General features: G+C 40.5%; 46 protein-coding genes, 1 tRNA gene, 2 pseudogenes and 1 riboswitch (1 of these 50 running past the window's edge). Of the genes and pseudogenes, 24 read left to right on the forward strand and 25 right to left on the reverse strand.

Annotation, left to right across the window (positions count from 1 at the left end):
- The 9 genes from HWQ58_RS33340 to HWQ58_RS33375 form a co-directional block, all read right to left on the reverse strand.
- Positions 1-405: peptide chain release factor-like protein (locus HWQ58_RS33340; protein ID WP_292872364.1), on the reverse strand; the 405-nt coding region annotated here is incomplete at its 3' end.
- Between the two features lie 117 nt (positions 406-522).
- Positions 523-1,035 carry a PCRF domain-containing protein gene (locus HWQ58_RS33345; RefSeq protein ID WP_292872366.1) on the reverse strand — a complete coding sequence of 171 codons (513 nt, stop codon included), beginning with the start codon at positions 1,033-1,035 and terminating at the stop codon, positions 523-525.
- Between the two features lie 192 nt (positions 1,036-1,227).
- Entirely contained in the window at positions 1,228-1,956 is a 729-nt protein-coding gene (locus tag HWQ58_RS33350; RefSeq protein ID WP_292872368.1) for a Bax inhibitor-1 family protein, read from the reverse strand.
- A 112-nt stretch (positions 1,957-2,068) separates the two neighbouring features.
- A complete protein-coding gene (locus tag HWQ58_RS33355; RefSeq protein WP_292872370.1) occupies positions 2,069-3,073 on the reverse strand; it encodes an RNAseH domain-containing protein in 1,005 nt (334 codons plus the stop codon).
- Positions 3,074-3,076: 3 nt separating this feature from the next.
- Positions 3,077-3,181 carry a hypothetical protein gene (locus tag HWQ58_RS38645; RefSeq protein ID WP_366839105.1) on the reverse strand — a complete coding sequence of 35 codons (105 nt, stop codon included), beginning with the start codon at positions 3,179-3,181 and terminating at the stop codon, positions 3,077-3,079.
- A 15-nt stretch (positions 3,182-3,196) separates the two neighbouring features.
- Complete coding sequence (locus tag HWQ58_RS33360) at positions 3,197-4,822, reverse strand: DUF3962 domain-containing protein (RefSeq protein ID WP_292872372.1); 1,626 nt, start codon at positions 4,820-4,822, stop codon at positions 3,197-3,199.
- Positions 4,815-7,688: a hypothetical protein gene (locus tag HWQ58_RS33365; protein ID WP_292872374.1), complete on the reverse strand. Its 2,874-nt coding sequence runs from the start codon at positions 7,686-7,688 to the stop codon at positions 4,815-4,817. The genes HWQ58_RS33360 and HWQ58_RS33365 overlap by 8 nt, the downstream gene beginning before the upstream one ends.
- Before the next feature lie 69 nt (positions 7,689-7,757).
- Positions 7,758-8,294 (reverse strand): hypothetical protein, encoded by a 537-nt coding sequence (locus HWQ58_RS33370; RefSeq protein ID WP_292872376.1) that lies wholly within the window; start codon positions 8,292-8,294, stop codon positions 7,758-7,760.
- Positions 8,287-9,600: a Fis family transcriptional regulator gene (locus HWQ58_RS33375; RefSeq protein ID WP_292872378.1), complete on the reverse strand. Its 1,314-nt coding sequence runs from the start codon at positions 9,598-9,600 to the stop codon at positions 8,287-8,289. The genes HWQ58_RS33370 and HWQ58_RS33375 overlap by 8 nt, the downstream gene beginning before the upstream one ends.
- A gap of 796 nt (positions 9,601-10,396) precedes the next feature.
- Here HWQ58_RS33375 and HWQ58_RS33380 point away from each other — a divergent pair.
- Entirely contained in the window at positions 10,397-11,182 is a 786-nt protein-coding gene (locus HWQ58_RS33380; protein ID WP_229498888.1) for an RNA polymerase sigma factor SigF, read from the forward strand.
- A gap of 85 nt (positions 11,183-11,267) precedes the next feature.
- Positions 11,268-11,693 (forward strand): four helix bundle protein, encoded by a 426-nt coding sequence (locus HWQ58_RS33385; protein ID WP_292872380.1) that lies wholly within the window; start codon positions 11,268-11,270, stop codon positions 11,691-11,693.
- A 40-nt stretch (positions 11,694-11,733) separates the two neighbouring features.
- Here HWQ58_RS33385 and bchD read toward each other — a convergent pair whose 3' ends face one another.
- On the reverse strand, positions 11,734-13,764 hold the full coding sequence (gene bchD, locus HWQ58_RS33390; protein ID WP_292872382.1) for a magnesium chelatase ATPase subunit D: 2,031 nt from the start codon (positions 13,762-13,764) through the stop codon (positions 11,734-11,736).
- A gap of 119 nt (positions 13,765-13,883) precedes the next feature.
- Between bchD and HWQ58_RS33395 the strand changes: the two are divergent.
- The 4 genes and pseudogenes from HWQ58_RS33395 to rnc all read left to right on the forward strand — a co-directional run.
- Positions 13,884-14,024 (forward strand): annotated as a pseudogene (locus HWQ58_RS33395) (Uma2 family endonuclease); the annotation flags it as partial.
- A gap of 22 nt (positions 14,025-14,046) precedes the next feature.
- The gene (locus HWQ58_RS33400; protein WP_292872384.1) at positions 14,047-14,655 is read left to right on the forward strand and encodes a hypothetical protein; all 609 of its coding nucleotides are present in this window, start codon (positions 14,047-14,049) and stop codon (positions 14,653-14,655) included.
- 686 nt (positions 14,656-15,341) lie between these two features.
- Positions 15,342-16,142, forward strand: coding sequence for an NYN domain-containing protein (locus HWQ58_RS33405; protein ID WP_292872386.1), 801 nt, complete (start codon positions 15,342-15,344; stop codon positions 16,140-16,142).
- 138 nt (positions 16,143-16,280) lie between these two features.
- Positions 16,281-16,967, forward strand: coding sequence for a ribonuclease III (gene rnc, locus HWQ58_RS33410; RefSeq protein ID WP_292872388.1), 687 nt, complete (start codon positions 16,281-16,283; stop codon positions 16,965-16,967).
- A 150-nt stretch (positions 16,968-17,117) separates the two neighbouring features.
- Here the strand turns inward: rnc and ftsH2 are convergent, their stop codons facing one another.
- From ftsH2 to HWQ58_RS33450, 8 genes are all read right to left on the reverse strand, one after another.
- Positions 17,118-19,004 carry an ATP-dependent zinc metalloprotease FtsH2 gene (gene ftsH2 / locus HWQ58_RS33415; protein WP_292872390.1) on the reverse strand — a complete coding sequence of 629 codons (1,887 nt, stop codon included), beginning with the start codon at positions 19,002-19,004 and terminating at the stop codon, positions 17,118-17,120.
- Between the two features lie 507 nt (positions 19,005-19,511).
- The gene (locus HWQ58_RS33420; RefSeq protein ID WP_292872392.1) at positions 19,512-20,006 is read right to left on the reverse strand and encodes a hypothetical protein; all 495 of its coding nucleotides are present in this window, start codon (positions 20,004-20,006) and stop codon (positions 19,512-19,514) included.
- Between the two features lie 223 nt (positions 20,007-20,229).
- Positions 20,230-21,675 carry a glutamate--tRNA ligase gene (gltX, locus tag HWQ58_RS33425; RefSeq protein WP_292872394.1) on the reverse strand — a complete coding sequence of 482 codons (1,446 nt, stop codon included), beginning with the start codon at positions 21,673-21,675 and terminating at the stop codon, positions 20,230-20,232.
- 126 nt (positions 21,676-21,801) lie between these two features.
- Positions 21,802-21,875 (reverse strand) — tRNA-Asp (locus tag HWQ58_RS33430).
- 110 nt (positions 21,876-21,985) lie between these two features.
- Complete coding sequence (locus HWQ58_RS33435; protein WP_292872396.1) at positions 21,986-23,509, reverse strand: serine/threonine-protein kinase; 1,524 nt, start codon at positions 23,507-23,509, stop codon at positions 21,986-21,988.
- A 101-nt stretch (positions 23,510-23,610) separates the two neighbouring features.
- Positions 23,611-25,239 (reverse strand): serine/threonine-protein kinase, encoded by a 1,629-nt coding sequence (locus tag HWQ58_RS33440; RefSeq protein ID WP_292872398.1) that lies wholly within the window; start codon positions 25,237-25,239, stop codon positions 23,611-23,613.
- Positions 25,240-25,565: 326 nt separating this feature from the next.
- Positions 25,566-26,750 (reverse strand): esterase-like activity of phytase family protein, encoded by a 1,185-nt coding sequence (locus HWQ58_RS33445; protein WP_292872400.1) that lies wholly within the window; start codon positions 26,748-26,750, stop codon positions 25,566-25,568.
- Positions 26,751-26,990: 240 nt separating this feature from the next.
- The gene (locus tag HWQ58_RS33450) at positions 26,991-28,454 is read right to left on the reverse strand and encodes a TM0106 family RecB-like putative nuclease (RefSeq protein ID WP_292872402.1); all 1,464 of its coding nucleotides are present in this window, start codon (positions 28,452-28,454) and stop codon (positions 26,991-26,993) included.
- Positions 28,455-28,978: 524 nt separating this feature from the next.
- Between HWQ58_RS33450 and HWQ58_RS33455 the strand changes: the two genes are divergently transcribed.
- The 8 genes from HWQ58_RS33455 to HWQ58_RS33490 all read left to right on the forward strand — a co-directional run bounded on the left by HWQ58_RS33455 (position 28,979) and on the right by HWQ58_RS33490 (position 36,140).
- On the forward strand, positions 28,979-30,172 hold the full coding sequence (locus tag HWQ58_RS33455; RefSeq protein WP_292872404.1) for an aminotransferase class V-fold PLP-dependent enzyme: 1,194 nt from the start codon (positions 28,979-28,981) through the stop codon (positions 30,170-30,172).
- A gap of 72 nt (positions 30,173-30,244) precedes the next feature.
- A complete protein-coding gene (locus HWQ58_RS33460; protein ID WP_292872406.1) occupies positions 30,245-31,336 on the forward strand; it encodes a glycosyl transferase in 1,092 nt (363 codons plus the stop codon).
- A gap of 183 nt (positions 31,337-31,519) precedes the next feature.
- Entirely contained in the window at positions 31,520-32,320 is an 801-nt protein-coding gene (locus HWQ58_RS33465) for a class I SAM-dependent methyltransferase (protein WP_292872408.1), read from the forward strand.
- Positions 32,321-32,461: 141 nt separating this feature from the next.
- On the forward strand, positions 32,462-32,875 hold the full coding sequence (locus HWQ58_RS33470) for a secondary thiamine-phosphate synthase enzyme YjbQ (protein ID WP_292872410.1): 414 nt from the start codon (positions 32,462-32,464) through the stop codon (positions 32,873-32,875).
- 311 nt (positions 32,876-33,186) lie between these two features.
- A complete protein-coding gene (locus HWQ58_RS33475) occupies positions 33,187-33,936 on the forward strand; it encodes a hypothetical protein (protein WP_292872412.1) in 750 nt (249 codons plus the stop codon).
- A gap of 32 nt (positions 33,937-33,968) precedes the next feature.
- The gene (locus tag HWQ58_RS33480; RefSeq protein WP_292872414.1) at positions 33,969-34,757 is read left to right on the forward strand and encodes a Nif3-like dinuclear metal center hexameric protein; all 789 of its coding nucleotides are present in this window, start codon (positions 33,969-33,971) and stop codon (positions 34,755-34,757) included.
- A 271-nt stretch (positions 34,758-35,028) separates the two neighbouring features.
- On the forward strand, positions 35,029-35,247 hold the full coding sequence (locus HWQ58_RS33485) for a hypothetical protein (RefSeq protein WP_292872416.1): 219 nt from the start codon (positions 35,029-35,031) through the stop codon (positions 35,245-35,247).
- Positions 35,248-35,828: 581 nt separating this feature from the next.
- Entirely contained in the window at positions 35,829-36,140 is a 312-nt protein-coding gene (locus HWQ58_RS33490; protein WP_012408115.1) for a DUF6679 family protein, read from the forward strand.
- Between the two features lie 64 nt (positions 36,141-36,204).
- Here the strand turns inward: HWQ58_RS33490 and HWQ58_RS33495 are convergent, their stop codons facing one another.
- Both HWQ58_RS33495 and HWQ58_RS33500 read right to left on the reverse strand, forming a co-directional pair.
- Positions 36,205-37,875 (reverse strand): MBL fold metallo-hydrolase, encoded by a 1,671-nt coding sequence (locus HWQ58_RS33495; protein WP_292872418.1) that lies wholly within the window; start codon positions 37,873-37,875, stop codon positions 36,205-36,207.
- 629 nt (positions 37,876-38,504) lie between these two features.
- A pseudogene (locus tag HWQ58_RS33500) lies at positions 38,505-38,931 on the reverse strand (DUF29 domain-containing protein).
- Positions 38,932-39,504: 573 nt separating this feature from the next.
- Between HWQ58_RS33500 and HWQ58_RS33505 the strand changes: the two are divergent.
- Positions 39,505-40,350 carry a DMT family transporter gene (locus HWQ58_RS33505; protein ID WP_292872420.1) on the forward strand — a complete coding sequence of 282 codons (846 nt, stop codon included), beginning with the start codon at positions 39,505-39,507 and terminating at the stop codon, positions 40,348-40,350.
- Positions 40,351-40,621: 271 nt separating this feature from the next.
- Here the strand turns inward: HWQ58_RS33505 and ilvC are convergent, their stop codons facing one another.
- A complete protein-coding gene (gene ilvC, locus HWQ58_RS33510) occupies positions 40,622-41,617 on the reverse strand; it encodes a ketol-acid reductoisomerase (protein WP_292872422.1) in 996 nt (331 codons plus the stop codon).
- Between the two features lie 708 nt (positions 41,618-42,325).
- Between ilvC and HWQ58_RS33515 the strand changes: the two genes are divergently transcribed.
- From HWQ58_RS33515 to HWQ58_RS33535, 5 genes are all read left to right on the forward strand, one after another.
- A complete protein-coding gene (locus HWQ58_RS33515; RefSeq protein ID WP_292872424.1) occupies positions 42,326-42,958 on the forward strand; it encodes a DUF1003 domain-containing protein in 633 nt (210 codons plus the stop codon).
- A 108-nt stretch (positions 42,959-43,066) separates the two neighbouring features.
- Complete coding sequence (locus HWQ58_RS33520) at positions 43,067-43,972, forward strand: DUF4349 domain-containing protein (RefSeq protein WP_292872426.1); 906 nt, start codon at positions 43,067-43,069, stop codon at positions 43,970-43,972.
- 233 nt (positions 43,973-44,205) lie between these two features.
- Positions 44,206-45,567, forward strand: coding sequence for an NAD(P)/FAD-dependent oxidoreductase (locus HWQ58_RS33525; protein ID WP_292872428.1), 1,362 nt, complete (start codon positions 44,206-44,208; stop codon positions 45,565-45,567).
- Positions 45,568-45,804: 237 nt separating this feature from the next.
- On the forward strand, positions 45,805-47,040 hold the full coding sequence (locus HWQ58_RS33530; protein ID WP_292872430.1) for an LL-diaminopimelate aminotransferase: 1,236 nt from the start codon (positions 45,805-45,807) through the stop codon (positions 47,038-47,040).
- A gap of 112 nt (positions 47,041-47,152) precedes the next feature.
- The gene (locus tag HWQ58_RS33535; RefSeq protein ID WP_292872432.1) at positions 47,153-47,794 is read left to right on the forward strand and encodes a Uma2 family endonuclease; all 642 of its coding nucleotides are present in this window, start codon (positions 47,153-47,155) and stop codon (positions 47,792-47,794) included.
- A gap of 59 nt (positions 47,795-47,853) precedes the next feature.
- On the opposite strand, the gene HWQ58_RS33540 is transcribed toward HWQ58_RS33535, so the two are convergent.
- From HWQ58_RS33540 to HWQ58_RS33550, 3 genes are all read right to left on the reverse strand, one after another.
- A complete protein-coding gene (locus HWQ58_RS33540; RefSeq protein WP_292872434.1) occupies positions 47,854-48,447 on the reverse strand; it encodes an RloB family protein in 594 nt (197 codons plus the stop codon).
- On the reverse strand, positions 48,440-49,663 hold the full coding sequence (locus tag HWQ58_RS33545; protein ID WP_292872436.1) for an ATP-binding protein: 1,224 nt from the start codon (positions 49,661-49,663) through the stop codon (positions 48,440-48,442). Before HWQ58_RS33545 ends, HWQ58_RS33540 begins: the two co-directional genes overlap by 8 nt.
- Before the next feature lie 157 nt (positions 49,664-49,820).
- Positions 49,821-51,161, reverse strand: coding sequence for a voltage-gated chloride channel family protein (locus HWQ58_RS33550; protein ID WP_292872438.1), 1,341 nt, complete (start codon positions 51,159-51,161; stop codon positions 49,821-49,823).
- Positions 51,162-51,256: 95 nt separating this feature from the next.
- A riboswitch (Fluoride riboswitch) is annotated at positions 51,257-51,341 on the reverse strand.
- Between the two features lie 87 nt (positions 51,342-51,428).
- Here HWQ58_RS33550 and HWQ58_RS33555 point away from each other — a divergent pair.
- Positions 51,429-53,498 carry an NAD-binding protein gene (locus tag HWQ58_RS33555; protein ID WP_292872440.1) on the forward strand — a complete coding sequence of 690 codons (2,070 nt, stop codon included), beginning with the start codon at positions 51,429-51,431 and terminating at the stop codon, positions 53,496-53,498.
- Positions 53,499-53,544: 46 nt separating this feature from the next.
- Here the strand turns inward: HWQ58_RS33555 and HWQ58_RS33560 are convergent, their stop codons facing one another.
- A complete protein-coding gene (locus HWQ58_RS33560; RefSeq protein WP_292872442.1) occupies positions 53,545-53,838 on the reverse strand; it encodes a hypothetical protein in 294 nt (97 codons plus the stop codon).
- A gap of 170 nt (positions 53,839-54,008) precedes the next feature.
- Between HWQ58_RS33560 and HWQ58_RS33565 the strand changes: the two genes are divergently transcribed.
- The 3 genes from HWQ58_RS33565 to HWQ58_RS33575 form a co-directional block, all read left to right on the forward strand.
- Positions 54,009-54,794, forward strand: a complete 786-nt coding sequence (locus HWQ58_RS33565) for an ankyrin repeat domain-containing protein (protein ID WP_292872444.1) — start codon at positions 54,009-54,011, stop codon at positions 54,792-54,794.
- 249 nt (positions 54,795-55,043) lie between these two features.
- Positions 55,044-55,913: a zinc metalloprotease HtpX gene (locus HWQ58_RS33570; RefSeq protein WP_292872446.1), complete on the forward strand. Its 870-nt coding sequence runs from the start codon at positions 55,044-55,046 to the stop codon at positions 55,911-55,913.
- A gap of 517 nt (positions 55,914-56,430) precedes the next feature.
- Positions 56,431-57,671 carry the 5' portion of a Rieske (2Fe-2S) protein gene (locus HWQ58_RS33575; protein ID WP_292872448.1) on the forward strand. The gene runs 523 nt beyond the window's last position, so only the first 1,241 of its 1,764 coding nucleotides appear in the window; it begins with the start codon at positions 56,431-56,433; the stop codon falls past the right edge of the window.

Below are 57,671 nucleotides of genomic sequence, written 5' to 3' on the forward strand. Positions count from 1 at the left end.
GAAGGCAATATATTTTGGTAGCTTTATCTGTAGCCAGCTTTTAGAGAATTGGTATAAGACCGCTGCCGCAGCAGGTGTTTCTACATTAGTGCGTAAATCTTTCACCTTAGTGTAAGGATGCAAGATATATTCCCGGATGAGCTTGTTGGATCGAGATTTTATCAGCCGGGGTTGAATTTCGTCAATTTGCTGGACATTTTGGGCTAGTGCGATCGCAAACAGTTTACTCTTGAGAATAGCTAAAGCTTTCTCTTTGTTTTGCATCTGGCTACGCTTTTGGTTACAAGATACACTAATCCCAGTCGGAATGTGAACCATCTTTACCCATGTTTCTGTTCGGCTGACATTCCCCCGATGGCGATAATAAATAACTTCCAAATCTTTTTCTGGAATCTGAAAATCCACAGACTCATCTAAAATCGGGCTGACTTCTACACTGGCTAGGCAAGTATGCCGTTTGCCATTACCACGAACAGGAGAAATTCGCTCTATTCTTGCATGAGTTCCTTGTTCCGATTTTAGTCAGCCATAAGCATAACGCCCTATAATTTCTAGGGTCGTATGTTTGACCTTTGCTAAATCACCTTCTGACTTTTCCACTAGATATACTTTATGATTATGATTTACTGCCCAACGATGGTATAGCCGTAATAACATAGCTTCCCAGTCTAGGGCATCTATGCCACCAACCTCAGCAGTAATAGTTAAAAATGCGCCCTTTTGGTCGCAGAGACTGGACAGTAATTGTTGTATTTCTAGTATTTCGAGTTCTTGCTGAAGTTGGGTAAGGTTGGTTTGTGCCTCTTGCAACAATTCCTCATCAGCAGATAATTCTAGTAGTTCTAGTGCAGCCTTGATATTTTCTAGAATGAAGTGCGATCGCTGATATTGTTTCTTTTTAGCCTTGATATCTTCAATTTCTTGAAATTTCTGATAGAAAGTGACAGAATTATTCCAGAAAGTAGGTTGAGAAATTAATTGATTCAAGTCCTCGATTCTTGCACTCAGTTCTAGAAGGTCAAAGACAGCCTTCAACCTCGATCAAGATGTTAGATAACCTTTCTACTTCGCGTTTGATGTTTAAGATTTTTATCATAGTTTTGCTCACTTGAGGCTGAAATTATCTACATATTCTACTATTAAAACGATGAAAAAACCGTGGTTGCTAAAAATTTAACCACGGTTTTTACTTTATAAAACTTGACTTTTGTTAGCGCCTACAGACAATTAATCGCGGCCATTTATGGCAATTAGCAACCGCAAGATAAAGACGAACAAGTTAATGTAAGTTAAGTACATCGACAAAGCAGCAGGCAGATATTGGTCATCGCTGTAAGTGCGAGGCAAGATGTAGAAATCAACTACAGAAACCCCAACAAACAGGAATACTCCTAAACCGGAGATGGCTATTTCTAACCAATTTGGCGTATAAACATTAAACATAGCAAACCCGAATTGGGCTAAACACACAACCACCAAGGCGATAACACCAAGATTGATGGTTTTCGTCAAAGCCATGCCGTCTTGTTCAGAGAGATTTGAACCAATTTGACGGGCAGCAATAAAAGTAACGCCACAACCAAGGGCAGCTAAACCAATACCTTGAATGCCAACACCTTGGGATCTCAAAGCGACAAATACCAAGCCACTAAGAGTATATCCAGACAAGAGGCTGTAGGTTGCCAGTAGGGGTAGTGCAAGTCCCTTGTTACCTTTTTGGGCAACATTTTGGGCAACAAAGAACAAAATTAACTCCAAAATCACCGCACCAATGAAGGTGGGAAAGAATATTTCGGGGTTAGTACGGATAACTCCCAAACCGCCGTAGGTTCCTAATGCCGTTAGCACTAATCCACCACCGACGTAGGGGAGGGCGTTGGCAATCACATTTGGACCAACGAGGGCGTGAGATTTAGCCTCACGGAAAGCTTCACGAAAATTACTGGTATTGCTCATATTGAAAAACTGTTTTTTAGGAAAACGTTCTACCTATTCCTATTCTTACCAATTTTTGCGGTTAACAGCCAAGGATTTAATAGGTTGCAAAATCTCAATGGCAGCATTGTTGTTAAAAATTAGAATCGTCAGTCTCTGAGAATTCCACAGGATCTTTAGTACTGATAGCATATTCTTTAGCCTTGATTGCAAAGGGAAAAGGTAACGGTAGAATAACGTCATTTGCAAAATAAGGCCAGCGACTTCTGAGAGAGTGGACAAAATGAGCTAGCTTGTCGCCCTTGATTTGTGGGTGATGAATCAGGGCAATTTCTAAGATTTTGGCTTTTCCAGCTTGCCTGCTACCATTGTCAAGACGAGACTGCCATGTGCGTAATATGTGCTTTTCAGTATTTAAAGGTTTTCTAATGCTCAGGTAGAGCGATCGCTCCCCATCATCACATACATTCTGCCATCGATAAACACCACTGGTTCGACTACCGGGAGAATCTTTAACAATAGCAACTGGTACTTCACCATTCTCTGCAACTCGTAAACGCACAATCCAGAGGCGATTTATTTCTTCTTGTGAAAGGTGCTGTTTCAGCGTTTGTAGTGGGTCATTAGTTAGTAGATTTTGGTTTTGTAGCCAGTTCAGCATTTTGCGGGCATTTTGTGCTTCTGCCATGAATAGCACACGCGGGGATTTTTTATCAGTAATTTGAGTATTTAAGCAATCTTGCAAACATTCAGCAACAAATTTATTGATTAATCTTTGTTCTTTTGTTTGCTCCTTGCGCTTTTGTTCCTCGTCAAGTTCTTCATTACTTTCATCATCAAAGTTAGAATCCCAGTCTTCATATGAAAGATGTACAAGTCCAACAGCATAGGATACCCAACCTTGTTTATTAAATAACTCAGGTGTTGTTAACTCTACTTTTGCTGTAAGTGGATTAACTCTAATCATCAAAACAACAGTTTTGGGAATATTTTCAGCATTTGTTTTGCGAGTGCGCCGTAGGACATAAAAGCACGTTAACCAAATATCAGGATCAATCCCATCTTTTTCAGGATTAATTAAAGGAGTATCAGGTAAAATTCCAAATTGTCTTAGTAAGTCTGATACTGCTCGTTTCACTGGTTATAAACCAGATTTTTTCAGCTTTTCCGGGTCTGCTTTAGTGGTTATTCGGTGGATGTGTTGATTGAGATAGCCTGCTTTCATTGCCCCAATTCGCCATGCCAGTTTGGGATCAGCTTCTCATCTGAACGGTTTAGGTCTAATTTCGATTAAAGCACCACTTAGTTCTTTAGTTTGGGGTAGAAATGCAGTAATCTTGTTAATGCGTTCTGCTAATAAATCAGGGCGTTGCTGTTGATAAGTTTTCCTCAGTTCAGAGAAATTTTTAATTTCCAGGTCTTGTGTGAGGTCGCTAACGTGCTGAGTCTTAATGCACAGGGAACCGTAGAAACCTTGATAGATATTTTCTACTTTTGTAGGTGATAAATACAGTAAATGGCAAATTTCAGCAATCAGTGCATCACGACATTGTGGGGTTTCCCACAAAATAAGTATGGTGCGAAGAGGATTTTCAGCTTCACGAAATACCGCCGCTACTGCTAATTTGGGTCGCAGCATTGGGGTGTGTGAATGATTTGGGTCGTCAGATTTCTTTGCTTTTTTAGGTTTATTAGATTGGTTTTCTTCGTCAGCAAGCAGAGGAACAATTTTCTTTTTGGGTTTTTCTGAAGGCCAGAAAAGAAAAACGGTACCTGTCACCCTCTCAGCCTCACCCACTCTTTGAACAGGGAGACGTGCTTCAATAGCTTGATCTAAACTAGCCAAATCCTGTGGACTGACACCAGCGTAGCAGGGTGGATCTCCTAATTTAGAAGTGTAGGCGATCGCAGCTTGGATACCACTAGGAATTGTGTTGATACCTGACCAGTTGTGATTTGGGTTAGAAACGAAATTATTTGCCTCAGGAAGTTGAGAATCATTAAGAGAAAAAAGATTGCTGATAGCTTGAGACCATTTCACTTCCTTTCCATAACGGTTGATCGTCACTGGAATAAAGCAAAAGGGTTGGCGTTGACCATCTAACCACCGACGGTTATCACCAATATGAGCTTTCACACCTGGGTAGGGTATATATTTCAGAGGTTGAGTCAGCCAGCGTCGAATTGATAAATGATGATAGATAATCGGTTTTTCCCGCCAGGGGACTGTTTGCAAAACAAGCTCAAGGACAAACGAAATGTATGCTGTTTCTGTTATTTCCTTTCCTTTTGTGACCGTAACTTCACTGGGAGGCCATGACATTAACTCAGCGCCTTGGAGGCTAACCACTCGGTAAAATGTCAGTTGATACTGCTCATCGATACCAAAGGAAACTGTCGGGTTTTGGAGAAACTCTTTAGCAAGGTAATCTGGAATTGCTTGGTAAAGGTTGCCTGTTTCGACTTTATCTTGAGGATGGAGTAAATCATAGATTTTTGGATCTTCCCAGTGCCAATCATCATTATTCAGATTTGCAAGCTTTGACTCGACATCCTCTAAGGAACTGAATTCTTCTATCAACCAATCTTTGATATAGTTACCCAAGTCAGAAAGGTTTGTGGTTTCTGTTGCTAACAACCAAGGTACATTGCCTTTCTGCCAGCCATTACGCATAGTCTTGATAATTTGGGGGAAGCTACCAACTATCAAAGGATCGAGAGAATAAACTGGTACAGCTCGATAACCTTGACCTTTTAATTTGGCACGCTGTTGAGCAAGGTTGTTGGCGACTTGTCGCCACGCAGTAGGAACATAGATTGCAGACAGTTCGCATCTTGGATTTGTTGCAGTAAGTTCCCAAGCACCAGGACGAATAATTTTAGTCATAGTTTAAGTTTGTTGGTTTCATTTGTTGAAGTGCGTTCAAAAAAGGGCCATAAAGCGATCGCGCCAAAATATCCTCGCCTTCGATATATGGTTCCAGCACCTTGATGATGGCAACCAAAAGTGAAGTGCTTTCGCTGTCTTGTTCGCCAATGGCTGAATTTGGGGCAAATTTCACATCGAGAAAATGGACTACTGCTGGTACACCACCACGCACCAAACGCCCGATGATTTGCCAAATACTGACTAACTGAGTCCAGCAAAGTACTGAGCGTTCGTCTTGTGTTAGTTGCTTAAAAGCCCACGCTGTGTAGTTCAAATTGACCATCTCGGCAGCAGCATTCTGGTAGAAGATATCTGCAACTTGAGTTAGGGTTAGGTTTCCCAAAGTTGATTGAGCTTCCTCGTAAAGGGTAGAGTCTTTTTCGTGTTTCAACGCCCAAGCGTTGAGTTGCTGAACAGTAGATTGCCAGTTATCAGGTATTGGCATAGGTCTGTTGAGGAACAGTACTGCACCGAATGCAGCTTTGCCTTGAGCATTCAAGATGTTGTGACCCCGCTCTAGAGCCATCAAAGGAGCAACTACAATCTGGGTGGGTAAATGTTGTAAATTCCGAATTTCACTGCGAGGAATACCATGAAGATGAGCGGGAGCATTGTCGCGGCGGAGGGTAGCAATGGCGTCATCGTTGATGTTTACGTCAAAACGGTAACGTGATTGTAAAATAGACGCTACCCACTCCGATTCCTCATAGCTACCCACAACAATCAAGATGCGATCGCGATCGCTCCACCATTCAGGTTGCTGTTGTTTTCGCTCTTGTAAATCCTGAAATACCCCATCAAGAAAATTCTCTGCACCTCTTACTGAGTGGCACATAGCCTCGACCATTTCTTTAGCAGCAAGTTTGCGTTTTGCAGGTGGTAATCCTGATAAAGCAATATAGTTCGCTTCTCGATTCTGTTTGGGACTAAAGAAAAATTGACTCTCAGCTATACCTGCCTCACCAGTTCTAGGTTGCAGCAACACGGTAGGTTTTATGTTGATGTGATAGGCTGGCGAACCAGGAGCGTAGCTAGTACCTGATATCAGAACAGTATGCGGGCCTTCCCAGCCATCAACTGCGAACAGTTTTGGGAAATTTAAGAGTATTGCACGGCCTACGCCTACATAGCGAAAATAGTCCAACTTACCAGCTTTTTTATTGCTACGTTCTTGCTTATATAAAAAGCCTAGAATATTTCCCACTGGGGATTCTGGTAAAACGGGGAGAAAATCTTTCGGTGGGCGATGCAAGAGGTCTTGGTTTAAGTCGTGTAGGTTCATTACCCGACCAAAATCGCTCAAGTTATCAACTAAAAAACCTAGTCGGTTATCGAGTATGGTAGTTAAAATCGCAAACTGAAGATTTCGGATTAGTTCCTCAAATTGAGCTTCATCAGGTAGGGAAATATTGTGATTTTCTAACCATCTTTTGCACCAAGGAGCAATTTCAGCTAATGCTTGACGATCGCTTTCCGCAGTCAGGATTGTCAATGCCAAATCTGAAAGTTCACCTCCACGACGGCGATTAAGCGGATATTGCAAAAATCCGTCTAGTTCGTCCATCATTTGTTTGCGGCGGCGACGTTGTTCTGTGGGAGCCAAATCTGCTTCAATAATGCGTTTACGCCGTTCTTCCATGATTTGTTGGCGAGTTAGCTTTGGTTTCCCTGAAACAGTAATGTTGGGAGGATCAACGAGATCACGGATAATCCGAGCAAATAAAGAACGACCTGTAAAGGGAAGTGACCCCAACCACGCTACTAGTTTAGAGTGGGTGAGAAGTAGATGATAGATGCGGTTAGTAGCATTTTGGGTGTGGTAATGGGCGCTTGTCCAAGCAAGAAAGCGATCGCCTGCCATGTCACCGCGATCGGAATTATAAATCGTCGCCAGGTTAAGTCCGAGTTTATTTAAAAATGAGTTTCCAGAAGCATCAACTAAGACTTCATCAGGAGCAAACTCTTCGTCAAACTGGATCTGCGCGCGATCGGCTTCGTCAACAAAGAGATACTTGCATTCTCGATAAACTGCCTCAGCAAAGGTCAAGTCTTGTTCAAACCCTTGGCGGGGTACACGAGTATGAATGAAACTAGCAGGAGTGAAAACCCAGACTAAGGCTGTAGCAATGTCGTGTTCTAAATGGTGACGTGGACATTTGTAATAAAGGGGACAAGTATATTGCTTATAATCGCTTTCCTGCAAGTCTTCATCATCAGAATCATCATTCTCAGCTACAGGAACTTTTTGATAAAGCTTGTGACACGGTTCATTGCCAAATTCCCACTTATCTTCTGATTGCACTAAAGCTAAAAGTGGGCAAACTGGACTAAACCAACGCCATGCAGAGTGCATCCCTCCCTTAGTAACTTCCTGACCCTCACTTTTGAGAATTGGTTCGTAGACTTTTGTCAGTTGTTCTTGACGGTTACTACCCAGCACTGGTGCAGCCGGAATTTCTAATTTGTGGCAAAACAAAGAGGCGAGACGTACTGCTGTGGCTACATCATTCACCATCAACCCACAGCGGTATCCTTGTTTAGCCAAGAGGTAAATCAGAATTTCCAACAGCGTAGACTTGCCCACATTCAAAAGTCCAACAATGTGGATCAGCCCCTCAAAATTCAGCTGATTACCCTGATGGAAATTATCTGATTCAGCATTGTATAGCTGGAAGAGAATGTTTTCCAAGCGGTTACGATAATTTTCTTGTTGCCCAAACTGAGATAATTTATCGTCCATTTCTTGGGCAGCTAGTAGTAATTCCTCACGGGTAACGCTACACGGTGGATTCTGCTGAGTCCGTGTGCGATGAAGGGATACCACAGATGAGGGTGCTATATTAGCAACTTCCTTGGGAATATCAATAGGAACTTCAACAGGAGAGTTACCCTTTTAGGAAATCTTGGCATACCACCGTCCCTCAGTTGCTAAATTAACTTTTCGTTGTCTATGCTGTGGGGTTCTTAATAAAGTTGGGCGATATATCTCCTCTAAACGATTTGGGTAGATACTGGATGGAATAAGTTGAGGAACATTCCTTGCGTCTTCAAGGCTATAGATTCTAATAATTTCAGGTAAGTTGATGTACTCCTGAAGAACTCGCAACCACTGCCTACCTTTGCGCTGAATCAGATAGAAACGAGCATTTTGTATAAGTTGCCAGTTGCGATCGCTTTGTAGTTGTTCAACAGGGAAGCGATATCCTTTCAGCAAAGCTTCCACAGAAGTTGCGGGTTCTTCTAGTGCTACTTCCTGAAGTAAGGTTAATCCCAATTCCACATCAGCAATAAGTTGGGCAAAACGTTCAATTGTTCGCTGATGTACTTTCGCATCTGCGTTAACTAAACTAGATGCTACATACTGTTGTAATTCGTCTGAGTTGCGGAGTTTTTTGCATAGATTCCTACGCCATTTAATAGTCTCACGCATTATTTTTCTTTCCTAAAATTGCTTGGGCTTGAGTAATGATTTCGCTAAATAGGCGTAAGCGTACCCCCTCAAGTTTGGGTTCTAGTTGTTCGCGCACAACTCTTATCCGCAAAGAGTCTTCACGTTCATCTGGAAAAACTACAAAAGTTTCCGTTGCATCACGCCGATACTGCACCTTTTGCAAACGTTCCTCATCTACAGATGCCCAATCTTTGAGATCAATTGCCCAGCGAACTTTACGCGGGAACTCTACAAGTAAGTCAAATTCATCTATAAAAGGCCAGAGAGTTACACGCAAACCCAATTTTGTGAGTTCTTCTTTAAGTTGAATTTCCCAAATGCCTGGCAGTGTGCCGTACAAATGTACGCCTGGTGTAACAGCTTTCCAATCCGCTGCTTTTTCTTTGGGAATAGGTGGCAATAGTTGAAGGTTACTATTTGCACAAAGCCTTTCGCACCAAGGGTTACGGCAAGTGTAAGTACCATCAGGACGTTGGCGTTGAACATACTTGCAGCGAGGACATAAATGATAAATGCTGTTCTCGGCTAACTTATCCATATCGATATAGATTTCTAGCTGCGTCAATAACTCCCGCAGTGGTTTGAGTTCGGGTAAACGTAACTGTTGCCGATATTCTGAGTAATGAAGAGTGGGTTTAGGAATGATTAGTAGTCGAAAAGCGCGATAGGCATCGTTTAGCTGATTTCCCCGACAGTATTCTAGTACATCTTTCAGCACTGACTCTTGTACCTGCGCCACCACATCATTACCTGAAACTTGCCATTCTCTAGCAAAATCGGAAACTACTCCATCTTCTATAAGGCTGACATCTGGCGAAAGGTATTTAATTTCTTGAGCTGGTTTCCAGGAAGTAATAGATGTTTCCGCCCAATCAAAAAATTGGGGTAGGTTCTCTGGAGCTTGTTCTCCCCGCAGCAACGAAGTTAAGTACATACGGGACATTCCAATGCGAAGCGCTTCTGGCACTTGACTTTGCTTTTCTAGTTCCAGTTTTTCCCACTGCACCACGCCAGTAGCTAAATACCGCAGAGTGTCTGTCACAGATATCTGTAAAGATGGTGTCTCCGATTCAGATTGAAGGAGGCGGAGACTGCGGGCACTATGGTCATCCCATTCAACATCTATACCGCGCATGGTCTGCAACCACTTCTGAACTGTTGCTTTCTGGTGTGGTTGCATTCCGAGTTCTAGACACAACTCTTCCAAAATTGGCCCCTGTTTATGGATGCTAAACCATTGCTCAAGTGCATCGAGAATTTTTTGTCGGTGCTTGGTGATTCTCATTATTCACCCTCCTATTTAGGAGAAGTGTGACACCCACCAAAGTTGTATGTCAATAAACTGTTTCTATGTTTCCACTGAGTTTCCAAAGTTTCCATTTTAGCAATCTTGAATGGAAATCTCCGGAAATGTCTCTCAATACCCAACTAAGTACAAATCACCATAAAAATGAGTCAGATTCTGTTTTTTGTAGCTTGGGTTTTGTTCTTCAATCCAACTGCCAATTTGGATTTTTGACCTTTATTAACGGAACTAAAACATTTTTGAGGGAAAAACAAGTCTCAAACCTATGTAGGGTAGGGGAAATACATTAAATGCTCAAAAATAGCCTAAACTCAGATGTATTAAGTTAAGCAAAACGATGTCAAAGTCTTTCTGTATATAAATTTGAGGTTCTTTTTTGGGTTTTTTGTCTAAGTCCCATTAATGACGATGCGTACTAAGAGATAAAATTGCCCAATCTATTTTGTGATTAATTCATTACCGATCCACTTGCACTCAGTATGACTGATAGGTATTAGGTCAGTCATGCATTTTTCAGCATAAATAACTAGTTTTGTTGTAAAAGCTAAAGATTATTTACCATTTAACAGTTATATAAAAAGCAAAAATAACCTGTAACAGAGAGGTTCGCAAAATCATGCGTACAAATACTGAATTGTGGAGTTCGACTCCTGATAAGTTCAGTGAAACGACGATGGCTTATTCTGCCTTGACTAACGAAAATAATGAGCAGCTTAGAAGAAAATATACGCAACTCCATTTTCTCAAAAATAGGAGTTACAACAAAGGAATGTATATGGCAACAAGTGAGTCCTCTTTACGAACTGATGGTATCGAATTATTACACTTGTACCACCAGAATCCTTCTATTAAACTTCGTAATAAACTTGTACAGTTACATACTGGCTTAGTACGGAAGATGGCTCATAAATTCAGCCATCAATGTAATGAACCTTATGAAGATTTAGAACAAATCGGTTATTTTGGTTTAATTAGGGCAATTGAGCGTTTTGACCCTAGCCAAGGATATGCTTTTAGTTCCTTTGCAGTGCCATATATTCGTGGTGAGATGCTGCACTTTTTGCGCGATCGCAGTACTCTATTAAAAATTCCCCGTCGTTGGCAAGAATTATATAATGAAGGACAAAAGATTCGCAAGGACTTATCAATTTCTTTAGGTCGCCCGCCCAAGGATGCTGAAATTGCCAGCCAACTTCGGGTCTCTGTACAAGAGTGGCAAGAAACCAAATTAGCTGCTCAAAACCGGATGCCTTTGAGTTTAGATGCAACCGCAGTTAACTATGTTGATTGCCAAATAACCTTGGGTGAGGCACTTCCTTGTCCTCGTTCTCATGTACTTCTGCAACAAGAAGAAGAACGCCAACAACTCCAAGGCGCAATAAATATGTTGGAAGAAAAGCCCCGTATGGCAGTTGAAATGGTGTTTTTGAAGGAACTTTCTCGCAAGGATGCTGCTAAAAATATTGGTACTAGTCCAATGACAGTAACGCGCTATCTGCAAAAGGGAATTCAAGATTTGATTTGTTATTTACAACCACAGGTAATGCCCACTGGATCGTAGTCATTTGAGGGGGATGAGGGGGATGAGGGAGATGACGAAGTAGCGGGAGATGAGGGAGATGAGGGAGATGACGAAGTAGCGGGAGATGAGGGAAAACAGTACAAGAGTTATTAAAGATCACAAGGATTTAGAAGTTTATAAAATGGCTTTTAATTCAGCCATGATAATTTTTGAACTATCAAAAAAGTTTCCAGTCGAGGAACGTTATTCACTAACTGACCAAATTCGTCGCTCTGACGCTCGAAGACTCGCTAAAGCTTCGCTATCACGTTCAGTTTGTGCTAATTTTGCTGAGGGATGGCGTAAAAGAAGATATCAAGCTGCTTTTGTGGCTAAGTTGAATGACTGTGAGGCAGAGTCAGCAGAAACTCAGACCTGGATTGAGTTTGCTGTTAAGTGCAACTACATGAATATTGAAATAGGTCGAGAACTATATGGTACATATAACCAAGTTCTCAGTGGTCTAGTACATATAATTAACAAACCATCACCTTGGCTAATTAAACATTAACCTCCCTCATCCCCCTCATCCCCCTTATCCCCCTTTCTACTCAACGAGATTTTAAATCAGCGATGGCACCTTTGGTCATGGCAGCAATAGCTTGGTCTGTCGCTTTCGGCAAATGATAATATTTACCGCCTGCTGTTTGCGATAATTCTTTAGCAAAGCCAGTAGACACAAATTTACTTTCTGTATCAATTACTAATAGTTGCATACCCAAAGCACGGATTCTCGCAGCAATTTCTAATAATTCTCCTTTGATATCCGGCTTTTCTCCTGGTTCTAGCTTTTCACCCAAAGAACGCGCTAAGGGAATATTACCTCGCCCATCGGTGATTGCGACAAGGACAACTTGCCCAATATCTCCACTCATCTGAGCATTTAAGCCGACACGCACAGCTTGAGTTAAACCATGCGCTAAGGGCGAACCCCCACCACAGGGCAACCTTTCCAAACGGTTACGCGCCAAAGCAATAGAACGTGTTGGAGGCAATAATACCTCTGCCTGTTCTCCTCGGAAGGGAATTAATGCTATTTGGTCGCGGTTTTGATAAGCTTCTGTCAACAGTTGCATCACCGCACCTTTAGCCGATTGCATTCGATTCAAGGCCATTGAGCCAGAAGCATCTACTACAAACACTACCAACGCCCCTGCTTTGCGTACCAGGCGTTTCGAGCGAATATCAGCCTGTTCGACAATAACTTTTCTATCTGGGTGTCTTTGTTTTCGTGCTTTTTGATAAGGAGCCGCAGCTCTCAGGGTGGCATCTACTGCAATGCGTCGCGCTTTCCCCTTGGGCAACATTGGCTTAATGTAGCGTCCTCTGTCATCAGAAAAGATGACACTGCGACTACCAGATTTACCTTGCCGCTTCGCCATTTGAGTAAAGTAAAGCACGCTGTCATCAAGAATTACCCCTTCTGGATCAAAGATAAACTCTTCCGGGATGCTGGGGGGTTCTTGCTCTTGATTTTCTTCCTGTTCTTCTTGTTCTTCTTCCTCTTCTGATTCGTCTGGAGGTTCTTCTTGATTCTCTGGTGGAGGCGGAGGCGGAGGTGGTGCTTGTTGTTCTGGTGGTGGTGTCTGCACAATTGTGGCGCGTGGTACAATCACCAATTCCACAGCACGGCGCAAATCTTCGGCATTCACTGTTGTTCGTCCCTCCAAAGCCGCCGCCGCCTTGGCAACCCGCGTGGCGAATAACTCGGCGCGATGTCCCTGAACTTTGGCGCGAATGGCCTCATCCACTAAATAGGCAATTTGCTCATGGGTGATGATTACTTCTTTTAACCATTCCCGCGCCAAGATGATTTGGGTTTTGAGCGAGTCTAAATCTTCGTTGTACTGTTGGAGGAAGTCTTGGGGAGATTTAGAATAAGCGATCGCTTGATCAACTGCTGCTACTCTTTGATCTAAGCCGAGTACACCGTCAGCAGAAAGTGTGATCGCAATTCTATCTAGCAAATGTTCTCGTAATCCGCCTTCTTCTGGATTGTAGGTGGCAATAAATAGGGATTTACACGGATGCTGAAAACTAATTCCTTCCCGTTCAATTTGGTTGCGTCCCTCAGATAATACTGTTAGAAGCTGATTTGATATTTGGTCATCTAATAAATTAATTTCATCTACGTACAGTACACCTCGGTTTGCTGTTGCGAGTAAACCGGGCTGAAAAATAGTATCACCTTGCTTTACCGACTTTTCCACGTCTACAGAACCCAAAAGTCTGTCTTCAGTAATACCTAGAGGAATTTGCAAAAAAGGCGCGGGAATGATTTCGACAGGCACATCTTGAATATCTTTGTCTGCATACTCCGCCAACAGTTGATCGTCCCATTCATCTGGGTGGTTGGGGTCGCAATTACTGATTGAGCCTTTGACAACTTCAATCGGCGGTAGTAGAGCGTGGATAGCACGAGCCATTACAGATTTTGCCGTACCGCGACGACCTGCGATCGCTACTCCTCCCAAACCAGGATCGACTGCGGCTAACAGCAAGGCTAATTTAATTGCTTCTTGACCGATTACGGCTGTCAAGGGAAAAGCAGTGATGGTGGGATTGATAGTAGGCGCAGGCATTGTTTGCTTTCATAGCGAGTCTCGGCCTTTAGCATACCAATTTCTGACACATTTAGAATATAAGTGCGATCGCCTGCGGTGGGCGTTACGTCATCGCATTTCCCTTGGGAGGAAGATTTATGAGTATTGCCCAGGCTAAACGCTTCACACTAGCTGAATACCACAGGCTTATTGAATTGGGCTTTTTCCATGAAGATGACCACATTGAATTAATCAACGAGGAAATTATTGAAATGGCATCCAAAAGTACAGCCCATCAAATAAGACCAAGGAGTAAGTTTTATGGCTTATAGTGATTTCAAACTTCTTGAAGTTATTGATTCTTTTGGGTTAGTTATCCACGAGTCATCTGGACTATTCGCCAATGTACAGGAGCAAGAGTGCAGTGATTTATTATCTATTATACTTAAAGAAAATGTTGATTTAGCAGTAGCGATAAGTTCGGAAAAAGCTCGGAGTGAAATGATAATTAGTCCAATTTTATTAGAAATTAGACGCAAATTTAATTATAAAATAAGTTTATTTTCTGGAGTTGATTTTACTGTTGATAGTCAGCGAGGATTAAACGGCTTTTGTGATTTTATTTTTAGTCTTTCTTCGGAGCAGTTGCTTGTACGTAGTCCAGTGATTGTCTTAGTAGAAAGCAAAAATGAAAATTTGAGGTCTGGTTTAGCACAATGTATTGCTGAAATGGTAGCTGCTCAGTTATTTAATGAGAGAGGTGGAAATCAAATTAAAGCTATATATGGTGCTGTTACTATTGGTACGATATGGCAATTTCTCAAGCTTGAAGGAAATTTAGTTTCGATTGATTTGAGTGAATATTATATTAAGGATATTAAGAAAGTTTTAGGTATTTTGTATAGTGCGATCGCGCAAAGTAAACCGTAAATTATTTATTAACTAAAATATTATGAAAATATTTATGATTTTACAGTTAACCATATTTTTAAAATTTTGAAAGTAAATATGGCGATTTAAATAAACGTATTGTGTTACTTAATCAAGTGATATCCTTGCCTTGTTTACTTAATTTATCTCTCGAATTAGGTAGAGATTTTCGCTAAAGTATTATTCCTAAAGCTTATAGGTATATAGGTATCGAGTCGTTGGGTTTACGGTTCTGGAAAAATAAGATGCTTGACATACAGATTAAGCTCATGTTAAATATATAACAACGGCAGCAAAACAAATGCACTCTAAAACAAAACTCGACAAGTGCAACTTATTGATTGTTGTCTAAGAACGTAGAATCCCTAGCTTACTGCTAAGTATTACGTTATTTCTTCGGCTGAACATTCAGCCTGATGTCAGGTCAATTCATTGATTAGACTATCAGCGTGAAAACGATATATTTGGGTGAATGTTCGGCGGAATAAATAACCTGATACTTAGCAGTAAGCCAGGGATTTTACCTTCTTAGACTAGAAATCAATTAAATTTGTAAATAGAGAGCCTAGCGAGGAAAAGAGAAATACTTTTTTAGTATAAATTTATTTCATAAAGCTAGGCTGCTACTAGATGTGTAATTTGTTGAAGCTGTCCGGTTTCCTTAAACCAACTCTGGACATACTCAAATGACAAGCTATCATCTACCCTCCAAAAAACAAGCAAGCCAGAAAAAAGATTATACTGGCATTTTTTGCGATATTCAGAACGTTCCCTCAATCATAAAATTCGCTAGTTTGGTACTGCAATTTGCAGAATCTAACGGGACTGTATCTTGCAAAAATATTTATTACAATTCACAGCGTCAAGACCAATTAGCTTCCTCAAATAAGCTAAAAGAGCTTGGTTTTAGATGTGTTAATGTTCCTGACACCTCAAAGAATAGTGCAGATAAACGACTTAAAGATGACTGTTATGAGGCAGTTGCTTTTAATTCTTCTCTAAAGAATATTATCCTATTCTCAGGAGACAAGGATTTTGCTGTATTAATTTCCATTCTCAAAGCTATGGGTAAAAAAGTCATTGTCTTTGCTCAACGAGGTAGTGAGAGTCCAAAGTTGATTAAACTGGTTGGGAATAATAATTTCTACTTTGTAGATGAATTAAGTGAGCTAGTTGACAATAGCAATAAGACTCAACCTCAAAACACGGCTATTGTGTCTCAGATTAATTACAATGAGGCTATAAAGTATCTAATTGAAGCTACTAAAATTGTCTCAAGCCAAGGTAAGCCTACCGTATTTGGTCGCATTGATAGATTGATGCGTCAACGTTGTGCTAACTATCAAGGATGCTCATCTATTTCAATGCCTGATGGCAAGAAATTTAAGAGTTTTAGCCAGTTTATTGATGTTGCTGTCAAGGATGGGAAAGTCCGAAAGCAAAATCAGGAGTTATTTTTAACTGAATTAGATATACTGGGTGCCTAAAATATCTTTGAAAAACCCAGTTGAAAAAAAACTGGGTTTTCCCAAGACACCGCAATTTGCGGTTTTTTCATGTCTGAACAAAAGAACAATTGTAAACTTCCCCAACAATCAATTTCTGCAACAAAAGACAATATAAAAATGCACAAAATTCTAATATTCCATAATGAAAAACTTCTCCGTCATGCGCTTACTCACCGTTCTTATGTGCATGAAAACCCCGGAGAAGGTGAACATAATGAACGCCTAGAGTTTCTTGGTGATGCTTTGCTGAATTTCTTAAGTGGCGAGTATCTATATAAGTGTCATCCAGAAATGGGAGAAGATGAATTAACGCGGCGGCGTTCGGCGCTGGTAGATGAAAAGCAATTGGCAAAGTTCGCTGAGGAGGTAGGTTTAGACTTTAGGATGCGGCTAGGAAAAGGTGCAATTCGAGACGGAGGCTACCAAAATCCTAATTTGCTCAGTAGTACCTTTGAAGCAGTTCTTGGTGCTTACTACTTAGATAATCAGTCCAATATTGAAACAGTTCGCGCAATTATAGAACCACTATTTGATTCTGTTGATCCTAAGCATATAATTGTGTCTCGTTCTAATGTAGACTCAAAAAATCGCTTTCAAGAATGGGTGCAACGCAACGTTACTCCAAATCCCCCCAAATATTTCACAGACCAAATAGGAGGCCCTTCTCATGCGCCAGAATTCATCGCCAAAGTATTGGTGGATGAAAAGATTTACGGAGAAGGTAAGGGACGTAATAAAAAAGATGCAGAAAAAGCTGCTGCTGAAGATGCGCTAGCTAAGTTGAAAAAACAAGGTTTGTTATAGAGTTTATGGGTTCATAAATTTTGATAATTTTAAAATTAGAAGCTTCCTAACACTGAAAAACCTCAAAAAAATGAGGATGGCGTATACCATCCCCATTTTATATTTCGTTACTTTACTCATTTCCAGATGGTATCTAGAAAAAGTCAACTATTACAGTTGCGGTACGTACTGCTGCTTCTCAGGGACTTCAGCGTACTCAGCTACAATCTGGCGGAATTCTTCGCCGTCAATGGTTTCCTTTTCAATGAGCAAATCTACTAAGCGATCGGTGACAGTGCGATGGTCACGGATGATCTTCTTAGCATTGTCGTAGCACTGCTCAACAATTTCCCTGACTTGAGCATCAATGCGGGAAGCGATAGATTCGGAATACTCAGATCGGGTTGTCCAGTCACGTCCCAAAAATACTTCTCCCTGTTGGCTTTCTAAGGAAAGTGGGCCTAAGTTTGACATCCCGAACCGCGTCACCATTTGCCGCGCCATTCCTGATAACTGCTGCAAATCTCCACCAGCGCCAGTGGTCACTTCCGCAGCGCCAAAAATCACCTCTTCAGCGGCGCGACCACCCAAAGCACCAGTAATTCTCGCTTTCAACTGAGAACGAGAAATTAACCCCTGTTCTTCGTTGGGTGTAAACCAAGTTAAACCCTGTGCTTGTCCTCTTGGGATTAAGGTAACTTTCTGCACTGGGTCATGGTCTTTTAACAAAGTCCCAACTAAAGCGTGTCCAATTTCGTGGTAGGCAATTAAGCGCTTGCTCTTGCTATCTACCAAAGGAGTGCCTTCCATCCCAGCTACTACCCGATCCACCGCATCATCAATTTCGCGGAGGGTGATCGCTTCTTTGCGTCTTCTAGCAGTGAGAATTGCTGCTTCGTTGAGTAAGTTGGCTAAGTCAGCACCAGTAAATCCAGGAGTGCGGCGAGCGATCGCATCCAAAGATACACTAGGGTCTAGTTTCTTATTCCGCGCATGGACTTGCAAGATTTCCAAACGCCCTTTGATATCGGGTGCATCGACTGTTACTTGGCGGTCAAAGCGACCGGGACGCAACAAGGCAGAGTCTAGTACGTCGGGACGGTTGGTAGCAGCAATAATAATGATGCCCGTATTACCTTCAAACCCGTCCATTTCGGTGAGCAATTGGTTGAGGGTTTGTTCTCTCTCGTCGTTACCGCCACCGATACCAGCACCCCGTTGCCGTCCTACAGCGTCGATTTCATCAATGAAGATGATACAAGGGGCGTTATCTTTAGCTTTCTTGAACAAATCGCGGACGCGGGATGCACCTACACCAACGAACATTTCCACAAATTCCGAACCGGAAATACTGAAGAAAGGTACGCCTGCTTCGCCTGCGATCGCTTTTGCTAGTAAAGTTTTACCAGTTCCAGGAGGCCCAACTAACAGCACTCCCTTGGGAATCCGTGCGCCTACTGCGGTAAATCTTTCTGGCTGCTTGAGGAAGGTGACGACTTCTTGTAGTTCTTCCTTGGCTTCTTCGATCCCGGCTACGTCGTCAAATTTGACCCCGGTTTTCGCCTCCATTTGGAAACGCGCTTTGGATTTGCCAAAGTTCATTGCTTGACCCGGGCCACCGGGGAGGTTGCTAGAACGCCGGAACAAAAAGAACAGCCCAGTAATCAATAAAACTGGAAAGATGAGATTGCCCAACAATCCCCAAATTGCCCCATCATTCCGCATCGGGTGAGCATCAAAACTAATGTCTTTTTCTTTGAGCTTGCTAATTAACTCAGGAGCGTTAACAGGCAAATCCACACGCCACCTTTGCACACGATTTTCAATATCCGGATCGCGGGCTTCAATAATTGCCGTCCTACCGCCTTCGTAAAGATCCACGCTGGTGACGCGATCGCCGTTCAAGTATTCTAGAAAGCGACCATAAGTCATGCGAGTATTAGCTGCATTCTTGCTCATGTCAGCAGGAGCGCCTGCAAACGCCCCTTGCCAGAAGAAAAAGCCAATTACCAAAGCCGGCAACGTCCAGAGTGCTACGACTTTCCAAGAGAATTTCATTTTAATTTGCCTCTAGATGCCTATACAACTCGTTAGCTCTAGTAACTGAATGTTGATCACTCTGTCACTTTAAGCTGTTAAACGGATGTTTATAAATCCATTTTGTTTAATTTGATCTCTTACATGCAGTGCCATAAGCCAATTAGAGCATTATGGCGATGCCAACAAGAATCTTAATCAAAGTTAACTTAATTTTAATACAATATCGCACGAGAAAAGGGAGCGCAATGGGATGCAAAGACAAAGAGAATTTCTCCAGAATACTCCTGGTATCGTTTAAGCCGCTTTCAATCATGACTAGGCAAAGTAGGGGAGATGAGGGAGATGAGGGAGATGAGGGGACAACGGGACAAAGAGATAAACAAAACTCTTAACTCCTAACTCAGCACTCAGCACTCAGCACTCAGCACTCCTAACGCCCAATGCCCTGCAAAAGCCTTGATATACAAAACTTTTGACTTTTGACTTTTGACTTTTGACTTCCGCCTTGCGGTAATGCCCAATGCTCTACTTCACTTCTGTAATTTTTAGAGTGTAAGGAAGATACTTGCCTTTTTCGTAGGAACCAACCCAAATTTGGTAACTTCCAGGTAGCCATTCACCAATAATGCCAGCATTTTTGCCATCAAAATCGTCATTACACCAAGTACCACCAGGCCCTTTGATAATCATGGTGGTGTCTTCAGGACTTTGCACTTGCAATTTCAGGTAGTCAAATTTACTTGTTAACACTAATGTGTGGTCTGGTGTTTCATCAACAAATCCGGTACAAGGGCCAGTGGCTGTTTCGCTTCTCCCACCTACTTGACTCCCAGATATTGAGCCACCACTCATCCCGCGAACTGTTAGGGGGTCTGGTGAAAACTGAGGGCTAATGGTGACATCTCCAAATATCGTTGGCGCTTCCTGAGCATCAACCGCAGCATTAACTGTCGATGTGATGAAGAGCGTAACTATCATGAACGATAATCTCATCCCTCTATTGAGCGCTTTTGTCGGCATTGTAATTACGTTCGCTTCTAAGTGTTTTTGAAGACATGAATTTTACACACCAAGTTCCCAACATGAGGAGAATTGACTAACTATTTTAGATGTGAAATTGAGAATAATTCATTAGTAATTAGCCAATGATTTTCTGTTTCCATAGTTGCTTTACCCTATGGATAGGGGCACATGTTTGTGCGCCCCTAAAATCTAAAATATTTCTAAAATCTGGAAGTAATCGCTACTTAGCTTCCGTTATAGCCCGACTCAAGCGCGGCTTATCTAAACCAATCTGATTTAGTAGTAACCAAGATTGGATTAAGTCGGGGCCATGAACATCTCCAGTTAAAGCTGCTCGCAGCGATCGCATCACTAAGCCTTTTTTGACTTTTTGCTCTTTCACCACTTGTTTAATAATCTCTTGGGCGGTGGCTTCTGATAGTTGCGGCTGATTTTCTAAAGCTGTGACAATCCCCTCAAGGACAGCATTAGAACCTTCTTGCTTAAGTTGTGTACTGCCTTCGTCGCTAAGTTCAACTGTATCGCTAAAAAACAGTTGGCTTTGAGCTACTCCATCTACCAGGCGAGTCAAACTCTGGCTAATTAAAGTTACTAGCTGTTCTAACCAAGGGCGTTCTCTTCCACGATCAAATTTATACCCAGCCGCTTGCCAATAGGGAATAAGTAAATCTGTGAGTTTATCTACTGGAGTATTGTGGATATACTGACTGTTCAACCAATCCAGCTTGTCCCAGTCAAACTTTGCACCTGCTTTATTTACACGCTCAAAACCAAATTCTTTAGCTGCTGTTTCTAAAGTAAATATTTCTTGCGTCGAGTCTGGTGGCGACCAACCCAGCAATGTCATGTAATTTACCAAGCCTTCAGCAGTAAAGCCCATTTTCTGAAAGTCAGAAATGGAAGTTACACCATCTCGCTTAGAAAGCTTGCGCCCTTCCATATTCAAAATCAATGGCGTGTGAGAAAACTCTGGAATTTTTGCACCCATTGCTTCATACAGCAGAATTTGCTTGGCAGTGTTGGCGATGTGGTCTTCTCCCCGGATGACATGGGTGATTTGCATATCGATATCATCCACTACAACGACAAAGTTGTATAAAGGTTGACCACTACCTGCTTCTGAGGCGCGGGCGATGACCATATCACCACCTAAATCGCTACCTCGCCAAGACATCTTTCCCCTTACTAGATCATTCCAGACAATTTCCCGCCCATCTTCGATTTTGAAGCGAATCACGGAGGAGCGACCTTCTGCTTCAAAAGCGGCGCGTTGTTCTGGGGTGAGGTTGCGGTGACGGTTATCATAGCGAGGTGCTTCACCTCTGGCTTTTTGAGCTTCTCGGAGCGCCTCTAGTTCTTCGGAAGTAGTGTAGCAGCGATAGGCTAATCCTCGATCTAGCAGTTTTTCTACTGCTTCTTTATAAAGATCCAGGCGTTGGGATTGGAAAAATGGCCCTTCATCCCAGTTAAGTCCTAGCCAGTGCAATCCTTCAAGAATATTGTCGGTGTATTCGGGACGCGATCGCTCTAAATCTGTATCTTCTATTCGTAGTATAAACTTCCCGCCGTGGTGACGGGCAAATAACCAGTTGAATACAGCCGTTCTAGCTGTACCAATATGTAAATTTCCGGTTGGACTCGGCGCAATACGGACTCTAACAGTCACAGTTAATTCTCTCTTTCGCAAAGCATGATAAATGTAGCTTATATTTAAACCCTGAATTAGCCTCTTTGGCTAACTCAAAATTCAATATCATCTAAGTTCGGTGATATGCTACTTCTAAATTTAGAACGGGACTGACGGGGCTCGAACCCGCAACTTCCGCCGTGACAGGGCGGTGCTCTAACCAATTGAACTACAGTCCCTTGTTTGGCAACTTTGCTATTATCACAATTTTTTTTCTACTTGTCAAGTGTTTTGGAGTTAGTAATTAGGAATTGTTTTTGCTTTGTATCTCCCAGGTGCGAATTATTCGTTAAAAAGACCGTGATAATACAACCTGTGGCTCTGATTCCAGATGCTGCAATATTCGAGATTGCATTTGTTTATACTGCTGTTTCAATAGCTGTTTGCTCAATTGGGGTTGAGAAGCGGGTGGTAGACTATGGCTCTGTCGCACCCAAGTTTTCAACATTTGCCGCTGAGTTGACTCAATGCGACTGCTAAGAACCTTGATGCAGGAATGTGGTGCTTCCAGAGTAAAGAAAATCAAAGGATATTGTTCATTTTCAGCCAAGAAACTTACCATCCTCAGATTTTGGGGATTTTGCATATCTAAGTAGCACGGTAGCCACTTAGGAGCAAATTGCCGATTGTAGAGTACAGTTACCCATAACAGCATTGGATGAGGGGATGTGACAAAGATAAACTGGTTATAACGGGTAGAAACCGCATAGTTTTTGATTTCTTGTTTAGACAACATCAACCATAGCGCTGTTATAGATCCTTGGGGAGTGTCTAGAAGCTGGGGAAAAACAATTTCTTGAATTGGTTTCTTTTGAGGCCAGAAAAGTTGCCGATAGCTTTGTTCTACAGTGATTGGTAATGCAGAATTTAAGGGACTGCCAAGGATGGAGTTAGAGGCATTTGTAGGCAAAGTGGGACAATTAGATTGTTCTAGACTGTTTAAAACTTGTAAAATTTCAGCGATATTTTTAGGGCGATCGCTTGCTTTTTTAGCTAGACAAGCCATAATTAAATTATTTAGCTTGTGAGGTATTTTAAGAGTAGGTTTAACATCTGCGATCGTTTTTGGTGTTTCAAAGTGATGTGCTTTATACCAAGCACCAAAGTAATCAGTTTCTGGTTGCCAAGGTTTTTTGCCTGTGAGCATCTCAAACATCATCACACCCAGGCTATAAATATCAGAGCAACTATCTAATTTTTCTCCATCTAGCTGTTCTGGAGAACAGTAGGGCAAAGTGCCATTAAATCCGCTACTCGTACTAGCTGTTGATGCATAATTCAAAAATCTCGCAATACCAAAATCGAGAATTTTAACTAACTGACCCAATATCGGATCGGGAATAACTAATATATTGGCAGGCTTGATATCTCGATGAACCAACGGACAAATTTTGCCATCAATGTTAATACCTTGATGGGCACACTGTAACCCCAAACAAATTTGGCGAGAGAGAGTAAAAAATATGGGCAGAGGTAGCGGAATTAAATCCTTTAAATTCTTGCCACATAGATATTCCATGACGTAGTATGGTTTTCCTTTCTCATTCACACCATAATCATACGCCCGCACTATATGTACGCTCTTTTGACTCAAGGCTGCACTCATTAAAGCTTCACGAGCAAAGTCTTGTTGCATCTTGGTATTAACAACAGTTTGAGTCAAAAACTTTATAGCAACTGGTATACCTCCTAACAAAACATCATTTGCTAAAAAAACTTCACCCATGCCACCGCTGCCAATTAATTGCTTGAGTTGATAACGATTGGCAAGCAAGCCCGTACTACTTGAAGATGTAAATGGGCTTTGATTCACTTTGTTCACCTCTGGCGCTAAGTCTATTTAAAGTTAGCAATACACACATAAAAATATTATTAGGTAATGGTGGCAAGGATTTTGATTTTGACAGCAACCTTTCAAGGACGTAATAGAAGTTTCAAAAACATCTCCAAGAATTTAGTCATCCAATTTTTTAAACCTTCTTTCTCAATTTTTTGATGTGTGGCTAAATTTTGTAATATGTCTAACTTCACCTTTTCGTACTCTGTTCTGAGAATATTTTTGGCTTGATTAGGCAAGATTAGTTCATTTGACTGTTGACTCATATCTAACCACTCTACAAGTTGTTGGCGCTGTTTATCTGTGAGGTTTAAAGTTGTTACATGAGAGCAGTGAGTTGGATCTTCTAGTGAAAAAAATAGTAGATGATAGTAACCTACTTCCGCTAAACTACGTGCTATATTTTGACCTTTATTATCTTTTAGATCCAGAAAATAAGGTAGCCATTTAGTCGTAGAAGGTTGAACATCATATAGTACTGTTACCCACAGGAGCATCGGGTATACACTCATTTTACTAATAAATTCAGTACTATGTATTTTATCTAAAAATTTTGCAATCTCTTGTTTAGGCAACATTGCCCAAAAAGTTGGTATAGGTTTTTGAGGAGTTTGTAGTAAATGAGGAAATCCAATTGACGCAATTGGTTTATTTTTCGGCCAATTTTTCTGCAAACACTCTTTTTCTGATAATAAAGTTGCAGGTACTAATTGAACTGGAAGCGAGATTTTAATCAGGTCAGTACTAGTGCTAGTGCTAGGAATAACATCATTAAGTTGAGCATTAACTTTTTCTAAGCCTTCTAATATTTGGTTAATATTCTGAGGGCGATCGCTTACTTCTTTAGCTAAACAACTCATCAATATTTTTTCTAATATTTCCGGTATTTTAACTTGCGGATTTACTTCTTCAACTGTCGGTGGCATTTGAAAGCGATGGGCTTGATACCAAGTACCAAAAGAGTTACTTTTAGTTTGAAATGGATGTTTCCCTGTCAGCATCTCAAACATTAGTACTCCCAAACTATAAATATCAGAGCGGACATCTAACAGTTTACGCCCTTCCATGTGTTCTGGAGAACAGTAAGGCAAACTGCCAATAAAAGAATCTGTTAAAGTCATCCCACTTCGCTCTGTTAAAAACTTGGCAATACCAAAATCTAGGATTTTAACAATTTCACCTTTTTTAATATCTTCAGCAATAAATATATTTTCTGGTTTAATATCTCTGTGAACAATAGGATAAATCTCTCCTTTAAGGCTGATACCTTGGTGGGCACATTGTAAACCTAAACAAATTTGATTACAAATTTCTAAAAACCTTGATATGGTTAAAGGCTGAATTTTCAGAATTTGTTTGAGATTTTTTCCTTGGAGGTATTCCATTACATAAAATGGAGTTTTATCCTCAGTAACTCCATAACTTAAAATGCGAACAATATGTCTACTTTTGCGACCCAATTGAGCTCCAATAAAAATCTCTCTGGCAAAACGTTGGGACATTTGTTGGTTTAACAAACTAAGTGATAAGATTTTGATTGCAATCAACATACCGCCTTTAGCAGTATCTTCGGCTAGATAAACTCTACCCATCCCCCCTTTGCCAATCAAATCTCTGATTAAATAGCGATTATTTAAAAATTGTCCGGTATAATCGTCTAATTCTGCCTTTTGCCCTACCATACTCTCCATTTTATTTTCTGGCATAAAAATTATTTATAAAAAATCTTATTGGCAAAATACTTTAATTAAGTCTAGCTAATTATTAAATTCAAATCTAAGAAATATCCGGGTTTTGAGAAAATTAATTATATGCTGTAAATATGGTTAAGCTTTCTGCAAAAGCTACTAAACATTGTGTAACATATTTATTAATAAGTACGGTTGAGAAATTACACGTAAACTATAAATAAGCTAGATAAAGTTACTTAGTAGATTCCGTGAATACACAGGAATAATCAAAAATAGCTAAATAGCAGTCAAGCCGCGATGTCTACGACGGGCTACGCTTACGCACTTTTATCTCTATACGGTTAAAGGTTAATATTCGGGAGTAAACGGCGTAATAATCTAATTAATGGAGTTTCAATTTTAATTTTAAAGGCTAGTATCTGGCTGCGTTGCAGGGAATTAAAATTATTATCACTGATGAGAATTAATGATTGTTGACCATCCCCTAGTTTTGGGCCAAGAGTTAAGCCCTCGATATTGTCTGGCAGTACATTTAATTTTCTCAAATCTAATAGCAGTTTTTTCTTAACTGGTTTAATGTTTTTGGAGTCAACTGCTAAAAGGCTATCAATATTATGAATATCATCGGCTGCTTCTAAAGAAACTTGAAACAGGGAAATAGCAAATCCTAAACCAGTAAAAGACCTTTCTAAACTTAAGAAGTGTCCTTGATTATCGAGAGCAAGTAAATCGGGTAATCCACTAGCGAATTTGCCAATCAGATTCAAAAATGGTGTAACTGGTTCAGTTTGGTAAAGAAATTCCCTTTCTGGCTGGTTGTTGAGCAAGTTGTATTGCAAAATTCGGCAAGGACTACCGATATTAGGTTTAGCGGCGACCCCATCTTGAATTAGAGCATTTTCGGTGGCTGTAAATAGATGCTTGTTATCGGGTGTGATGGTGAGGCTTTCAAAAGCCAAATTGTTGCGGATACCCTGTTGACTAGTTTTATCTGGCAAAAATTTGTTTGGTATGGGGAGTGTAACAATTTCTTTACCAGAAGATAGTGAGAATTCTTTAATAGAAGGATTAATTAATTTTTCAGCATTGCCTTCAGAAGAAATAAATACAGTTGCTTTGTTAGTTAATACAATACCTTCTGTATCAGTTTCACCAGGGCTAAATGTTTGACCATTTTCATTTAATAATGTGGTAACGCCGACTGGAATAATTCCATTTTTTTGTAGGGAACTTTTGCTCAAGTCGATTTTCAAGGTGTAGAAACGAGCAGCAGTTTTTCGGCCGCGATCGTCGGAGATAGCATAATAAAGGTTATTTTTTGCATTATATGTAATTCCAGATAAACCTCCAACTTCAGTTTTTTGAAAGATTAGACCTTTCGGCAAGGTGGCTTCCCCGATAAATTCTATGCTAGTGACTTCAATACCATTTGATGGAAAGTTTGTGAATACGAAGCTAATAATTAAAATCGGGATTAAAAAGTAAAGAATTCGTGGGAATACAAAGATTTTTTTAATGAACTGCATGAAAAGCTATTGCTAAATTTTGAAAATCACAAACAAGATAACACTTAAACAGTAGTGATACTAGTTCTGAATGAAGATGTGCTAAACCATGTTAAAAATTAAGTACAAGAAAGAGAAACGAATCGCATACTCCTACGGAGAAGCAAGCTACGCCCAACGTCTCGTTAGAGAAGCACACAAAGAAATGAAGTTAAAAAGTTTGGCGCAGTCTCACAAATAAATAGTATGAGTACTCAGCACTCAGTAAGCAAGTCGCAAACCATATTCATCTTGGAAAAAGTTGACAAGCCAATCTTTGACTCTGTGGGTGGCGCGGCAGTCATCTTCATTGTAACGTTGGATAGTTTCTAGTAAGGTGCGATCGCCTGTTTCTAACCATTGATCGTACCAGTAAATACACTTAGCACCACTGGCTTCTCGATCGCGCCACTCAAATCCCATCCAACGAGCGATCGCTTTCAAGGCATAGCTTTCTACGGGCAATGCTACACTTTGGGTTAATTGTTCATACACATCCACAAACCGATTTAGTACAGGACGCACTAAGGAGTGTGGAGTGCCGTAAAGTTTTGCCAACCGTTTGACTGTATCAAACTCGTAGACACAAAAATGATAAATTGGCGCTTCGGGATATTGCCAAACCAAATCCAAAAATTGCTGCCAAACTAATTCTTCGTCTTCTGGTTTGTCTGCTAAAAAGGAATAAAATTGTTCTGTATTAGCTTGTCTATTAACAACCAAAACTCCTAAGAGATAATCTAAATCTAAGTCTGGCTGGGCTTCAATATCAAAATAAAGCTCTATGGGCCCTGTGAATGTAATATCTTCTGTTGGTAGCGGGTAGGGTAAAATAAACGGTCGTTTTTCTAGTGCAGATTGAGCTTGCACTACCAATTTGGGCGCTACTTGGCTGTCAAAACCAAGTAGGTTTTCTAAGCTGCTGGGACTGGTGTTAGCAAGAGATTCCAGTGTGGTAATGTCTAAGGCTTGGAGTTCAGTATAGCGAAGGGGTGTTACACCTGGTAGCAGTGAGAGATGTTTTTCAGATTGAGCGATCGCATAACATTCACTATACCAATGGCAAAAATTGCACTTTTGGCGAGAGATAAATACTTCTGGCGGATTCGGTAACTCTAAAACTTGAATAAACTCATCCAAAATCTGCTGCATTCGTGGTGTCCATTTGCACAGATCCACTGCATAATTTGTATTTTTGGTTCGCAATATGAGCAAAGCTGTTTCAGGTGCAACTCCCTGCACTGTTGTCAACACTTGGGCATGAAATGCAGCGACAACCTGATATTCTTGCTTAGGGCGCTTACCCAGTTCAATACTAGCCGGAACGTAGATCCAATCTCCAAAATGGGATTTTCCCGGTTGTTTCACGAGTAAATCTGGACGACTTAGCAGGGTGTCTGCTTCAGAATAATTTGCTAACAGTACTCCTTTATAGATGTACTCAACCCCACGCTGCATCAATTCTAAAGTTGCTTTCTCTCCCTTTTCCCAGTTTCCATAAGAATAATCTGGTTGATGATAAGTCATCTGTGCTATAGCACTCAACTGATGAGCGATTTTGTCCTGTTGCAATTTCCGTAGCAACTCATTAGGAGCATCGCGCTGACTTTTGTCACCGTGGATATCTAGAAAAGGTCGGCGTTTACAGCGTTGGTATTGCAGTAGGAGTTCAGCATTAATTAGCATCCTTTTAAGTTAACAAGAATTAGCATAATCTGGGAGTAACTCTGACAATTAAAATCTGGAAGTGGCGATACCTTCTCTGCGAGACGCTACGCGTAGCAAGATCCCCAAAGGGGTACGGTGGGCTACGCCAACGTGTTTACGTTTAATTTGTCGTTTATTTTATACTGTCAACAGCTAGCTATTGGCGTAAACAGCACAAGCGTTTGCTTTTGCCCCAAATTACAACTAAGAGAGAGTGATAAAAAACCACAGTTTGTCCATTATTACAAGGTTAAATGACAAAACAACATGATCTGTGAGTGTGTCACACTCTAGAGAAAGGGTGAGAATCCCTACTTTATCTACGAATTCCAGCATTCAATCTTTGTAATTGGCGATCGTCTGAATATCAATAGCCTGCAAACAGCAGATATCTCTTGTGAATTATGACCGAAAACGAAAAGGATACAAGCCCCTAAATTTATTTATGGGGATCATTAATTTTGAATTTTGAATTTTGAATTTTGAATTCGGAGCGAAGCGACGTGACTAGTATTTCTGCATCACCAATCAACCTGTATCACCATCGAGAGCAATTTCCCGCTTTGGGGAATAAGGCTTATTTTAACTATGGGGGACAAGGGCCGATGCCCCAAAGGGCAATGGATGCGATCGCCCAAACTCAAGCTTATGTTCAGCAAATAGGCCCCTTTGGTAATGAGGCGTATAGCTGGATAGCACCGCAGACTCAAGCTGCAAGAGAAGCGATCGCTTTGGAGTTAAATGCACCAAGCCAAACAATTACTCTCACCCAAAATGTCACTATTGGCTGTAATATCGCCATGTGGGGCATCGAATGGCGTGCTGGCGACCATCTACTGCTCTCAGACTGCGAACATCCAGGCGTGATTGCCACAGCTGGGGAAATCTCGCGGAGATTCGCTGTGGAAGTTACCACTTGTCCCCTAAAAGCGACTTTAAATGAGGGCGATCCTGTAACCATCATTGCCCAGCACTTGCGCCCCAATACCCGCCTAGTAATATTGAGTCATGTTTTCTGGAATACTGGTCAAGTTTTACCTCTTGAGAAAATTGCCGAAGCATGCAGAAATAATCATTCTGCACTATTAATAGATGCTGCCCAATCTGCTGGTTTATTGCCTTTAAACTTAACTGAATTGGGAGTAGATTTTTATGCTTTCACGGGTCACAAATGGTTATGTGGCCCTGCGGGTGCGGGTGGTTTGTATGTTCGACCAGAAGCACGAGAAAGCCTGAAACCTACGTTTATTGGTTTAAATGGCATTGTTGTAAACAGTCAATCTCAGCCTGTAGATTGGCTTCCTGATGGGCGACGATACGAAGTATCTACATTAGCTTATCCTTTGTATATTGGATTAAAGGAAGCGATCGCAATTCATCAGCAATGGGGAACGTCACAGGAACGTTACGAGCAAATTTGCCATAACAGTGAGTATCTCTGGCGACAATTGATAGCGTTATCCGATATTAAATGTTTGCGAACTTCCCCACCCGAAAGCGGTATAGTCTCCTTCCAACTTGCAAATAATCAGCCTCAAGCTCATTTGAAGTTGGTACAATTTTTAGACTCACAAAGGATATTAACTCGGACAATTGCCGATCCTAGCTGTATACGCGCTAGCGTCCATTACTTTACTTTAGAATCGGAAATTGACTTATTGGTTGAAACGATTCAAAGTTTTTGCAAAATTAATTAAAAATTAGGAGTTATAAGTTATCAGTCTGGGAATTATAATTTTAACTCCTAACTCCTAACTCCTAACTTGAAAATGGAACGCCCAATCTTATATTTAGCCATAACAAACCACGGCTTTGGTCATGCTACACGCACGGCATCTATAGCCGCAACCATTCAAAAATTATGTCCAGAAGTCCTGCTAATTCTGGTGAGTACTGCCCCACGCTGGCTGCTAGAGTGCTATATAGAAGGCGATTTTATTTATCGTCCCCGTGCATTTGATTTGGGTGTGGTGCAAACGGATAGTTTGACAATGGATAAAGGAGCGACTTTAGAAAAGTTGCTGTATATTAAGAAGCATCAAAATTCGCTGATTGCCTCAGAAGTAAATTTTATCCGCCAAAATCGCGTTAATCTTATTTTGGCAGATATTCCCTTCCTTGCTCCTGGGTTTGCCAAAGCTGCAAATATTCCCTGCTGGATGATGAGTAACTTTGGCTGGGACTTTATCTACCGAGATTGGGGAGGTGAATTTACCGCAGTTGCAGATTGGATTAGTGATTGGTATTCAAAGTGCGATCGCCTATTTCGTCTTCCTTTCCACGAACCAATGCCAGCTTTTAACAATATCACAAATGTCGGCTTAACAGGCGGTTCCCCCCGTCACTCTCCTGATGATTTACGTTCTATTTGGAGAATAACTGCACCAGTCGAAAAAACTATTTTGTTGACCTTTGGCGGGTTAGGTTTACAGCAAATTCCTTATGATAACCTACAGCAATTTCAAGATTGGCAATTTCTCGTATTCGATCAATCTGCCCCAGATTTACCTAATTTAGTGAAAATTAATGACCACAAATACCGCCCTGTAGATTTTATGCCTATTTGTGGGCGAGTCGTTTCTAAACCTGGTTACAGTACTTTTTCGGAAGCCACGATACTAGGAGTACCAATTGTCACCATACCGCGTGAAGACTTTGCTGAAGCAACTTTTATAGTAGAAGGTATAACTGATTATAATCAGCATCAAATTATTACCGCATCTGAATTTTTTCAAGGGACTTGGAATTTTCTCCATGAGTTACCTCAACTAGCAAAGCAATCTCAACCAATTGCTAAGGATGGTAATGAAACTATAGCTCAAGCTGTTATCAATTATTGCCATACTAAAGATAGTAGATAATATTTATCAGAATAGATGAAATGGATAAGTTACTAATATATCTTAACTATTGTGACTGCCGAAATTGCCTTCATCACCTTATTATAGATTTAACTGCTAATTTGCTTTTCATGCCTCATTTTGAGCAGGATGAATGCGCAGGCGATCGCTTACTGTTTATCACTCACAAGGAGGACTACCGTTATGGACAAATGGAATCCAGAGGATTATCGCAAAAATTCTTCCAGTCAACAAAAAAGTGCGCAAGAAGCAATAGTGAAACTTAACTTAAAAGGAAATGAAAGTATTTTGGACATTGGTTGCGGAGATGGAAAAGTTACTGCTGAGATTGCCAGCTATATACCTAATGGTTCAGTTAGAGGTATTAACAATTCTTTAGAAATGATTGATTTTGCTCAAAAAACTTTTCCTCCAAGTTATTTTCCCAACCTTACTTTCCAATTTGCAGATGCAAAAAATTTAAATTTTAACAACGAATTTGATGTTATTGTTTCGTTTTTTTGTCTTCATTGGATTATCGATCACATTCCGGTTCTTACAGGTATTGAAAGGAGTCTCAAGCCAAATGGTAGAATATTACTGCTATTTCCGGCAAAAACAAATGACTCTCATGTAGATACTGTTATGAGTAAAGTTATGTCGAGCGCAAGCTGGAGCAAGTATTTTGACAAATTTACTTGGCCTTGGGGTTTTTATGAACCAAATGAATATAAAAGTTGGTTAGAAAGTGTTGGTTTAAAAATCAATCGTGTTGAATTACTTTCAACAACAAAAGGAATTATTGAAGGAAAGGAAAGCTTGAATGGATTTATTCGAACAATACTATTTCCCTTTACTGCCAGGATACCAGAAGCTTTACAGCAAAACTTTGTTGAAGAGATAGCCAAAACATACTTGGAAACTTATCCTTCGGATCACATGGGTTTTATATATGCTCCACCAGTAGTGAGATTAGAAGTAAACGCGACTAAAATTGTCAATTAACAGATTATTTGTTGTTAGTAAATATTCTCAATGGGCAGGATATTTTGATCAGATGCTAATTTTAATAATAGTTGAGTAATGTGGCGATCGCAAGAACAATTTGTTTAATATGCTTATAATACCTTAATTTCAGTATTCCACATGACTCACTACCAAAAGTTACTCAGAATTTCTACTACTGGCAAATCTTTTCAAAACATCACCGCAAAAATTGAAGCTATAGTTGCAGAATCGGCAGTAGAAACTGGCCTTTGTACTTTATTTTTGCGCCACACTTCAGCTAGTTTAGTAATCCAAGAAAATGCTGATCCTGATGTACTTGTAGATTTAGCTAACTTTATGGCAAAACTTGTACCAGAATCAGGCAAATACATTCATGATGCCGAAGGTTCCGATGATATGCCGGCACACATTCGTACTGCACTTACCCATACTTCTGAACATATACCTATTAATCGTGGTCATTTGGCATTAGGAACTTGGCAGGGAATTTATATTTGGGAACATCGTCAACGCAGTCATTCTAGAGAACTAGTTGTCCACATTTCTGCATAGCAAATTTCTTAAATTTAGAAACCGTAGTTAAATTTTATTAGGACTTACGCAAGTGTCCTATTTTTTTGTGCAGCTTGTCCAAAGTCAATAATCGATAATCCCAAAACCTTAACTTTTGGGAGACTATACTAAGTATTTTTACACTCTTGGGATGGAAAAATTCCTTTATTGATAATTAACTAGACATACACTGAGCATCTCATGTCAGTTTGTAAACTTAAAAGTTAAGTTTATTTATATAAGTTTAATAATTTATTTATTCTAATATAAAATAACACTTAATGTAACCTGCTTGGGCTACTTCTATTACTATGAAGCAAAAACTAACGCCAACTCATACTTTTCAACTTATTGATGAAATACTTGCCCAGCAGTCTGTTAATTTATTGTCACTTAATCCCCAAAAAACATTAATTACCAGCTTTGCAGAATTAGAAAATTTGATTGCAGAACAAAACACTGACATTCAAATTATCACAACCATTCAAGCAACTATCGAAAATATAGTCCGTACTCAGTTGCAAAATTTTCCAGAAAACATCTTCTGGGATTTTGATTTTCTGGTAAGTAGTATGCTTCGGCAGGCTTTAAACGCAGACGAAGGCGCTATTCCTTTCTTAAAGGTTTTTGGTGAAAAGATGGTTTGTCTGACAGAGATGTTCGGAAATAAAACGGAAATACGCTTTCGTTATGTTCATGATTTTATGTATGGATTTGACTGGGCAAGATGGGTACAAAAAGAGCCACAAAAACGCGCACATATAGAGCCTTTTAGTCTGTTATTTTTGGATTATTTACTCGCCAAAGGTAAGGAACTTTTACAACGTATTAATCATGGTCAGATCGTATCTTATAAACTGTGTGAGACAGGCTACCGCAACCCCTTCACCTTTTCTCGTGAACCAGAAGATGAATACCGTCTGCTAACTTATCTTGCTGAAGAACAACTGATTCCAGTAGCAGTATGGAACTGGAATGCTAGCCCTGTATGGAACAAACCTTTTCAGGAAATGCGTCAGCAATTAGCATTAAAATTAAATATTCAACCACAGAAACGCTGATTAGCAATTAAAAATTGCTGAAGAAAATAATTATGAAAATTGCTGATTTAATTACTTGGTTTGAAGCATGGGCGAATCCCGCTTGGTGTGAAAGCTGGGATAATTGTGGCTGGCAAATTGAGCCAGGTATTTTGCAGGAAAAAACACGGGTTTTGGTGTGTTTGACACCGACTTTGGCGGTAATGCAGGAAGCGATCGCAGAAAATGCTAATCTGATATTCGCCCATCACCCGTTGATTTTTAATCCTCTCAAATCTTTACGCACTGGTGAAGCGATCGCTGAAATGGTACGGTTAGCCTTTACCCACAATATTGGTATTTACACTGCCCACACGAATTTTGACCAAGTGCAAGACGGTACTGCTGACGTTTTAGCTCAGATTTTAGAACTCAAAGAAGTTACTCCCATAGAACTTACACAAGCAGGATTAGGATATGGTCGTGTTGGTTTGCTAGAGCCATTTCTGACATTACAGGAATTACTTGCAACTATTCAAACCCGACTTTCTCCCCCTAATTTGATTTTTTCTCCAACTGCTGATTTACAGCAGACAATTTCACGAGTTGCTGTTTTGGGTGGTTCGGGGGCTAGTTACATTTCAGCTGTCGTCAAAACAGGTGCCCAAGCTTATCTAACTTCTGATTGTAAATTCCATCAGTTTCAAGAAAGCCGCGATCGCAATCTTATTTTAATCGATGCTGGACATTATGCTACCGAACGTCCGGCTTGCGATCGCTTGGTGCAAAAATTCCAATCTTTAAACTTAGACTGGGTGCAATTAAGTCAAAAAGATGAAGATTTTCGCCAGTTTTTTGCTTGATTGCTGATCTTTCATATATATTTTGTCGATGCTTTTTGAAAAAATTGTTGTATTTTAATTTTGTTAAGGTATTCAGCTTTTCAACATTGATGCTGAAAATTCCTGTGCCTTTTTATCTGTGTATATTAGAGTATCAAAAACTCCTAGTGTGATATAAATCACTGATTGAGCGTAATACTAATCACACAGTATTAATGTTTCATATCAATTAGCAACAGAGGAAAATGTTCCACACTAGACCTAATAATTTGCTCACTCTGCCCTAATCAAGATGATTCGCACAATTATTGCATCTGCTTTCCAAACTGGATATCTTAGTGTTGAATCTGAGGGTTTACTCCAGCAGGTGCTAGCCACTAAATGCTATCAGTCAGAGGATTTGCCAGACCTCGCAGCCCTATACGATGCAGTTCGCGCCGGAAAAATTAAACGAGAAGCATCCTCATCGAACGTGCTTATAGAATTTCCTTTACCATATAAATCCTCTTGAGACTTCTGGAGTAGAATTTTCTCATGGTCTTTTCCCTCTACCTCTTCCCTTACGCTGTTGCCTTTTTTTAGGCAAAAACCTGAAAAACTCAAAACTATTTGGGTGTTGTTGTTGAAAAGCATCAAGGTCAGCAAGAGAATGAGTTAAGATCAGATACAAGTGGGTAAAAGTAAAGCCAAGTCCCCGGACTTCCCAATAATGCCAATGATTAAAAGTAGGCAAGTTAAACAACCGCAATCAACGATTGTTTTCGAGTATTCTTTATTACAAAATGGGAAGAATGACTCACCAACAAATATAAACCTGGTTAGGACAGGTACCGAATTGTTTGACTTCTATAGAAGCAGACATTCCCTAGAATAAGCCGGAGTGAGATTGAATTCATTGCTAGAGCATCCGATTTATGACCCAATATTATCCTGATATTTTGACAACTAGAAGCAAATCTTGGGATTGGGTGATGAAACGTACTTGTTCCAAACAGTGAAATTAACCTCTTAAAGGTGTAATGTAATGGGGTAGAACCCAGATTTTGACAGGTTTAGGTTTAACTACGTTGTTTAAAAAGGCAGAAACAGTACATGCTACACCGCAAGATTTATCAACTGTGTTGCGATGGGCGCGAGGTATGTGTTTTCTTGCGGGACCAGCAACGCTGGATTGAACGCGCCCGCATCATAGACATAGAGGGAGATTTAGTGACCCTACGCTATGAAACAGAAGAAGAGGACGAAGTTTGTTCTTGGGAAGAAATGGTTCGCCTCGAGAGCATTGGTGCTGTAACGCAAAAATTGGCTTCAGTACCACGCGGTAATGTAGAACCTCTGATGACTGAAGATTGTCCCGAAGCAGAGCGCATTCACAACCGTTACACTGACTCGAATCCAGAATAAATAATCAGTTCTGAGTGCTGAGTATCGAGTGCTGAGTAATAAATCCTAACTCAGGACTCAGAACTCAGGACTCAGGACTAGATAAACCTTCAAAGGCAGGACAGTAACCTTCGAGAGTTACCTTAAAGTTATACAATGGGGAAGCTGGGTTCCAACACCGCTGCCCTCTTTGGTGTCGGCAAGTACCACAACAGTCTACATCTGTCCATGTATAGCGATCGCTGTTTTGGTTGAGCAGTTCTCGTTGAGACAATCCCCTTAATACTAATTCTTCCCCTTGCCAACGAGCTTCGATTAAACCAGTATCGGCAAATTGCCGCCAACGCTGATCGGCAGTAATCACATTGGGTAGGGTAATTGTGATTACTGTTCCTAACTCTGTCAGTTCGCCTTCATAGTTAGTCTCTGGAGCTGCCGGTTGTAAAAATGTGTCGCCGATGGGCAGTTCTACTAAGGTATCAGCCGCCGGAGAATGTACGTGGTAGCGGTTTTGCAACTCCTCTAAGCTAGTCAGGTCTGCCAAGTAGGTAGGGGAACCGTGGACAAAAATCACGTGCTGGGGTCGCAAATTATGAATTAGCTGTGTAGTACCAGGGCCATCGCTATGTTGAGCTAAGAGATAGGTTTCAAGAGTGGTAGGCGCTAAATATTCTTTGTTAACTTTTATATCAATTTTTTCTGGTAGGAGAATCAGCCAAGGCCCGGTGTCTAATTGGCAGTGTTCGCCTAAATCAGATGTCGAGTCGGTGAGGACAATACAAGGTGACTTACCTACACTGGGACGATGTTCTGGTTGTAGACGACGCACGCGGGGACGTACCCGTTCATCCCAAAACAAGGGTTGATGGCGGGCAAAGTTCTGCACTGATGGGGGGAGATGGGGTAGCAGTTCAAGATATGCATCACATCCAGTAGCGACAGCACCATCTACCCAAATATCTAAATCTCGGCCGGTGAAGTGGTGATGCGATCGCAAGAGCATTAATAATTCTTGACCTAATCCTAAAGCCGGGGTAGGAAGGATTACAGAACAATGGTCAGCGATCGCTCGATTAATTCGCTCGGCTAATTGATTTTCTTGGTTGCGGCGATGGGGATGACGGGATGTGCCATAACTACCTTCAATGATTAGCACATCCAAGTCTAAGCCCCGCAGTTCCTCTAAACGCAAGCCTTCTACTAGTCGGGAGTTCGATAAGAAAAAGTCCCCTGTATACAGTAGCTTGTAAGTCCGCTGCTGGGTGGTGTAGGTGAGGAGAATTGCCACTGCTCCTGGTAAATGCCCTGCGGGAAATAATTCTGCCACCAAACCATCTTGAAATTCCACAGGCGATCGCAATGGCAAGGCATGACAAAATTGGGAAATTTCCTTCGGGTCTTCGTCTACCCAATTCAGTGGTAGTAACTTGCTAGTTACCTCACTACCATAAATAGGTAACTTTGGAAAAGCTTTATGCAGCGCCAGTAAGCCTTTAGCGTGATCTGGGTGGGCATGACTAATCAAAACTAAATCTGCTGGTAGGGGCGAACTACTTCCACGTACCGACTTAGTAAGCCCCTTAGCCAGCGATGAAATATCCTCCAAACCACAGTCCAACAGAATGCGGTGTGGCCCCATTTTCACCAATAAACACACGCCCTCATTGTCATGCTGGACACTATAGGGCAAACATTCTAATTCACTACCCGCTTCTGCTGCATCTACGCGAGAGGATGCCGATAGATTATCCCTCATGCTCTCCTCCCCTCAAACCTCATCATCATGGACATATCTCAAAAGCCAAAAGTTACACAAATTTTGCTTTTGTGACTTAGGGGTAAGTTTTATCGTGCGCCCCTACACCCTGAGAATACGGATTTTTGATTGGGGAGGACGCCTGCACCGAACCCGCACTGGTTCGGAAAGGTGGGCTAACGAGAAGCTATCAAACTAGTAACTCAAGGAGTTTGCCTCTGGTTTCTTTTCCCTTTACAAGTTTTGAGCGCTCTTAGCCAACTCACCCTCCGGGAAGTCGAGCGAGCGTCTACAGATTTATCTCAATGTGCGGAGCCATTGCCATGATAGTTATCTGAATCATAGAATCCATTCTTCGTGCCAAAAAATAAGCACGAAAGCGTAAATATAACTGTTAATCCAGCTAGAATCAACTTTACATCCATTTGTTTGCTGCCCTTTACTCAGAGACTTTCCTATATTAATTTAGTGCTTCCGCAATCAAACAGAATCACTAGAAAATCTTTACTATGCTTATATGGATTGGACAATAGGTAAATTTACCACAATCAGTCAGATTGTAGAACCTTTCGGTCAAGCTGTCTATCCATCTAGATGTAAAGTAAAGCAATATGACAAGGAGCAATCGTCTATAGCCCGTAAAAATCCTCATCTAAAATCTGCTCAATCGGTGGGATATTCACTTTCTTGGGGTATCCGAATCCCAAACTTAGTCAGCTTACCTTCCTTAATCCCTAACTTTCGAGCATCTGGGTAGGCTTTTTCCACTGCCTCTATTAGAAAACTTTTTACAGAACGAGTATCTGCCAAATTATTCAGAACTCGCTGACGGTGTTCCAATATTGAGCTATACCAGCTTCCTTTCATACGATTGGGTACATCATACTGAACCCGTAACTTGAGCAGATGCGCCAATAAAATTGTCAGATTGCTTTTGAGCGCATTTTTCTCTGCCTTACCCAAATCAACTAGCTTTTCAATTAAATGCTGAATATCCAACGCCTCAAATTCATGATTTTTTAACTGTTGAATGGTTTGCTCAATCCATAATTGCAAATCTTGATCGTATAGCGGTTAGGCATTTCTCAGATCAACTCCTAACTATTCAACATTCCAGCTAGCCCGGAAGTTTATTCGATTGTAGCGATGAAAGCGATCGCACTTAGAGGATGTTTGAAAAGTTATCGTAAATCAAAGGGTTTAAGACCCCTACCTCTACAGGTAGCGCGGAGTCGGAGCCACTCCGCCTCCGATCATTTTCAGTCAGGGTTTAAATCACCGTCTGAAAATGTCTAAAATGTTTGAATTTTGAATTTTGAATTGTTAATACTCGCTGATTTTTGATAATTATAAACTCTGAATATAATACAGTAAAGGATACAGTTTAGATTAGATTTAATTAATAAGAGCTTACTTTACCTTTTAATTACAATATAGAAAAAGATATAAAATTATGAAAATTAGATTATTAGTACTTAACCAGCTAAAAAGACTAGATTCTGAAGGTACGGACAGGACGGAACAAAACCAACATTATTTATGCGATCGCATTTTCTATGGATCTAAAGAAACATTATTCAATTAATTAGTTTAATGGAAACTAAAAACACCTTACATTTAAAAGGAATAATGCTACTTATCCTTGTTAATGTAATTAGCGCTACAACTTTTCCATTGACTAAAGACATCGTTAGTAACCTTTCGCCAAGTGCATTAGTTGCCAGCCGCTTTGTCATAGCGGCTGGGGTTTTTATCCTAAATTTACGTAATCTTAATGCACTTTTATTACATGATGGTATAATATTAGGACTTTTATTGTTCTTTTTCTTAGCTATAGAAACAATTGCACTCAAGACTATACCAGCAAACCGGGCGGCATTCATTGGCAGTTTGAACGCCCCTATCGTCCCGCTGCTGGGATGGCTGAGTGGTCAGCGCGTACCTTTGAAAACTTTCCTAGCCGCTGGAGTAGCTGTAATCGGTATTGGTGTGATGTTTTGGGAAGGCAAAGAACTAGGAATTGGCGATTTGTTGATGTTTGTTGATGCTTTTGTCTATGCAGTGTACATACTTTTCCTAGAGCGAGTCGCCTCCCGTCACCCCGCTTTAACACTCACTAATGTTCAACTTTTGTTCATTGCAACGGTAGGGATACTCTGGAGTAACACACAAATCTTTAACCAATTTGAGGTAATTCGCCAGCACTGGGGAGCGATTCTCTACTTAGGGTTGTTGGTGACGGCTGCTGTTATCTGGCTTCAGACATTGGCACAGCAATGGGTTTCATCTGACGAAGCTGCTTTACTTTTTACACTTGAGCCATTGTTCGCTACAATTTTCTCATTTTGGCTACTTGGAGAACATCTGGGAATACGCGGTCTAATTGGTGCGATTCTTGTCTTAGTTGCTCTGCTTCTAAGTCAAAGCTCTCAAAAGATTGAGCCGGAAGCAAAAGTTGAGATACAGAGCGGTTAAGGGGCTTTTACCTCGAAAGTGAAATTTAACTAAGCCAAGTTTGAAACTTGGAAGCCGCTAGAAATTTAAACATAGTGGGTCTTTATCTATGACTACAATAGAGTTGCAAAAATTACTTTTGCAAGAGTTAGGAAAACGGTTAAAGTAATTTGTAATTAAAGGGAAGGGAAAATTTTATCCTTTTCACCTTTTCCCCTTAACCTTTTCCCGACTTTTACAAGAAGTCTAAACCATTGTTATGTTTAGACTAGTAAAGGCACAACTTCAGTGCTTAAGCCTTTTTCAACCAGCTAAACATAGCGCGTAAATCTTTACCAACTTCCTCAATTTTGTGTTCAGCTTCTTTGCGACGCATGGCGGTAAATCCTGGTTTACCAGATTGGTTTTCCAAAACAAATTCCCGCGCAAATTGCCCAGATTGAATCTCGCTGAGAATCTTCTGCATTTCAGCTTTGGTTTGTTCGGTGACAATCCGCGGCCCACGGGTATAATCGCCATATTCAGCCGTATTAGAAATACTGTCGCGCATTTTGGCTAAACCACCTTCCACAACCAAGTCTACAATCAGCTTGACTTCATGCAGACATTCAAAATAAGCCAATTCTGGTTGATAACCAGCTTCTACCAAAGTTTCAAATCCGGTTTTGATTAAAGCACTCAAACCACCGCACAATACTGCTTGTTCGCCAAATAAATCTGTTTCGGTTTCTTCGCGGAAAGTCGTTTCGAGAACACCAGCGCGAGTACCACCGATACCTTTAGCATAAGACATGGCGCGATCGCGTGCTTGACCACTAGCATCTTGATAAACTGCAAACAGCGCTGGTACGCCTTCACCACTTTCATAAGTCCGCCGTACCAAATGCCCCGGCCCTTTTGGTGCTACCATCACCACATCTACATTATCTGGTGGTACAACTTGCCCAAAGTGAATATTAAACCCGTGGGCAAAAGCTAATACATTTCCTTCTTCTAAATTCGGTTCAATCTCGTTTTTGTAAATCGTTTTTTGAACTTCATCTGGTAACAAAATCATGATGAAATCAGCAGCATTGGCAGCATCTGCAACATTTTTCACAGTTAACCCAGTTGCTTCAGCTTTTGCAACTGATTTACTACCCGGATATAGTCCCACAATCACATTCAAACCACTATCTTTGAGATTGAGAGCGTGGGCATGACCTTGGGAACCATAGCCGATAATAGCAATAGTTTTTCCAGCCAAAAGGTCTAAATTGGCATCTTCGTCATAATACATCCGGGCCATAGAAGCATCTCCTGTCAGCAAGCATCATCATTTCTTGGCAGGCTTAAGATTGTACCCCAAATTGAGTAACCACAGATGAACTGTGACTCGGATTTCTCACAATATTGCTCAAAGCGTTATAAAACCTAGATTCATAAGTTTCACACTGCATGAAAATTTTTAGCCGTCAGAAATGTCCGAAAGATACTCTGGGTAAAGGTTATAAATAAGGGACTGACAAATAAAAAAATACTCAACTACTTCTTGTCAGGTGGACACCGCCCTTTGGCTATGGGCGCTCATGTTGCCCACCCCACAAAATTGAATAATTTATTTGTTGGAAATCCCTAATTCTCAAATCGGGAATAAATATATTCAAAAAACTGAACCTATACAGCAACACAATAATCTAGTAGTTAATTTGACAGGTTACATAGATAATTTACTTAAGTTACCCAAAATCATCAGCACCGTCCCCCACAGTCATAATAGTGTTTTCCATCAGGGAAGCTTCGTTATTAAAAACTAGTATTCGGAAGTTTTACCCTAGTATTAAGCATATATAGCAAAGTGCTGTTAGCGTCAGCGGGGCCTTTAGCCCGTATTGAGTAAAAACCCAGTTTTGTCAAGGCTTTGAGCGTTCAACACTGTCCTAACATTAGTGACTACGGCTATAAAAGTTGAATTGCAATTTAAATTGAAGTAATCATTCATCAAGTCAGACTACCAATGCTCTCCCAAGATAAACCAAATCCAAAAGATTCACCGCAAGGATCGTCCGAAACACGTCGTCAAAACATTCTGCCTACCGCCCCATTACCGGAATCTATTAGTAAAAATATCGAGACTATCATCGCATTGCACAGACGTTCCGAAAAAGACGTACCACGACACCAGCGGGTTGTAGAAACGGTAACTACTTTTTTTGGTCGTCCTGTATTCCTGTATAGCATCCTGCTTGGGATTATTCTGTGGGTAACACCCAATGTCTTACCACGACGTTTGGGCATACCAAGATTTGATCCTCTTCCATTTCCTTGGTTACAATTTTCACTGACTGCGGGTTCATTGTTGGTGACAACAGGGGTATTGATCAAACAAGAGCGACAAGAAAAGTTAGCAGAGCAACGGACGCAGCTTATTCTTCAACTCAATCTGCTCTCTGAGCAGAAAATCGCTAAACTCATCGCTTTGGTTGAGGAATTACGCCAGGATATTCCTAATGTCAAAAATCGCTCTGACCCGGAAGCTGAAATGATGAAGTCCCCTACTGATCCGCACGCAATCATAGATGTATTAGAAGAGACTTTAGCATCCGAATTAGCAAGTTTCTCTCAGCAACAAACATCAATTGAAGAATAATTGGACTTTGAACAAAACTTTATCTCTGTTACATAAATTGCAACAATCCAGATTTTGAGTTTTTCTTCAGTAATACTGAGGTTAACTTCATCCATCTGGGGATAGATTATGTACGCTTCGACTAAATTACCGCGCACATTTGCTTTATTTATAAGTGCGTTATTAGGAGGGGTAATTTTCACTAGTTGCGCCTCTTCTCATCAGTCAGCAAATCAGGCTTTATCTCCAATTGCAGCACCTGCACCTGCTCGTGAAAACAATCTTTCCCAAAAGGTGGAAGCTGCACCAATAGCGCGTTCTCGTCCTCAACTCATTAAAAAGGCAGCAATCTCTTTGACTGTCAACTCTGTAGATCGGACTATTGATGCCGTTTCGCAAATTATCAATCAACAGCAAGGGGATTTAATCGGGTTGAAACAACAACAACCCAAAAACGACAATCCGCGTTACACAGCAACAATACAATTGCGGATACCAGAGAATCGGTTAGAACCGACTCTAGAACAACTAGCTAAATTGGGCACTCTTGAGAGTCGTAATATCACTGCTGAAGATGTGGGCGATCGCCTGGTAGATTTTCAAGCTAGATTAACGAATTTGCAAAAAACTGAAGCCAATTTGCAAAAAATTATGGATCGTGCAGGTTCTGTAAGAGATGTGCTTAGTGTTGCCCAAGAACTGAGTAATGTGCGACAAACAATAGAACAAATTGATGCCCAACTAAAAAGCTTACAAAATCAAGTTGCATACTCCACTATTACGCTGAACCTAGAAGCAGCAGTTTCTAGCACCAGTCCCCAACCTGCCTTGGGTTTGCAAGTTCAGGAAACTTGGAACAACTCTACCCATTCTTTGAGGGCATTTTCCGTTGGCTTACTCAAGCTGGGTATTTGGTTAATTGTTTACAGTCCCTATTTGTTAATTTTTGTTGCTCTTATCTATGGCTTTAAGCGTTGGCGGCGAACTCATTTACCACGTTTGACACAAACACCAGAGTCAACTAGTTCTGACTAAACTTGTATAAATCTACATCTACCTTTAATAAATCTATACAGATAAACAGGGATTGAAATATTCCAAACTCAAGATTGTCTGTACCTTTCGCCTAAAAATTTTCTTTATCCTGTAGTCTTGATTACTTTAATATTTTTTTAAATGTAAAGAGCAATACAAAATATCTGATGACAATTTTGATACAAATCTGTTAAGAATAGTTACAATAGTCGGCGTACACGATAATATTTCTTATGGTAAATTCACTTGACAATAATCCACCCCATCAAGTAGTCATTGTTGGCGGTGGTTTTGGTGGACTTTATGCAGCAAAAACACTGGCCAAAGCGGCAGTAAACGTTACTCTGATTGATAAACGTAACTTTCATCTATTTCAACCCCTTTTATATCAAGTCGCCACAGGTGCGCTATCTCCCGCTGATATTTCTTCACCCTTGCGTTCTGTCCTCAGCAAAAGCAAGAATACGAAAGTGCTACTGGGAGAGGTGAATAATATCGATCCAGAAGCGCAAAAAGTGATTGTGGGCGACGAAGCAATACCTTACGATACGTTAATTGTCGCCACAGGTGCGAAGCATTCCTACTTTGGCAAAGATAACTGGGAAGAATTCGCCCCAGGCTTGAAAACAGTAGAAGATGCTATAGAAATGCGTAGCCGGATCTTTTCGGCGTTTGAAGCCGCAGAAAAAGAAACCGATCCAGAAAAACGCCGTGCTTGGTTAACTTTTGTAATTGTGGGTGGTGGCCCAACTGGTGTAGAGTTGGCGGGTGCGATCGCAGAATTGGCAAATCAAACTCTCAAAGAAGATTTCCGCAACATCGACACCTCAGAAGCCAAGATTTTGCTATTAGAAGGTTTGGATCGGATTTTGCCACCCTTTGCACCAGAGTTATCACAAGAAGCGGAAGTATCCCTGACGCGCTTGGGTGTGGTTGTCCAGACAAAAACACTGGTAACAAATATTGAAAATGATATTGTTACCCTCAAACAAGGCGATGAAGTTAAAGAAATTGCCTCAAAAACGGTATTATGGGCAGCAGGTGTGAAAGCTTCCGCAATGGGAAAAGTCCTAGCAGAACGCACAGATGCTGAGTGCGATCGCGCTGGACGGATTATCGTTGAACCTGACTTGAGTATTAAGGGACATCCGAATATTTTTGTAATTGGCGACTTAGCAAATTTTTCTCATCAAAATGGTAAACCGCTACCTGGTGTTGCACCTGTAGCGAAGCAGCAAGGTGAATATGTAGCAGAACTAGTCCAAAAGCGGCTTGTAGGTAACAATTTGCCACCTTTTGCTTATACGGATCATGGTAGTTTGGCAATGATTGGGCACAATTCTGCTGTAGTCGATTTCGGTTTTATCAAGCTGAAAGGTTTCGTTGCCTGGCTGTTTTGGCTGTTGATTCACATCTACTTCTTAATTGAATTTAACAACAAATTAGTAGTAATGATTCAGTGGGCATGGAACTATTTTACCCGTAATCGTGGAGCAAGATTGATTACAGGCCAAGAATCAATCACGCAGTTCGGAATTGGCGATCGCAACATTTATTACGCATCAGCCGATAATAAACAGCCAGTAAATATCTAATTGGGGATTGTTAAGTTAAGAGTTAGGAGTTAGGAGTTAGGAGTTATTTCTTTCCCTGGAGGAAGCTGAAGCTACATCTATTCCAGTCTTTTTTCTTCTCTACGAGACGCTGCGCGTAGCTTGCTTCCCTGTAAGGGTACAATTTTGAATTTTGAATTTTGAATTTTGAATTGATTTCTCCCCGCCCTCATAAATTAGCAGTAAGCTGTTTGAGGGCGTTTTTTCATAATCAATATAATGGCAACTATTAACGACAACTACCTGAAGCTGAAAGCGGGTTATCTGTTTCCAGAAATTGCTCGGCGGGTGAATGCCTTTGCAGAAGCGAACAGTGATGCTAAAATCATCCGGCTGGGCATTGGCGATGTTACCGAACCTCTGCCGGAGGCTTGCCGCGCAGCTATGATTAAAGCTGTGGAAGAAATGGGCGATCGCAATACCTTCAAAGGCTATGGCCCAGAGCAAGGCTACGCTTGGTTGCGGGAAAAAATTGCTACTCAAGATTTCCAAGCACGGGGAGCTGAGATAGATGCCTCGGAAATCTTTATCTCCGACGGTTCCAAGTGCGACACAGGCAACATTCTAGAAATCTTTGGTCATGACAACATAATTGCCGTTACTGACCCAGTTTATCCCGTGTATGTAGACACTAACGTTATGGTGGGAAATACTGGGGATGCCAACGATAAAGGCGAATTTGAGGGTTTAGTCTATCTACCAATTACAGCTGATAACAACTTCACCGCCGAGATTCCCTCAAAGAAAGTCGATTTAATTTATCTCTGCTTTCCCAATAACCCCACTGGCGCAACTGCTACTAAGGAATATTTAAAGGCGTGGGTGGACTATGCCAAAGCTAATAACTCGATTATTTTCTTTGATGCAGCCTACGAAGCCTATATTACCGATCCGTCGATTCCCCACTCAATTTATGAAATTGAAGGTGCAAGAGATGTTGCGATCGAATTTCGGTCTTTTTCCAAGAATGCAGGTTTTACCGGAACTCGTTGCGCGTTAACTGTAGTACCGAAAACACTCACAGCAAAAGCCGCTGATGGTTCCGATGTAGAACTGTGGAAACTCTGGAATCGTCGCCAGTCCACCAAATTTAATGGTGTTTCTTACATCGTCCAACGGGGAGCCGAAGCGGTTTACTCTGAAGAAGGACAGGCACAAATCAAGGGATTGGTGAGTTTCTATCTAGAAAACGCCAAAATTATCCGCGAGAAACTCATAGCCGCCGGATTGGCGGTGTATGGTGGCGTGAATGCACCTTATGTTTGGGTAAAAACTCCTAATAGTTTGTCCAGTTGGGAATTCTTTGATAAGCTGCTGCAAACTGTCAATGTTGTCGGGACACCTGGTTCTGGCTTTGGTGCCGCGGGTGAAGGTTACTTCCGCATTTCGGCGTTTAACAGCCGTGAGAATGTCGAAGAAGCGATGAAGCGGATTGCCGAGAAGTTTAAGGTGTAGAGCGATCGCTTTTGTTAAACTCATTCTATTAGTCTAAAGGTTACGGTGGGCTGTATTATCCACCGCAACCTAATAGATAATTGTTGAGATTCAGCTTATTGATATTTTGGTTATGACTGCTGCTATCCCCGTTTTCAAACCTGTTAGCCGGATGCAGTTAGCACCTGGTAGCACGGTAACTATTCCTGATGTTAGCTGGGAAGAATTTGAATCTATTTTACAAGAATTGGGAGAAAAAAGAACTACACGAATTGCCTACAGCCAGGGTACTTTAGAAATTATGGCTCCTTTACCAGAACATGAAATTCCCAAAGATTTAATTTCTGATATTGTCAAAATATTGCTGAAAGCGAAAGATATCAGATATCAACCTTTTGGTTCCACGACCTTTAAACGGCAAGGTGTTGCAGGAGCTGAACCTGATGCTTGCTTTTATATTCAGAATTATCAACAAATGATTGGTTATCGCCGCTTACAACCTGATGATCCGCCGCCAGATTTAGCGATTGAAACTAATGTTACATCAAAAACTACTCTTGATGCTTATGAAGCGATTGGAGTCCCAGAACTATGGGTTTACGATAGCGGGAGTCTTTCTATTTATTTGCTGAAACAGGGGAAATATATAAAATCTAACACCAGTCCTAATTTTGAAAATATAGCGATTACTCAGATTATTCCTGTTGCGGTGGAACGTAGTTGGCAAGTAGGAAGTTTTCAAGCTTTGAAAGAATTAGAAGCAATGATTTCGTAAATGATAAAGTAGCCACTGGATGGGATCAAAAATAATTGATGTAATCTAAAAGATAAGCATTATCGAATAAACTTGTTTAGCTCCTCAACTAAAATATGTACTGTTGTTGAAGGATTATCATTTACTGGATTGGGATGATTATATTGCTTGAGAAGAGTTTTAGCGTGTTTGATAGCAGTAGATTGCCGATTTTCTATTTCCTCATAGATTGTTGCACTATTTTTTTTATAATTGTATTTAAGCAATTTGTCTAACTTATCGATGTAATCTTGGCGAGGAAGTCCAGTATTTAAAAATTCAAAATGTAATACATACCATAATTCAAAAGCTTCATTAGAATAAGCAACTTGAAATCCTTCTCTTTCAGCGTTTGCAATAGCGTTGTTAAAATCTTGCTTAGGCCAATCATCCCTATCAAATACGCACCAAACTTGATCGTAATCTTCTTGAGCTTTTAATTTTTTAGCCTCTTGTACTAGTTTACTTGGATTGTATCCAAATCCTCTAACATCAATTTTCTTGACAGTCGTGGAAACGCGAAAGCTCTTGAAGTAATTTGGCTCAGTTTTTTCACCTTCACAAATAATTAAAAATATTTGCCTAAGTTCTCTTGTTTCAACTTTTCTATCAGCATAGCCACGGTTTCTAGGCATTAGGCTCACCAATAAGTTGACTTAAGTCACCAATAAATGGAATAGCACCATATCTGCCTTTGATATAGTCACTTTCAAAAGAGGCATCTTTCGGTATTTTATATTCAACTAATGAATATAAATCTGTAGCACCATATTTATTTTTCTCAGTAAACCAAATTTGATCTCTGCGAAAGAGTTTATTACTGAGCAAATTGGTGTCATCAGTCATAAATATTAGTTGTGCATTATTATAATTTGTATTTTTGGAGTTAAATAATTCAACAATTGCTTTGCTGATTAGTGGATGAAGTCTCGCATCAAATTCGTCAAATATTAAAACTTTGCCATATTTTAAAGTATCTATTAAAAGTCCAGCAATAGAAATTATTTTTTTAGTTCCTTCCGACTCTTGACTATCTAAATCAAAAAATTTCATAGATACATAATTACCTTGCTTATCAAATCTTTTATGCCCGGTCTTAATTGAAGCTCCCTTTATTCTGATTTGTTCAATACCTAAATCTAGCTTTTTAATTAACTGAATAATTTCTGATTTATTCTCATTATTTTTTGCTAAAGAGCTTAGTGTATAACTCAAATGATCTTGATCGTCTAAACCTGAAACTATATTCACTTGTTTTGTAAGCCAATCTAGTATTCTCTCAGCTATTTCAACGTTGAATTGAGCAGCTACTGATAGAAAAAGTGCATTACTCCTAGTTTTAGGATAAATATCCTCACCTTTGAATATTTTAGATAGATATTTTATCTTACGTGAATTTCCGTCATAAACTCGCTCAAAAAGACGAGTTTGATTTGTCTTAGGAACGTAAAATAGCCACTCGGACATAACCCTTTTTTGATTAGCTTCAAACCCATATCTATACTTTGTACCATCTAATAAAAATACAATTTCAAAATAAGATGGTTGTGTTTCAATTTCTGTACTTAGATCAAACGGTTCAACTCCTATTTTTTCTGTACTTTGAGTCTCTTTAGAGGAATTGATCATAAACCATTTCATAAAGCTAAAAGCTTTTGGAAGATTACTTTTACCACTGGCATTGGCACCATAAATCACAGCCCTTTTGAGTAATTTGAGGTCATCATCTACCGCAAAAACATTGTTGTCATCAAGTTCCTTTTCTTTGGTAACAATATTGGCAGCCACCATACTAAAGGTGACTTTATCCTTAAAGGATCGGTAATTGCCAATACTAAACTCTATGAGCATAGTAACTTTTTATCCTAAACAGCATATTTGTGAAACGATCGCAAATATATAAGTTAAGCATAGCGGTTATCGCTCATGCATGACTAGTCTGACAATTGCGATGTCTACGGCGGTAAACTACGCGTTTTTCCAATTATCTATTCATTGTGTCCATAAATCATTCTTGAGAATTACTTTCTCCTTCTTCAGCATCATCAGATAAATTGATTTTTGGCTCAATTTTTCCTTGTCTATAATTAGCCAAAGTCACCCCTTCTTCTAAATATACAGCAGAGTATTTACTCAACCCAATACGCTGTGCAGAGTAAATTCCTGAATGACCTGAAAATAAATAGCTCACTATACAGCCAATACCAATAAATATCCCTGATTCCAGACCAAATAATTCAATTCCCATTAATGTGGATGCCAAAGGTGTATTTGCTGCACCCGCAAACACACCTACAAATCCCATTCCTGCTAACAGTGGTGCAGGTAATGCTAAAAGCAACGATAAAGCATTACCTAAAGTTGCACCAATAAAAAATAAAGGTGTCACTTCGCCACCCTTAAAACCTGCTCCTAAAGTTAGAGCAGTCAAGCCCAATTTGGTTGCAAAATCCCAAGGAGGTAACTGAGTGAAAAAAGAATCAACGATAGTAAGGATACCAAGCCCAATGTATTTAGTCGTACCACTCAATCCAACAATTGCTGCTATTATCGCACCGCCTATTAAAGGACGCATTGGAGGATAAGATATGTTTGCTTTAAATAAATGACTAATTTGGTGAGTTACTTGAGCAAAAAATCTTGCGACTATTCCAAATATTGCACCTGCAATAATCGCAGAAATCAGCCCCCAAGTTGTGAGCGTTGGTATAGAAGGAGCGTGTCGGTATGCTGTATGATGCAAACCCAATAGTAATGTTACTTGATTTCCAACGATCGCAGCAATTAAAGAAGGAAAAAGAGCATCGTAATGAATTTTACCAATCGCTAAAACTTCCAAACCAAATACGGTTCCAGCTAAGGGAGTGCCGAAAACTGAAGCAAATCCCCCACTGATACCTGCTGTTAACAAAATTCGCCGATTAGCTCCTTTAAAACGCAATATTTTAGTTAACTGGTCTGCCAAAGAAGCACCCATTTGTAATGCTGTACCTTCACGACCGGCTGAACCACCAAAAAAATGGGTAAGGTCTGTTCCTAGTAAAACTAGAGGAGCCATACGAAAGGGAATAATATTTTTGGGATTATGAATTTCTTCAAGTAAAAGGTTATTTCCAGCTTCTACAGTCCGACCAAATTGATGATAAATCCAACCACTCAAGAAGCCACCAAGAGGAAGCAAGGCGATAATCCACCGATGTGATTCTCGCCAATCAGTTGCCCATTCCAATGATGCTAAAAGAGCCGCAGAAGCAGTTCCAGCAAGAATGCCAACTACAAAGGAGATGGGCAACCACTTGATTAGATGAGGTAAGGCAATAAATGGTTCAAACTGACGAAAGTGTTTCATACCATGACTCCTTGAAGTGCGATTTGTAGACAGATACTTTCTACAGGAGAGTCAGGTAATGCATTTAGCCAAGCCCTACTCTCCCGCAGTTAGCAAGGAAAGTAGGAGCCATCAGCCTTCCAGAAGAGAGTTTATCGCGCCAGAAAGGCGGTTTTGGCGAGCTCCATCGCCGTTGATGATTTAATTAATAATACCATTTTTGCTGTGGGTCAATATCTTTGGTATTCTACGATATAGATAAATAATGTGTATCATTGGCGGTATTATATGCTGCCATCATCAAAAAATAATTACCAGCCTGTTAAAGATTCTCAAGCAAAACTAGATCGGTTTTTAGTTTGTGGGCTAGGAAGTTTGGGTCAGCATTGTGTTGCAGTCCTAAAAGAGTATGGTGCTGTTGTCAATGCTATCGATCGAGAACAACCTCAAAATTTGCAGGTATCAAATTTATCAAGTTTATTAGAACAGTTATTAATCGGAGATTGCCGTCAGTCTAGTGTTTTAGAACAGGCAAATATTTTTCAGTGCCGAACTGTACTTTTAGTCACTGGTAATGAACGGGTAAATATAGAAGCTGCCTTTGCTGCAAGGCTTTTAAATCCTCAAGTTCGCCTGGTTGTACGTTCTGACAAACAAAATCTCAATGAACTTTTAAGTCAAACTCTTGGTAATTTTATTGCCTTTGAGCCAAATCAAATTTCCGCTTCTGGCTTTGCTGTTGCAGCCCTTGGAGATGATAATCTTGGATATTTTCAACTGGAGGAACGCCAATTTCGGGTAGTAAAGCGTCAGATTAAAATGGGTGATAGCTGGAGCAATAAATGGCGTATACATGAACTAAATACCTTATATCGTCGGGTATTAAATCACGCTAATGATTCATCTCCTTTACCTAAAGAATTTCATCAGTGGGAACCAGAAGCGATATTATACCCAGGTGATACGATTATTTATATCGAAGTCACAGAGCAACTTAAAAGTTTGAAACAACTTGCTACTGGGCGTAAGTACAACTGGCAGCAGTTATGGCAAGAAATTGTATTAGGCAGAGCTTGGAATAATTTCAAACAGAAAATGGCATATCTCTTGCGAACATTCTATCGTTATCAGAGTTTGCGGGCAGCAATTATCTGTGGAATTACAGTACTTTTCCTTTGGTGTTTTGGAACAATTATTTATATCTTAAATTATCCTGGAAGTAACATAATAGAAGCATTTTATGCTATTGCTGTCTTACTTTTAGGAGGATACGGAGATATATTTGGCGGTGGGAATTTTAAAACGCCACCAGAGCCAGCACAAAATATGCCAGGGTGGTTGCGATTGTTTAGCCTCGTACTAACTTTAACAGGTATCGGTTTTGTTGGGGTTTTATATGCGTTGCTAACTGATGCTTTGTTAAGTTCAAGGTTCAAGTTTTTCAATAATTTTCAGCCATCAATCCCTGAAAAAGACCATGTTGTACTTATTGGATTAAATCGAGTTGGTCAGCGAGTCGCGAGTTTATTACAAGAATTCAAGCAACCTTTAGTAGGTATTAGCAGCACAGCAATAAACGCCGATTTTCTCAACAAAATACCACTGATTATTGATAATATTACCGATGCTCTAGGCAAGGTAAATCTCGCTAATAGTAAAAGTGTCGTTGTCGTTACGGACGATGATATGGAAAATTTGGAAATAGCTTTGATGGCATACGCTAAGAGTCCGACAACTCGTGTGATTATTCGGACTTACGACCAATACTTTCGTGATAACGTAGCACGGTTATTTCCTTATGCTCAAGTTATTTGCACCTCTGCGATTTCAGCAGAAGTATTTGCTGCTACGGCTTTTGGAGAAAATATTCTCAGCTTGTTTAACTTTGATACTCAAACTATTTTGGTAGTAGAGTACATGATTGAGGCTGGAGATACACTAAATGGATTACTATTAGCTGAGGTTGCTTATGGTTTTGGAGTTGTACCAATTTTATATCAAAGCTTCAAGCGATCGCCTGTTAAGTTAATGCCTGCTGATCATACACAACTTACTATTGGCGATCGCCTGATTGTTCTGGCAAATAGCAATAGTCTCCAGCAGATTGAGCGAGGTGAAATGTATCCTCGAACTTGGCAAGTGCAAATCGAGAAAGTTTTAGCCCTAGATGCTATTTTTGATGGTGCAAATGAAATAAGTATAATATCAGGATGTAGCATCGGCACTGCTAGAGAGTTGATGGATAATTTGCCTGGAGAGCTACCAGTAGCATTATATAAACAACAAGCTTTGTTACTAGTGCGAAGGCTCAGTAAATTAAGAGTTACAGCTCGTTTGAAACCATTTTTTGAAGATTAAAATTTTATTAGAATAACGAGAGTTTGAAGGATATTTTAAGTCTTACTTATATTTGCAAACATTTTTTTCTATTAATTACTAGCAAGAAGACAGCAGCGATCGCAAACATACTTCCAGCGATAAATGTTGCCTCTGCTCCCAATGTTTGCCACAAGCCACCAGCTAGCAAACTAGCAGGTAAAAGCGCTAATCCCACAGCCAAGTTAAAGAACCCAAAAGCAGTACCGCGCAGATTTGCAGGTATACTATTTGCCACTAGCGCTAACAGTAATCCTTTACTTATACCTAAATGCAGACCATAAAGGGCAAACAATCCCCAGACTTGCCAAGGTGTCTGCACGAAAGCAAAGCCTAGATATACTAGAGCGTATAGGAGAAATAACCCTACCAGTAACCCAAATTTACCCAAGCGATCGCTTGGGTTAAAGCATCTGAAGTCTGCTGTTGAGAAAAATCAACAAAAGCTGGCTGGACTTGAGCTTAATTTCTGACGAATGGCTGGAATTAAAAATGTTTCAAATCGCAAGCAGACTGGTTTACAATTTCCGAGCTCTAGTTATTGTATGTTGGAGTATTTCAGCACTCTGTTTCTTTTTGTTGATGCGCTTACGCATTCTCGCTTGGCTGGTTGTCTTGCCTGAGTGGTTTGCGAAGGTAGCTATTATTTTGGCTGCCAATATCGGGATAATGATTTTGGGCTGTATCCCAGTAGGAGCAAGCAGTTTAATCCTCTGGCGTTGGTTTCCACTAACGCTCTCGGCTAGTCTTGTAATACTTATTCCAATACTTGTTTTGGTTGGGAGTATTTTGTATGCTCGCATCGATAAGATGGGAACAGAACAATATGTTATTAATTCATCGCAACAAGGTGATGTGCAGAACACACGCGAGCAGCTGTTGATTCATATGGCACGGTATCAATTACCGAATGAATTGCAAGCACTGGTTCAAGTAGGAACCAATGTTAATGCTGCTGATCCACTGGGTCGTTCTGCACTCTTTTGGACTGTTCAAAAACCAGAAATGGTCAGACTTCTGCTGCAATCAGGAGCAAAGCCTGATGGGAATGCACTGGTAGAGGCTGCTTTCTGGGGAAGGCTAGATACGATTAAGCTGTTGTTTGAGGCCACTCCAGATGATGGCAAAACATTGGTAGCAGAGGTCGGCGATCGAGCTTTACAGAATGCAACTAACGTCCGTTCTAGTGGACAGCAGGATCGCCAACAAATTGTCCAGATGTTGGTGGCGCGAGGAGCCAAGCCAATTCTAAACACAAATCAAGACAATCTGCCGTAAGTAGGGTATCGACCCAGTTGCGGATACTGTTTAGAAGATAAAGTATTAAGTCTTTTGGAGTCATCATCTAGTTAATAGGGATTAATTCTATTAATAAATTAGTATTACTAAAACTTCAGTTGGAAAACCGTACTTATCTGATAGGTTTTCTGTACCATATATCTAAGTTTAGCTGAATAAAATCAAAATGTAGCTGAAGTAATGCTGTTTTATAAAAAATTTATACAGCATTAGCAGGAGAGCAAAAATATGACAAATAAATTGAAAACGGCTGCAATGCTTGCTGCACTAAGTGGTCTTTTGATTGCAATTAGTTACTGGGTAATTGGCGGTTATAGTGGCTTGATTATCGGGATTGGCTTGGCAGCAGCAACCAACCTGTTTTCCTGGTATCAATCAGATAAAATTGCCCTAGCAGTATACCAGGCACAACCTGTGAGTGAAAGCGAAGCACCAGGACTTTATCGGATGGTGCAGAGATTGAGCGATCGCGCTAACATTCCCATGCCTAAAGTTTACATCGTTCCTAGCCTTGGTGCTAACGCTTTCGCTACAGGGCGCGATCCAGAACATGCTGCTGTGGCTGTCACCGAAGGCATTTTGAATATATTGCCAGAGGATGAACTCGAAGGTGTTATTGCCCACGAGTTAACCCATATTATTAATCGTGACACTCTCACTCAAGCTGTTGCTGCTACTGTGGCTGGTGCGATTTCATTCCTAGCCCAAATGGTTAGTTACAGCCTATGGTTTGGCGGTGGTTCACGAAATGACAACAGAGGTGGAAATCCAATAGGAGTTTTATTAACAGTTATGCTTGCACCGGTGGCGGCGACAATCATTCAGCTAGCAATTTCGCGCACACGAGAATTTTCTGCTGATGCAGGTTCTGCGAGATTAACTGGTAATCCCCGCGCCTTAGCTAAGGCATTGCAACGCCTAGAAGCTTCAGCAAAGCAGATGCCTTTAAATGCCAATCCAGCTTATGAGCCGTTATTAATTATCAATTCCATCTCTGGACAGTTTCTGGGTAACTTATTCTCCAGTCACCTGGCTACAGAAATGCGAGTTGCAGCATTGCTGAAATTAGAGCAACAACTGCCAACAAAAAGTTATTAATTTGTCATTAGTCATTAGTCATTTGTCCTTTGGGAAATAAATAAATGACTAATGACTATTAATATAGGGTGCAATTTTTAGATGAAGCTGAAAGAAACTGGCACTTATTGATGAAAGACTTAGTAGACTTCAGCTTTTGCGTACAAAAGGCGGCTATTGCTGCTTGGGAAACTTTCAATAACCCTTACTCTCGTTAAACAGGGTGCGATGTCTACGACGGGCTACGCCTACGCAGATAAATATTTTAGAAGCGTCATTACCCGCAACTCTACTTTCACTCAAAACTATACCCATCAACCATTTCAGTCTGATTTTAAGTATTTTGTCTGTTTGTTAAGAAAGATCCAGGTAATAGATAGCTCAAAGCATTGGGGAGGGTGCGCGTCAGTGTGGGTGGAGTTATCTATTGTAAACATTTTTGGAATTGGTCTTAGTTAACAAAAATTAGAATGCACAAATTTGAAAAACTTTGTCAAAGTAGAAATAAGGGTTTTAACATTTACCTATGTGTAGTTAAATGACTCAAATATTTGAAGATGCGACGAAAACAGACGCTTATATCCGTGTTGCTAAACTTGCAGAAGTTCAGGCAGCAGGCAGTTTGTTAGTCCACAAGGAAAAGCATACGATTGCTTTGTTTTACTCAAATAATACAGTTTACGCAATTGATAACCGTTGTCCTCACATGGGCTTTCCCTTACAAGGAAGCACTTGCAAAGATGGTATTGTTACCTGTCCTTGGCATTATGCCCGCTTTGATCTTGCTAGTGGTGGAACGTTTGACTCGTGGGCAGATGATGTTCCTTGTTTCCCGGTAGAAATTCGTGATGGTGAAGTTTGGATAAATTTAGCACCACCAGTTAACCCTTATGCTCACCACCGCCAACGTCTGCTAGACGGTTTAGAGCAGAATATTTCTTTAGTGATTGCAAAATCAACCCTGGCACTTTTAGATATAGGAGTGAACCCGACAGAACCATTTCTCATGGGGCTAGAATTTGGCACTCGTTATAACAAAGTGGGTTGGAGTTCAGGTTTGACTATCCACACCTGTATGATGAATCTACTACCTTATCTTGATGCAGAAGACAAACCTCGTGCTTTATTTCACGGGCTGTCAGCAGTAGCTAATGATAGTGCGGGTGCGCCACCAGAGTTTGTCGTTCACCCATTACCCAACGCTAAAGTAGATTTTGCAACTCTCAAAAACTGGTTTCGCCAATTTATTCAGGTACGGGATGCTGAAGCAGCACAAAGATGTTTAGTGTCTGCTGTTCGTTCTGGAGCTAATTCAAAGCAAATAGCAGATATGCTATTCTGTGCTGCCACAGATCGTCGCTATCTTGATGTTGGGCATACGCTTGATTTTATCAATAAAGCATTAGAAGCACTTGATACTGTAGCTTGGCAAGCAGCAGAATCAATTTTGGCTAGCTTAGTTTCGAGTTTAGCCAATGCTTCCCGGATGGAAGAATCCAATTCCTGGCGCTACCCTGTAGATTTGGTGGCAATATTAGAGTCAGCTTTTGAGCAATTACCGACTGTATTAAGTGTGGGAAAATCTCGACAAGGAAATTGGTCACAAACAGATGAACTAGTACCAATTTTATTGGGTGAAGACCCACAAGCGATCGCAGACTCGCTATTGAATGCACTGAAAGCAGGTTGTACTGAAGAACAATTAGCTGGTGTAGTTACTTATACAGCCGCATTACGAGTAGCTCGTTTTCACACTAATAATGAATTTGGAGATTGGAA

Origin of the sequence: Nostoc sp. LPT (assembly GCF_017115165.1) — a bacterium.
Taxonomy (GTDB): domain Bacteria; phylum Cyanobacteriota; class Cyanobacteriia; order Cyanobacteriales; family Nostocaceae; genus Nostoc.

Coding starts and splice junctions, on each gene's coding strand:
- HWQ58_RS33570 (WP_292872446.1), top strand. CDS start 55,044: ATGACAAATAAATTGAAAACGGCTGCAATGCTTGCTGCACTAAGTGGT.
- HWQ58_RS33405 (WP_292872386.1), top strand. CDS start 15,342: ATGACAAGCTATCATCTACCCTCCAAAAAACAAGCAAGCCAGAAAAAA.
- HWQ58_RS33495 (WP_292872418.1), bottom strand. CDS start 37,875: ATGAGGGATAATCTATCGGCATCCTCTCGCGTAGATGCAGCAGAAGCG.
- HWQ58_RS33440 (WP_292872398.1), bottom strand. CDS start 25,239: ATGCCAGAAAATAAAATGGAGAGTATGGTAGGGCAAAAGGCAGAATTA.
- HWQ58_RS33385 (WP_292872380.1), top strand. CDS start 11,268: ATGAGGGAAAACAGTACAAGAGTTATTAAAGATCACAAGGATTTAGAA.
- ftsH2 (WP_292872390.1), bottom strand. CDS start 19,004: ATGAAATTCTCTTGGAAAGTCGTAGCACTCTGGACGTTGCCGGCTTTG.
- HWQ58_RS33445 (WP_292872400.1), bottom strand. CDS start 26,750: ATGCAGTTCATTAAAAAAATCTTTGTATTCCCACGAATTCTTTACTTT.
- HWQ58_RS33530 (WP_292872430.1), top strand. CDS start 45,805: ATGGCAACTATTAACGACAACTACCTGAAGCTGAAAGCGGGTTATCTG.
- HWQ58_RS33350 (WP_292872368.1), bottom strand. CDS start 1,956: ATGAGCAATACCAGTAATTTTCGTGAAGCTTTCCGTGAGGCTAAATCT.
- HWQ58_RS33515 (WP_292872424.1), top strand. CDS start 42,326: ATGCTCTCCCAAGATAAACCAAATCCAAAAGATTCACCGCAAGGATCG.
- bchD (WP_292872382.1), bottom strand. CDS start 13,764: ATGCCTGCGCCTACTATCAATCCCACCATCACTGCTTTTCCCTTGACA.
- HWQ58_RS33400 (WP_292872384.1), top strand. CDS start 14,047: ATGGCTTATAGTGATTTCAAACTTCTTGAAGTTATTGATTCTTTTGGG.
- HWQ58_RS33475 (WP_292872412.1), top strand. CDS start 33,187: ATGAAGCAAAAACTAACGCCAACTCATACTTTTCAACTTATTGATGAA.
- HWQ58_RS33540 (WP_292872434.1), bottom strand. CDS start 48,447: ATGCCTAGAAACCGTGGCTATGCTGATAGAAAAGTTGAAACAAGAGAA.
- HWQ58_RS33505 (WP_292872420.1), top strand. CDS start 39,505: ATGCTACTTATCCTTGTTAATGTAATTAGCGCTACAACTTTTCCATTG.
- HWQ58_RS33485 (WP_292872416.1), top strand. CDS start 35,029: ATGATTCGCACAATTATTGCATCTGCTTTCCAAACTGGATATCTTAGT.
- HWQ58_RS33490 (WP_012408115.1), top strand. CDS start 35,829: ATGCTACACCGCAAGATTTATCAACTGTGTTGCGATGGGCGCGAGGTA.
- HWQ58_RS33555 (WP_292872440.1), top strand. CDS start 51,429: ATGCTGCCATCATCAAAAAATAATTACCAGCCTGTTAAAGATTCTCAA.
- HWQ58_RS33470 (WP_292872410.1), top strand. CDS start 32,462: ATGACTCACTACCAAAAGTTACTCAGAATTTCTACTACTGGCAAATCT.
- HWQ58_RS33545 (WP_292872436.1), bottom strand. CDS start 49,663: ATGCTCATAGAGTTTAGTATTGGCAATTACCGATCCTTTAAGGATAAA.
- HWQ58_RS33380 (WP_229498888.1), top strand. CDS start 10,397: ATGGCAACAAGTGAGTCCTCTTTACGAACTGATGGTATCGAATTATTA.
- HWQ58_RS33480 (WP_292872414.1), top strand. CDS start 33,969: ATGAAAATTGCTGATTTAATTACTTGGTTTGAAGCATGGGCGAATCCC.
- rnc (WP_292872388.1), top strand. CDS start 16,281: ATGCACAAAATTCTAATATTCCATAATGAAAAACTTCTCCGTCATGCG.
- HWQ58_RS33550 (WP_292872438.1), bottom strand. CDS start 51,161: ATGAAACACTTTCGTCAGTTTGAACCATTTATTGCCTTACCTCATCTA.
- ilvC (WP_292872422.1), bottom strand. CDS start 41,617: ATGGCCCGGATGTATTATGACGAAGATGCCAATTTAGACCTTTTGGCT.
- HWQ58_RS33450 (WP_292872402.1), bottom strand. CDS start 28,454: ATGCTAATTAATGCTGAACTCCTACTGCAATACCAACGCTGTAAACGC.
- HWQ58_RS33520 (WP_292872426.1), top strand. CDS start 43,067: ATGTACGCTTCGACTAAATTACCGCGCACATTTGCTTTATTTATAAGT.
- HWQ58_RS33370 (WP_292872376.1), bottom strand. CDS start 8,294: ATGCGTGAGACTATTAAATGGCGTAGGAATCTATGCAAAAAACTCCGC.
- HWQ58_RS33420 (WP_292872392.1), bottom strand. CDS start 20,006: ATGCCGACAAAAGCGCTCAATAGAGGGATGAGATTATCGTTCATGATA.
- HWQ58_RS33465 (WP_292872408.1), top strand. CDS start 31,520: ATGGACAAATGGAATCCAGAGGATTATCGCAAAAATTCTTCCAGTCAA.
- HWQ58_RS33525 (WP_292872428.1), top strand. CDS start 44,206: ATGGTAAATTCACTTGACAATAATCCACCCCATCAAGTAGTCATTGTT.
- HWQ58_RS33565 (WP_292872444.1), top strand. CDS start 54,009: ATGTTTCAAATCGCAAGCAGACTGGTTTACAATTTCCGAGCTCTAGTT.
- HWQ58_RS33375 (WP_292872378.1), bottom strand. CDS start 9,600: ATGAGAATCACCAAGCACCGACAAAAAATTCTCGATGCACTTGAGCAA.
- HWQ58_RS33535 (WP_292872432.1), top strand. CDS start 47,153: ATGACTGCTGCTATCCCCGTTTTCAAACCTGTTAGCCGGATGCAGTTA.
- HWQ58_RS33360 (WP_292872372.1), bottom strand. CDS start 4,822: ATGACTAAAATTATTCGTCCTGGTGCTTGGGAACTTACTGCAACAAAT.
- HWQ58_RS33460 (WP_292872406.1), top strand. CDS start 30,245: ATGGAACGCCCAATCTTATATTTAGCCATAACAAACCACGGCTTTGGT.